Annotated in this window: 58 protein-coding genes (1 of these 58 only partly in view); 21 read left to right on the forward strand and 37 right to left on the reverse strand. The window is 62.5% G+C overall.

Features of this window, described 5'->3' with window-relative positions; genetic code table 11:
* Positions 1-457 precede the first annotated feature (457 nt).
* Complete coding sequence (locus tag ACFSUD_RS15550; protein ID WP_386375424.1) at positions 458-778, forward strand: hypothetical protein; 321 nt, start codon at positions 458-460, stop codon at positions 776-778.
* Positions 779-925: 147 nt separating this feature from the next.
* Positions 926-1099, forward strand: coding sequence for a CsbD family protein (locus ACFSUD_RS15555; RefSeq protein ID WP_386375425.1), 174 nt, complete (start codon positions 926-928; stop codon positions 1097-1099).
* Positions 1100-1225: 126 nt separating this feature from the next.
* Here the strand turns inward: ACFSUD_RS15555 and ACFSUD_RS15560 are convergent, their stop codons facing one another.
* The 3 genes from ACFSUD_RS15560 to ACFSUD_RS15570 are packed head-to-tail and all read right to left on the reverse strand — an operon-like array spanning position 1226 to position 4414.
* Entirely contained in the window at positions 1226-2776 is a 1551-nt protein-coding gene (locus tag ACFSUD_RS15560) for a TRAP transporter large permease (RefSeq protein WP_386375426.1), read from the reverse strand.
* Positions 2776-3270 (reverse strand): TRAP transporter small permease subunit, encoded by a 495-nt coding sequence (locus ACFSUD_RS15565; protein WP_386375427.1) that lies wholly within the window; start codon positions 3268-3270, stop codon positions 2776-2778. The genes ACFSUD_RS15560 and ACFSUD_RS15565 overlap by 1 nt, the downstream gene beginning before the upstream one ends.
* A 58-nt stretch (positions 3271-3328) precedes the next feature.
* On the reverse strand, positions 3329-4414 hold the full coding sequence (locus ACFSUD_RS15570) for a TRAP transporter substrate-binding protein (RefSeq protein ID WP_386375428.1): 1086 nt from the start codon (positions 4412-4414) through the stop codon (positions 3329-3331).
* Positions 4415-5046: 632 nt separating this feature from the next.
* Between ACFSUD_RS15570 and ACFSUD_RS15575 the strand changes: the two genes are divergently transcribed.
* The 3 genes from ACFSUD_RS15575 to ACFSUD_RS15585 are packed head-to-tail and all read left to right on the forward strand — an operon-like array spanning position 5047 to position 7190.
* On the forward strand, positions 5047-6642 hold the full coding sequence (locus ACFSUD_RS15575; protein WP_386375429.1) for an FAD-dependent oxidoreductase: 1596 nt from the start codon (positions 5047-5049) through the stop codon (positions 6640-6642).
* Between the two features lie 9 nt (positions 6643-6651).
* Entirely contained in the window at positions 6652-6987 is a 336-nt protein-coding gene (locus ACFSUD_RS15580) for a hypothetical protein (protein ID WP_386375430.1), read from the forward strand.
* Positions 6984-7190: a hypothetical protein gene (locus tag ACFSUD_RS15585; protein WP_386375431.1), complete on the forward strand. Its 207-nt coding sequence runs from the start codon at positions 6984-6986 to the stop codon at positions 7188-7190. Before ACFSUD_RS15580 ends, ACFSUD_RS15585 begins: the two co-directional genes overlap by 4 nt.
* A 25-nt stretch (positions 7191-7215) precedes the next feature.
* Here the strand turns inward: ACFSUD_RS15585 and ACFSUD_RS15590 are convergent, their stop codons facing one another.
* Genes ACFSUD_RS15590 through ACFSUD_RS15605 form a run of 4 tightly spaced genes read right to left on the reverse strand, consistent with a single transcriptional unit; the run spans position 7216 to position 10183 of the window.
* Positions 7216-8169, reverse strand: coding sequence for an OmpA family protein (locus ACFSUD_RS15590; protein WP_386375432.1), 954 nt, complete (start codon positions 8167-8169; stop codon positions 7216-7218).
* Complete coding sequence (locus ACFSUD_RS15595; protein ID WP_386375433.1) at positions 8166-8735, reverse strand: peroxidase-related enzyme; 570 nt, start codon at positions 8733-8735, stop codon at positions 8166-8168. The genes ACFSUD_RS15590 and ACFSUD_RS15595 overlap by 4 nt, the downstream gene beginning before the upstream one ends.
* A 12-nt stretch (positions 8736-8747) precedes the next feature.
* Complete coding sequence (locus ACFSUD_RS15600; protein WP_386375434.1) at positions 8748-9467, reverse strand: GNAT family N-acetyltransferase; 720 nt, start codon at positions 9465-9467, stop codon at positions 8748-8750.
* On the reverse strand, positions 9464-10183 hold the full coding sequence (locus ACFSUD_RS15605) for a competence/damage-inducible protein A (RefSeq protein ID WP_386375435.1): 720 nt from the start codon (positions 10181-10183) through the stop codon (positions 9464-9466). The genes ACFSUD_RS15600 and ACFSUD_RS15605 overlap by 4 nt, the downstream gene beginning before the upstream one ends.
* Positions 10184-10230: 47 nt before the next feature.
* Here ACFSUD_RS15605 and sfsA point away from each other — a divergent pair, with 47 nt between their 5' ends.
* Entirely contained in the window at positions 10231-10938 is a 708-nt protein-coding gene (gene sfsA / locus ACFSUD_RS15610) for a DNA/RNA nuclease SfsA (RefSeq protein WP_386375436.1), read from the forward strand.
* 51 nt (positions 10939-10989) lie between these two features.
* The gene (gene map / locus ACFSUD_RS15615) at positions 10990-11820 is read left to right on the forward strand and encodes a type I methionyl aminopeptidase (protein ID WP_386375437.1); all 831 of its coding nucleotides are present in this window, start codon (positions 10990-10992) and stop codon (positions 11818-11820) included.
* 81 nt (positions 11821-11901) lie between these two features.
* On the opposite strand, the gene ACFSUD_RS15620 is transcribed toward map, so the two are convergent.
* The 4 genes from ACFSUD_RS15620 to ACFSUD_RS15635 form a co-directional block, all read right to left on the reverse strand.
* Entirely contained in the window at positions 11902-13308 is a 1407-nt protein-coding gene (locus ACFSUD_RS15620) for a PepSY-associated TM helix domain-containing protein (protein WP_386375438.1), read from the reverse strand.
* Between the two features lie 45 nt (positions 13309-13353).
* Complete coding sequence (locus ACFSUD_RS15625; protein ID WP_386375439.1) at positions 13354-13692, reverse strand: hypothetical protein; 339 nt, start codon at positions 13690-13692, stop codon at positions 13354-13356.
* Positions 13693-13871: 179 nt separating this feature from the next.
* Positions 13872-14435 (reverse strand): 16S rRNA (guanine(966)-N(2))-methyltransferase RsmD, encoded by a 564-nt coding sequence (gene rsmD, locus ACFSUD_RS15630; RefSeq protein ID WP_386375440.1) that lies wholly within the window; start codon positions 14433-14435, stop codon positions 13872-13874.
* Positions 14432-15640 (reverse strand): NAD(P)/FAD-dependent oxidoreductase, encoded by a 1209-nt coding sequence (locus tag ACFSUD_RS15635; protein ID WP_386375441.1) that lies wholly within the window; start codon positions 15638-15640, stop codon positions 14432-14434. Before ACFSUD_RS15635 ends, rsmD begins: the two co-directional genes overlap by 4 nt.
* 89 nt (positions 15641-15729) lie before the next feature.
* Here ACFSUD_RS15635 and ACFSUD_RS15640 point away from each other — a divergent pair, with 89 nt between their 5' ends.
* A complete protein-coding gene (locus ACFSUD_RS15640; RefSeq protein WP_386375442.1) occupies positions 15730-16218 on the forward strand; it encodes a peroxiredoxin in 489 nt (162 codons plus the stop codon).
* A gap of 88 nt (positions 16219-16306) precedes the next feature.
* Here ACFSUD_RS15640 and ACFSUD_RS15645 read toward each other — a convergent pair whose 3' ends face one another.
* The 7 genes from ACFSUD_RS15645 to ACFSUD_RS15675 all read right to left on the reverse strand — a co-directional run bounded on the left by ACFSUD_RS15645 (position 16307) and on the right by ACFSUD_RS15675 (position 23047).
* Entirely contained in the window at positions 16307-17152 is an 846-nt protein-coding gene (locus ACFSUD_RS15645) for a mechanosensitive ion channel family protein (RefSeq protein ID WP_386375443.1), read from the reverse strand.
* 14 nt (positions 17153-17166) lie between these two features.
* Entirely contained in the window at positions 17167-17475 is a 309-nt protein-coding gene (locus ACFSUD_RS15650) for a 4a-hydroxytetrahydrobiopterin dehydratase (protein ID WP_386375444.1), read from the reverse strand.
* Complete coding sequence (locus ACFSUD_RS15655) at positions 17472-18659, reverse strand: GNAT family N-acetyltransferase (RefSeq protein ID WP_386375445.1); 1188 nt, start codon at positions 18657-18659, stop codon at positions 17472-17474. Before ACFSUD_RS15655 ends, ACFSUD_RS15650 begins: the two co-directional genes overlap by 4 nt.
* A 49-nt stretch (positions 18660-18708) precedes the next feature.
* The gene (locus ACFSUD_RS15660; protein ID WP_386375446.1) at positions 18709-19470 is read right to left on the reverse strand and encodes a glycerophosphodiester phosphodiesterase family protein; all 762 of its coding nucleotides are present in this window, start codon (positions 19468-19470) and stop codon (positions 18709-18711) included.
* The gene (locus tag ACFSUD_RS15665; protein ID WP_386375447.1) at positions 19467-19925 is read right to left on the reverse strand and encodes a RidA family protein; all 459 of its coding nucleotides are present in this window, start codon (positions 19923-19925) and stop codon (positions 19467-19469) included. Before ACFSUD_RS15665 ends, ACFSUD_RS15660 begins: the two co-directional genes overlap by 4 nt.
* A 72-nt stretch (positions 19926-19997) precedes the next feature.
* Positions 19998-21308, reverse strand: a complete 1311-nt coding sequence (locus tag ACFSUD_RS15670; protein ID WP_386375498.1) for an HlyD family type I secretion periplasmic adaptor subunit — start codon at positions 21306-21308, stop codon at positions 19998-20000.
* Between the two features lie 2 nt (positions 21309-21310).
* Positions 21311-23047: a type I secretion system permease/ATPase gene (locus ACFSUD_RS15675; protein WP_386375448.1), complete on the reverse strand. Its 1737-nt coding sequence runs from the start codon at positions 23045-23047 to the stop codon at positions 21311-21313.
* Between the two features lie 143 nt (positions 23048-23190).
* Here ACFSUD_RS15675 and ACFSUD_RS15680 point away from each other — a divergent pair, with 143 nt between their 5' ends.
* Both ACFSUD_RS15680 and ACFSUD_RS15685 read left to right on the forward strand, forming a co-directional pair.
* Positions 23191-23940 (forward strand): MlaA family lipoprotein, encoded by a 750-nt coding sequence (locus ACFSUD_RS15680; protein ID WP_386375449.1) that lies wholly within the window; start codon positions 23191-23193, stop codon positions 23938-23940.
* Positions 23918-24526, forward strand: coding sequence for an MlaC/ttg2D family ABC transporter substrate-binding protein (locus ACFSUD_RS15685; RefSeq protein ID WP_386375450.1), 609 nt, complete (start codon positions 23918-23920; stop codon positions 24524-24526). Before ACFSUD_RS15680 ends, ACFSUD_RS15685 begins: the two co-directional genes overlap by 23 nt.
* 23 nt (positions 24527-24549) lie before the next feature.
* On the opposite strand, the gene ACFSUD_RS15690 is transcribed toward ACFSUD_RS15685, so the two are convergent.
* Positions 24550-26805, reverse strand: coding sequence for a transglycosylase domain-containing protein (locus ACFSUD_RS15690; RefSeq protein ID WP_386375451.1), 2256 nt, complete (start codon positions 26803-26805; stop codon positions 24550-24552).
* A 369-nt stretch (positions 26806-27174) separates the two neighbouring features.
* Between ACFSUD_RS15690 and amt the strand changes: the two genes are divergently transcribed.
* The gene (gene amt / locus ACFSUD_RS15695) at positions 27175-28479 is read left to right on the forward strand and encodes an ammonium transporter (RefSeq protein ID WP_386375452.1); all 1305 of its coding nucleotides are present in this window, start codon (positions 27175-27177) and stop codon (positions 28477-28479) included.
* A gap of 76 nt (positions 28480-28555) precedes the next feature.
* Here the strand turns inward: amt and ACFSUD_RS15700 are convergent, their stop codons facing one another.
* The 3 genes from ACFSUD_RS15700 to smpB all read right to left on the reverse strand — a co-directional run bounded on the left by ACFSUD_RS15700 (position 28556) and on the right by smpB (position 31206).
* Positions 28556-29740, reverse strand: a complete 1185-nt coding sequence (locus tag ACFSUD_RS15700; protein ID WP_386375453.1) for an amino acid aminotransferase — start codon at positions 29738-29740, stop codon at positions 28556-28558.
* Positions 29740-30594: a 3-mercaptopyruvate sulfurtransferase gene (gene sseA / locus ACFSUD_RS15705; protein ID WP_386375454.1), complete on the reverse strand. Its 855-nt coding sequence runs from the start codon at positions 30592-30594 to the stop codon at positions 29740-29742. Before sseA ends, ACFSUD_RS15700 begins: the two co-directional genes overlap by 1 nt.
* 123 nt (positions 30595-30717) lie before the next feature.
* The gene (gene smpB / locus ACFSUD_RS15710; RefSeq protein ID WP_386375455.1) at positions 30718-31206 is read right to left on the reverse strand and encodes an SsrA-binding protein SmpB; all 489 of its coding nucleotides are present in this window, start codon (positions 31204-31206) and stop codon (positions 30718-30720) included.
* A 160-nt stretch (positions 31207-31366) separates the two neighbouring features.
* Between smpB and ACFSUD_RS15715 the strand changes: the two genes are divergently transcribed.
* Positions 31367-32152 (forward strand): SGNH/GDSL hydrolase family protein, encoded by a 786-nt coding sequence (locus tag ACFSUD_RS15715; protein ID WP_386375456.1) that lies wholly within the window; start codon positions 31367-31369, stop codon positions 32150-32152.
* A gap of 9 nt (positions 32153-32161) precedes the next feature.
* Here the strand turns inward: ACFSUD_RS15715 and ACFSUD_RS15720 are convergent, their stop codons facing one another.
* Positions 32162-32980, reverse strand: a complete 819-nt coding sequence (locus ACFSUD_RS15720) for a sulfotransferase family protein (RefSeq protein ID WP_386375457.1) — start codon at positions 32978-32980, stop codon at positions 32162-32164.
* 143 nt (positions 32981-33123) lie between these two features.
* On the opposite strand from ACFSUD_RS15720, the gene ACFSUD_RS15725 reads away from it, so the two are divergent.
* The gene (locus ACFSUD_RS15725) at positions 33124-34701 is read left to right on the forward strand and encodes a DUF5928 domain-containing protein (protein ID WP_386375458.1); all 1578 of its coding nucleotides are present in this window, start codon (positions 33124-33126) and stop codon (positions 34699-34701) included.
* Between the two features lie 10 nt (positions 34702-34711).
* The gene (locus tag ACFSUD_RS15730; protein WP_386375459.1) at positions 34712-35092 is read left to right on the forward strand and encodes a histidine triad nucleotide-binding protein; all 381 of its coding nucleotides are present in this window, start codon (positions 34712-34714) and stop codon (positions 35090-35092) included.
* A 22-nt stretch (positions 35093-35114) separates the two neighbouring features.
* On the opposite strand, the gene ACFSUD_RS15735 is transcribed toward ACFSUD_RS15730, so the two are convergent.
* From ACFSUD_RS15735 to ACFSUD_RS15750, 4 genes are all read right to left on the reverse strand, one after another.
* On the reverse strand, positions 35115-35744 hold the full coding sequence (locus tag ACFSUD_RS15735) for a DUF1523 family protein (protein WP_386375460.1): 630 nt from the start codon (positions 35742-35744) through the stop codon (positions 35115-35117).
* A gap of 11 nt (positions 35745-35755) precedes the next feature.
* Complete coding sequence (locus ACFSUD_RS15740) at positions 35756-36022, reverse strand: hypothetical protein (protein WP_386375461.1); 267 nt, start codon at positions 36020-36022, stop codon at positions 35756-35758.
* Between the two features lie 219 nt (positions 36023-36241).
* Positions 36242-37450 (reverse strand): aminopeptidase P family protein, encoded by a 1209-nt coding sequence (locus ACFSUD_RS15745; RefSeq protein ID WP_386375462.1) that lies wholly within the window; start codon positions 37448-37450, stop codon positions 36242-36244.
* Positions 37451-37569: 119 nt separating this feature from the next.
* Positions 37570-38361, reverse strand: a complete 792-nt coding sequence (locus ACFSUD_RS15750) for an alpha/beta hydrolase (protein WP_386375463.1) — start codon at positions 38359-38361, stop codon at positions 37570-37572.
* 94 nt (positions 38362-38455) lie between these two features.
* Between ACFSUD_RS15750 and ACFSUD_RS15755 the strand changes: the two genes are divergently transcribed.
* On the forward strand, positions 38456-39931 hold the full coding sequence (locus ACFSUD_RS15755; RefSeq protein WP_386375464.1) for an NAD-dependent succinate-semialdehyde dehydrogenase: 1476 nt from the start codon (positions 38456-38458) through the stop codon (positions 39929-39931).
* 71 nt (positions 39932-40002) lie between these two features.
* Here the strand turns inward: ACFSUD_RS15755 and ACFSUD_RS15760 are convergent, their stop codons facing one another.
* From ACFSUD_RS15760 to ACFSUD_RS15790, 7 genes are all read right to left on the reverse strand, one after another.
* Positions 40003-40590 (reverse strand): hypothetical protein, encoded by a 588-nt coding sequence (locus ACFSUD_RS15760; RefSeq protein ID WP_386375465.1) that lies wholly within the window; start codon positions 40588-40590, stop codon positions 40003-40005.
* 313 nt (positions 40591-40903) lie between these two features.
* Positions 40904-41374 (reverse strand): Hsp20 family protein, encoded by a 471-nt coding sequence (locus tag ACFSUD_RS15765; protein WP_386375466.1) that lies wholly within the window; start codon positions 41372-41374, stop codon positions 40904-40906.
* A gap of 189 nt (positions 41375-41563) precedes the next feature.
* A complete protein-coding gene (locus ACFSUD_RS15770; protein WP_386375499.1) occupies positions 41564-42379 on the reverse strand; it encodes a trypsin-like serine peptidase in 816 nt (271 codons plus the stop codon).
* 93 nt (positions 42380-42472) lie between these two features.
* Positions 42473-43861 carry a glycolate oxidase subunit GlcF gene (gene glcF, locus ACFSUD_RS15775; protein WP_386375467.1) on the reverse strand — a complete coding sequence of 463 codons (1389 nt, stop codon included), beginning with the start codon at positions 43859-43861 and terminating at the stop codon, positions 42473-42475.
* 33 nt (positions 43862-43894) lie between these two features.
* A complete protein-coding gene (locus ACFSUD_RS15780) occupies positions 43895-44260 on the reverse strand; it encodes a hypothetical protein (RefSeq protein ID WP_386375468.1) in 366 nt (121 codons plus the stop codon).
* Positions 44257-45411 carry an FAD-binding protein gene (locus ACFSUD_RS15785; RefSeq protein WP_386375469.1) on the reverse strand — a complete coding sequence of 385 codons (1155 nt, stop codon included), beginning with the start codon at positions 45409-45411 and terminating at the stop codon, positions 44257-44259. The genes ACFSUD_RS15780 and ACFSUD_RS15785 overlap by 4 nt, the downstream gene beginning before the upstream one ends.
* Positions 45404-46864, reverse strand: a complete 1461-nt coding sequence (locus ACFSUD_RS15790) for an FAD-linked oxidase C-terminal domain-containing protein (protein ID WP_386375470.1) — start codon at positions 46862-46864, stop codon at positions 45404-45406. Before ACFSUD_RS15790 ends, ACFSUD_RS15785 begins: the two co-directional genes overlap by 8 nt.
* A 188-nt stretch (positions 46865-47052) precedes the next feature.
* On the opposite strand from ACFSUD_RS15790, the gene ACFSUD_RS15795 reads away from it, so the two are divergent.
* Positions 47053-47406, forward strand: coding sequence for a hypothetical protein (locus ACFSUD_RS15795; RefSeq protein ID WP_386375471.1), 354 nt, complete (start codon positions 47053-47055; stop codon positions 47404-47406).
* A 1-nt stretch (position 47407) separates the two neighbouring features.
* On the opposite strand, the gene rlmH is transcribed toward ACFSUD_RS15795, so the two are convergent.
* The 3 genes from rlmH to ACFSUD_RS15810 all read right to left on the reverse strand — a co-directional run bounded on the left by rlmH (position 47408) and on the right by ACFSUD_RS15810 (position 49814).
* Positions 47408-47878, reverse strand: coding sequence for a 23S rRNA (pseudouridine(1915)-N(3))-methyltransferase RlmH (rlmH, locus tag ACFSUD_RS15800; protein WP_386375472.1), 471 nt, complete (start codon positions 47876-47878; stop codon positions 47408-47410).
* A 15-nt stretch (positions 47879-47893) separates the two neighbouring features.
* The gene (rsfS, locus tag ACFSUD_RS15805) at positions 47894-48262 is read right to left on the reverse strand and encodes a ribosome silencing factor (RefSeq protein ID WP_386375473.1); all 369 of its coding nucleotides are present in this window, start codon (positions 48260-48262) and stop codon (positions 47894-47896) included.
* A 172-nt stretch (positions 48263-48434) separates the two neighbouring features.
* Positions 48435-49814: a mechanosensitive ion channel family protein gene (locus ACFSUD_RS15810; protein WP_386375474.1), complete on the reverse strand. Its 1380-nt coding sequence runs from the start codon at positions 49812-49814 to the stop codon at positions 48435-48437.
* A gap of 27 nt (positions 49815-49841) precedes the next feature.
* Here ACFSUD_RS15810 and ACFSUD_RS15815 point away from each other — a divergent pair, with 27 nt between their 5' ends.
* The 5 genes from ACFSUD_RS15815 to ACFSUD_RS15835 all read left to right on the forward strand — a co-directional run.
* Positions 49842-49997: a hypothetical protein gene (locus ACFSUD_RS15815; protein ID WP_386375475.1), complete on the forward strand. Its 156-nt coding sequence runs from the start codon at positions 49842-49844 to the stop codon at positions 49995-49997.
* 54 nt (positions 49998-50051) lie between these two features.
* Positions 50052-51455, forward strand: a complete 1404-nt coding sequence (gene leuC / locus ACFSUD_RS15820) for a 3-isopropylmalate dehydratase large subunit (protein WP_386375476.1) — start codon at positions 50052-50054, stop codon at positions 51453-51455.
* A 103-nt stretch (positions 51456-51558) separates the two neighbouring features.
* On the forward strand, positions 51559-52164 hold the full coding sequence (gene leuD / locus ACFSUD_RS15825; RefSeq protein ID WP_386375477.1) for a 3-isopropylmalate dehydratase small subunit: 606 nt from the start codon (positions 51559-51561) through the stop codon (positions 52162-52164).
* Positions 52165-52472: 308 nt separating this feature from the next.
* The gene (locus tag ACFSUD_RS15830) at positions 52473-53297 is read left to right on the forward strand and encodes a hypothetical protein (RefSeq protein ID WP_386375478.1); all 825 of its coding nucleotides are present in this window, start codon (positions 52473-52475) and stop codon (positions 53295-53297) included.
* Between the two features lie 38 nt (positions 53298-53335).
* On the forward strand, positions 53336-54024 hold the 5' portion of the coding sequence (locus ACFSUD_RS15835) for an endonuclease/exonuclease/phosphatase family protein (protein ID WP_386375479.1). 259 nt of this gene lie beyond the right edge of the window; 689 of the gene's 948 nt are visible here — the first part of the coding sequence; the start codon lies at positions 53336-53338; its stop codon lies beyond the right edge, outside the window.

Raw genomic sequence — 54024 nt, forward strand, 5'->3', positions numbered from 1 at the left:
CTTCGGGGTGGGCTTCTTCTGATCCATAGGGCTCATCCTTTGAGAGTTTTACTCTCCGGTAAACCCGGGGCGGTTCAAAACTACCTCGCGAAAGCTGCTCGCATCCCTCGCAAATCGCGGAATCTCCTCGGTCGGGTCGCAGCCGGTAGGGACATCGTCCCGTGGACATCTGATCCGAACCGGTGACATTGCCCGGATGATTGCGTTTCCACCAACCTGACCAATACGTCTGCACGCCCACTTTCGCCACGCCGCCAAGGGATGCCTTGGCGGCTTTCGTCGTATCTGATAGCTGGACTGCCGACCGGATTCGGCGTTTCAAAAAGCCAGTCGATGGCAGCCTCTATACGGCGTAGGTGATGCGCTAAATTGTGGGCAAATCGCGCAAGTCTTTGGGCGAACAGTACGCAAACTATTGGGCACTAACCGGCGATTTTCTTCAACGATCAAAAGCGGAATGCGCACGGTTACGCGGTGTCCTACATGTGGTGTCGTCATCCGCAAATCAACTGCCGATACCATCAGAGCAAACAGGGAGCGGTTCGGCGACAAGAAGACCCTGCGTGACCTTTGGGGTGTTTCACGCATCCAGTTGGATCTACTGTGTGAAGCCGGGTTGATGGCTTCCATCGAAATGACGGACCTCCCTGCTCTGGTGGATGCCAACCATGATCTGGAGGCCGCCCGCAAGTTGGTCGATCGGATCGCTGCAGACGCAAAGTCCGTTCACGGAAAGACAGGTAAGCGGCGGCTGGAGAGCACCGGGTTTTCAGCTTGACGGCTGGAAGTTCCAGGGCTCAAGCAAGGACGCGATGCGCCCCCGGGCGCGGCCGCCCTCGTCACCTAAATATTTTATCCAAGACCGAAGGCGGAACTCCTGATCGGCACGGTTGTTGATCCGTTGCACAAATCATGGAGTTTAGACATGGCTAACGAAGACCAGGCAAAAGGCAAGGCGAAGGATATCGGCGGCAAGGTCAAGGAAGAGGTCGGTGACGCGACCGATAACGAGGACCTCAAGCACGAAGGTCAGGCTGATCAGGTCGAAGGAAAAGTCCAGAAGGGTGTCGGCGACGCCAAGGACAAGCTGTCGGACTGACCACTGCCGGATACGGAAGCCAGTTTACCACCCCGCAGGAAGGCGTTCCTGCGGGGTTTTCTTTGGTCTTATCGAGGCGAGATATCGAGTTAAAAGGCATCGACCTGCCACGAACCATCCCGCCGTTCAGAAGATCACCTTCGGTAGCCAGGTCGCCAGTTCGGGCAGCAGCCAGATCAGCAGCACGCCAACGGCCTGCAGCCCGATGAAGGGCATGACGCCTGCATAAATCTGACCGGTGGTCACTTCCCTGGGCGCGGCGCCGCGTAGGTAGAAGAGGGAAAAACCGAAGGGCGGGGTCAGGAAGCTCGTCTGCAGATTGATCGCCATCAATATCCCGAGCCAGATCGGGTCATGCCCCATCAGGATCAGGGTCGGAGCGACGAGCGGCAGCACGATGACGGAGATCTCGACGAAATCGAGGAAGAAGCCCAGGATGAAGATGAAGACCATCGCGAAGATCAGCGCCCCTGTCGGGCCACCCGGCATGTCGGAGAGCAGCGCCGCGATGCGGTCTTCGCCGCCGAGGCCAATGAACACCAGCGAGAAGAAACCCGCCGCGAGGATCGTGGCGAAAATCATGGCGGTCATGGTCAGCGTGGAATCGATCGCCTCATGAATGATCCGCTCGCGCAGCGCCGCCCGCAGGGCCAGGACGATGGCCACCGCGCCGATCACCGCCATCAGGGCATAGAGCCCGCCGGTCATCAATTCGGCAGTAACCAGATCGCTGCGCTGCAGGCGGACCGGGAACATTCCGGCGAGGATACCGAGCGCAACCAAGGTGCCACCGCCGAACAGGATCAGGCGCGGGTTGAGCTGCAACCGTCGGCCCACGATCAGTAATGCGCCGACAGCACCGACCGATGCTGCTTCGGTTGGCGTGGCAATCCCCCCGAGGATCGCGCCCAGTACCGAGAAGATCAGCAGGACAGGCGGCACGATGGTCGCCAGGATTTCGGCGCGGTTCGGCTTGGCCATATCGATGGGCGCGGGTGGCATGTCCTGCGGGCGCAGGCGTCCGCGGATGATGATGTACAGGAGATAGAGTACGACCAGCATCAGCCCCGGGATGATCGCGGCCGCGAAGAACTGGCCGACCGAAAGCGCCTGAACGGAGAACTTTCCCTGTTCATATTGCGCCTGCTGATAGGCGTTGGACATCACGTCGGCGAGGATGATCAGCAGGGTCGAGGGCGGGATGATCTGCCCCAGTGTTCCGGCAGTGCAGACGATGCCGGAGGCGACACGCGGATCATAGCCTGAACGCAGCATGGTTGGCAGCGCGATCATGCCCATGGCAACCACGGTCGCGCCGACGATCCCGGTGGAGGCCGCCAGCAGCGCACCGACGAGGACGACCGATATCCCGAGCCCGCCGCGAAGCTGGCCGAAAGTGCGGCCCATCGTATCGAGCAGGTCTTCGGCGATCCGGCTCTTCTCGAGTATTGCCCCCATCAGCACGAAGAGCGGGATGGCGATCAGCACCTGGTTGGAAATGAGACCGAAGACACGCTGGCCGAGCGCGCCGAGCAGGCCGATATCCATCGCCCCAAGCATCCAGCCCAGATAGGCGAAGATCACGGCGACACCGGCGATGCTGAAAGACACCGGAAAGCCTGACAGGATCGCGACCATCAGGGCCCCGAACATGAGAACGTCGAGATATTCTGTCATCAACGGGTCTTCCAGAAAACGAGCCGCGCCAAGAGGGACAGCGATTGCAAAATGATGAGGATGCAGAAGGCGGGGATCAGCGTCTTCAGCAGGAAGACCGCCTCGATACCGCCGACGGAAATCGGCCCCTCGAGGATTCGCCATGAATTGCGCACCGAGGGCCAGGACCAGTAGAGCAGGACCACCATGGAGGGCAGCAGCAGGAAGAGATGGCCGAATATGTCGATGCGGCGCTGCGTGGCCGGGCTGGCCTTGGCATAGAAGACATCGACGCGGACATGTCTGTCCACCAACAGCGTATAGCCCGCCCCGAGCATGAACAGTGTCGCATGCATGTAGAGCACGCTCTCCTGCACCGCAATCGAGTTCACCCCGAACACATAGCGTCCGACGACAATGGCGAATTGCACCAGGACCATGAAGAGCGCCAGCCAGCGTATCAGCTTCGCGGTCACGCGGTTCAGTCCGTCGATGAAATCTGGGATGGCTTGCATCGGCCTCTCCTTGGCAAGGGTATGCCAACGCGCGGACGGGCCGCGCGTTGGCCGGGGCTCAGAAGCCGAGGACCGAGGCCCGGGCGTTCATCTGCCCGTTGTCGGAATAGGTCTTGTAACCGCCGACGAGATCGCGATAGGCCACGAAGCTTTCGGTGATCCGGACCACGAGTTCATCGTCGCTCTGACGCAGGTCGTCGATCACCTCGACCGCCGCGTCACCCATCGACGCGATCACATCGTCAGGCAGCTTGCGCACTTTGACATCATGCTCTTCGACGAGAGATTTCAGCGCCTGCGCATGTTTGGTGACATATTCGCTCCACACCTGGTTGTAGAGCCCTTCGCAGGCCGCGGCGACGACCTGCTGCAGGTCCTCGGGCAGATCGCTATAGGCTTGCGCATTGACCCCGCATTCCTCCGCCGAGGAAGGCTCGCCCACACCTGGCCAGTAGTAGTTCTTGGCGACCTGGTAATAGCCGAGCGCCGAATCCGTCCAGGGTCCGATAAACTCGCCGGCGTCGAGCGCGCCGGTCTGCAGCGCCTGGAACATGGCCGGGCCGCTCATGGCCTCGGCTGCCATGCCGAGCTTGGTGGCCATTTCGGAGGCAAGCCCGGTCGTGCGGAACTTGAGCCCCTTGAGGTCTTCGGCGGAGTTGATCTCATTGCGGAACCAGCCCGCCCATTGCGGCCCGGAGTTGCCGCACAGGAACGGCTTGATGCCGAAGCGCCCGTACATCTCATCGTAAAGCGCCTGACCGCCGCCTTGCACCATCCAGCCGAATTGCTCGTCCGCGGTCAGCCCGAAGGGCTGCGAACCGAACAGGAGGATGCCCTTCGACTTGGACCCCCAGTAGGCTGGAACAGCATGGTAAAGCTCTGCCGTCCCTTCGGAAACGGCGTCGAACACGCCGGGGCCAGGAACGATCTCACCGGCGGCGTAAAGTTTTACTTCGATACGGCCACCCGACAGCGTCGTGATCCGGTCCGCCAATGTCTGCGCGGCGACGCCCGGCCCGGGCAGGTTCTTCGGCCAGGCCGAGACCATTTTCCACTGGCGCTTGTCTTGCGCGATGGCCGGCGCGGCCAGTGAGGTCGCGGCGATGCCCACCGCACCCGCTGTCAGAAACTGTCTTCTTTCCATCCTGTCACTCTCCTTGTTGCATTCGTTGTGTCTTTGCGCAGACGGGTTCCGCCCACGCCACTGAAACTGGCACAATTATCGGGCCAGCGCCCGCATATCGCTTTCATCGGGGCGAATTTGAACCGATCCTTGCGCAGCCCGCCGTCGGAGCCTCACGTCATTGATCGGCTCCCGCCGGGAATTCCGCCGAAGTTTTTCAGGCATCGGCTTGCATCTGGGTGCGAGCCACCAGCAGAATGTTCCCGCTGAAAGGACACCTCCCGTGCAAACGGACTATAGATCGTTCCCATCCGGAAGTTGCGCGGCTACCCCATATTAAGCTCATGCTTTCGTCTATTATGTGTTGACATATAATGTCAACGAAGTCGGAAAAGCGTTGCGGTACCGGATCGGCGGGACGCGAAACTTGGAGCCGACAATTTGCTGCCAGCCTAGGGAAACCGCTCCCGAGCTCCTGTCCATGCGACAACGTCGACAGGGCAGCCACTGCAAAAGGCTTGATCGAATGAAAGATTGACGGCAGCATCGGAGCCGACGCGGCCCCTCGATTATTACCGGGTGCTGGCGCGAGTTATTGCATGGCTCTGTGAGCTGTCTGTGTTTCGGTGAACAGATTTTTTCAGGAAGCTGGTATGATTATAGACGCACGATCCTTGCCAGAAGGGGAAACCATAGACGTCGATCTCTGCATCGTCGGGGGAGGCCCGGCCGGGGTTACCCTGGCGCTGGAACTGGCGGGCACGCCGTTAAGAGTAGCCCTGATCGAGAGCGGGGATCTATTCTACGAGGACGATACACAGGAACTCTACGCCGGTCCCAATCTCGGGTTCCAATATGATCCGCTCGACGAGGCACGGCTGCGCTTCTTGGGTGGGTCATCAAATCACTGGAGCGGGCATTGCATGCGGCTCGCACGGGTCGATTTCGAGAAACGCGACTGGATGAAATGGTCCGGCTGGCCGATTGGCTATGACGACCTTGAGCCCTATTATGACCGTGCCCAGCCCTATTTCGAGCTGCATGAGGAACGCCCCTACGATATCGATTATTGGGCAAAACGGCTCGGCTATGATCTCCTCGATCTGGATCCGGATCTGCTCTCCAACGTCTCGATCAATTCCAGCCCCCCGACCGCATTCGGCTTCGTTTACGAAGATGCCCTGCGTCAGGCCGAAAACGTCACCGTCTATCTCAATGCGAATGTACTCGATATCGAGACCAATGCGGAAGCCTCGCACGTGACGGGGCTCGATATCGCCTGCATTGATGGCCCGCGACTACGGGCAGAGGCGCGCCGCTTTGTGCTCTGCATGGGGGGTATCGAGATCCCCCGACTGCTGCTCTTGTCCAATAAGGTGGCGCCGCGGGGGCTGGGCAATCAGAATGACCTTGTCGGCAGGTTCTTCGCGGATCATGCGGCGATCCGTCCAGCCATGCGGGTCCTGCTGAACAAATCGGGACCGGACCCGATATTCTACAACGAGCCCCACTGGTTGGACGACATCGGCGGTATGTTTCCGGCCGTCGTTTCCTCGGACGAGCTATTGCGTCGCGAGAAGATCGCCGGCTTCGTGTTTCATGTGTTTGCCGACACCTATTCGCCCGGCGAGCTTAGCCTGAGGAAGTTGATCCGAGGGGCGCTGCAGGGCGAAGATGTGCCCTATCTCTCCACGCAGGTTTCAAACGTGCTGACCGACATGGACGGGGCGCTCAATGGCGTGTGGCGCAAGGTCGGCGATCCTTCAGACACACTGATTGATCGGAACTGGGTCACGCCCTGGCTGGGCTTTGAATGCATACCCAATTATGACAGCACGGTTCACCTTGTCGACGAGACGGATCGTTTCGGGCAGCGTCGTATAGCGCTGGACTGGCAAGTGACCGAACAGGAGATGCACACCGTGAAACGGGCGACCGAGATCTTCTCCCGGGAGATTTCGCGCAAGGGCATCGGCAGGGTTTGGAGCGAAGTGCCGCGCGAGGACTACGATTGGCCATCCTATGTAGCCCGCGGCAAACATCACTGTGGCACGACACGCATGTCAGACGGGCCGAAGACGGGGGTGGTCAACGCGGATTGCCGCATTCACGGGATGGAGAATCTTTACATCAGCAGTTGCTCGGTTTTTCCCACCAATGGATACGCCACCCCGACGCTCACCATCGCCGCCCTGTCGATCCGTTTGGCTGATCTGTTCCGCGCCGAGGCGCGGGCGGGTCGTTTCTAGGAGGTTGAGATGAAACGACGTGATATTCTGCTTTCCGTGGCATCCCTCCCTGTCGCCAAGATGGCGATCGGCGCAACAACGTCGAACAGCTCTCTGAAAGATCTCGCAGCGATCGGTCGCGCAGCGCTTGCAGAAGGTGCCGTCCCTGCGGACGCTGCATCATTGGCCCGCGCGCTTGGCCTTGCATCTCCCAACCCTTCCAAACTCGCCGCGCACAGCTGGAACGGCCGCGTTGCCGGAGAACTGGCCGATGGAGACACGATATTTGTCGCCAACTGGTTCCTAAGCCGGACCGAAGTGCAGATCTGTGCGCTGCTGGCGATTGCCGAGGAACGGGTGGTATGATGCGGATCTGGCTCATCATCAGCTGCCTGCTGCTCTGGTTCGTGCTGCTGGTCTGGTTTGTGCCCGGCAGCCTCTACACGGGTACGTTTATCGGCATTCTCGTGGCGAGCATCTTTCTGGTTCGGCAGCGTCGGCGAAGCAATCGGAAAGCACGGAACGCCAAGGCGGAAAGCGCGCCGCTCCCCGGGGAGCCGTCGACCTGACGTCCTGATCAAAAACGCTGCCGCGCTATTCGTTGGCCAACAACAGCACCGCCTCGACCCGACGGTTCGCCTCGCGCCCGTCGGCCTCGAGATTGGAGGCCACCGGCGCAAGGTAGCCCATGCCTTCGGCATCGAGCCGGTCGGCAGCTATGCCATATTGCTCGATCAAACGTCGGCGCACCGCTTCGGCGCGACGTTTGGACAGGGCTATATTGGCAGCGAGACTGCCAACCGTATCGGTATGGCCGACCAGGGCAAGCCGCAGATCCGCGCGTTCCTTGAGCAAGTCGGCGAGCGCGGCGAGCCCGGCAAAGGGGCCCGCCCCGAGTTCGGAGGTGCCGGTGTCGAATTCCAGCCCTTTCAATACCAGATGGCCCCGCGCAAGCAGGCCCTCCGCCGCATCGTCCGAAGGCGCGGTTTCGGTCAGCACCGGGTCGCTTGCTTCGGCGACGGGGGCGCTGTCTGCGCCTGAAATATCACCTGCCTGGATGATCTGTACATAGGCCGACGTGGCTGAGGTGCTGGCCAGCAGGTTCACGACTTCCGCCGGGCTGCCGTCTGCCGCCCGGCGCAGCCCGGTCACCACATGATAGGAATTGATATCGACATACATATTCGGGCCCGGCAGCGTCTCCACCGCGAAGCGGAAATCGAAGCCGCCACATTCATCCGCCGCGCAATCCAGCAGGATCTCGAAATCCGCAGCCTGTAGCTGAGCACGCAGCGGGCGGATGGCCTGCAAGGGTGTCAGCCCGGGTGAGGCCAATCGCCATGCCGTCCTGCGCACCTCACCCTCCAGGCTGATCTTCTCGACCTTGCCATCTTCGAAAACCCCGACCGGGGCGGCATAGCGATCCGGCTCCGTGTTGCGGCTGACGTTCTGCCGGGCATTGCCGGGCAGGGTGAGATCCAAGGCCCCAGCGGGCCCAGCGAGGCTGGTGCAGAAGAGCGCCGCGAGCCCGGTGAACAGCCGTGTCATCGCGCCTGCGCGTGGTATTCGTCGTTGGGGCGCATGTCCGTGCCGCTGGCGACACGGTTGGTCATGTTGAAGAACCCGGCGACGCTGGCGATATCGAAAATGTCCCGGTCACTGAAGCCGACGTTGCGCAGCGCCTGACGGTCGGCCTCTTCGACGGCCGCGCTTTCGCGGGTGAGCTTGACGGCGAAATCCAGCATGGCGCGCTGTTTCGGATCGACCTTGGCGACCTTGTAGTTCATCACCAACGCTTCGCCCAATTGCGGATCGCCGGACAATTGCCGGACCGCCGCGCCATGGGCGACAAGACAATAGTAGCACTTGTTGACCGAAGACACCGCGACCGCGATCATCTCGCGTTCGAGCTTGCTCAACGCGGAATCGCCCAGCATCAGATCGTTGTACATTGCCGTGAAGGCATTCAGCTTGTCGATGTCGAACGCATAGGCACGCAGCACATTGGGCACCATGCCGAGCTTTTCCACACAGACGTCGAAATACTTCTGCGTTTCCCCGGGCAGCGGATCGACCATGGGCAGATCGAGGGCGGTAGGGTTGTCATCGGCCAAGGTGCGGCTCCTTCATTCAGGAATTCGACGATAGTGATAGCCGCCCGCAAGCTCGAAGCCCAGCGCGCGATAAAGCCCGTTGGCGGCGCGGTTCTCCGCAACGCAGAGCGCCGCCAGCCGCGTCGCGCCTTGCGCCTGCCCCCAGAAGGCGGCGCGGCGCATAATCCAGCGCGCCACCCCTTGTTGGCGTTGATGCGGCAGCACTTCGACGGCATGGACCATGCAGATATCCCCCTGCACGGCGGCGAAGGCCACTCCGGCGGGCTGTTCATTCCAGCGCGCCAGAATCCCGGTCTTGACCTCGGCGCGCGCCATCACCGCCAGCCGTTCGACGCCGATCCCGCCCTTGGCCCAAATCTCTTTCATGATCGCCAGCGGTTCCCAGATGCTGAAGGCGGTGACCCGCGGGATCGGCACGTCGGTGAGGTTCTCGATCGGCGCCTCGTAGATATGCGTCGGATCGACAATCTCATACCCTCTCGCCGCCAGCAGCGCGTCGAGCACGTCCTCGCCCTGCCGGATCATGAAGAGCGGTTGCTGGTTGAGGTCGCGCATCCCCGCTTCGGCATCGGCAATATCGGCCTCACTCACATCGCCTTCCGCCGTCGCGGCACAGACCCGCTGGCCACCCCCGTGCCCTTCGCGCAGCCGCCAAGGACCCTGAACCCAGCTCCGGGCGGCAGGCCATGTCCCGTCGATTGCCGTGTAAAGCCCGTCCAACGCCCTGCTCATTGGAATACCGCCTCGAGCCGGGCCAGTGCCGTGTCGATTTCGTCCTCGTCATTGCCGCGGATCACCACATGCGCGCCATAGATCCCGTCTTTCTGAAACGGGTAGGAGCCGATCGAGAGCATAGGATAATCCGCCGCCAGTTCGCCCAGCGGTCCGGCGATATCTCCCTCACCGCGTTCGATCCGCAGCGTCCGGCTGATCAGCGGCCTACCGCCGCTGAGCCCCGGCAAAACGCTTTCGACCATTGCCTGAAACACCGAAGGAACACCGGCCAGCACATGTACATTCTCGAGCCTGAAACCGGGGGCCGCCGAGACCGGGTTCGCGATCAGCTCGGCCCCGGCGGGGATCCGCGCCATGCGCAGCCGCGCCGGGTTGAGCTCGAGACCGGAGCGTTCGTAATGGGCCGCCAGAATCGCCCGGGCGTCGTCGCGCACGTCGATCTCGCGGTCGAAGGCGGCGGCAATGCAATCGGCGGTGATATCGTCATGGGTAGGCCCGATACCGCCGCTGGTGAAGACATGATCATAGGCGCGCGACAGGGCCTGAACCGCGGCTATGATGGCGCCATTCTCATCGCCGATCACCCGGACCTCCTTGAGATCCACCCCGATCTCGGTAAGCTTTCCGGCGAGGAAATGCATATTGGAATCTCGGGTGCGCCCGGACAATATCTCATCTCCGATGACCAGCATCGCGGCTCTGGGGTTGGGCATGGCGTCAATCCTTGAGAATGTCTGCCCTTCGGTATAGGGCCACCCCCATGCGCTTTCAAACCCAACTTGTCCCGGCGCGGCTGGTGAGGCGCTACAAACGCTTCCTTGCCGATTGTGTTCTGGAGGATTCCGGACGTGAGGTGACCGCCCATTGCGCCAATCCGGGCTCGATGCTGGGGCTCGCCGAACCGGGCATGCGGATCTGGCTCGAGCCCAATGACGATCCCAGGCGCAAGCTCGATTATGGCTGGCGACTGGTCGATCACGGGAACGGTCATTTCACCGGCGTCGATACCAGCCTGCCGAACCGGGCCTTGCGCGCCGCGCTTCTTGCACGTGAGATCCCGCAGCTGTCCTGTTATGGCAATGTCAGACCGGAAGTGAAATATGGCAACGGATCACGGATCGACTTCCTTCTGAGCGAGACAGGAATGCCCGACGCCTATGTCGAGGTCAAATCCGCCACCCTGAGCCGCCAGCCCGGACTGGCCGAATTTCCCGACAGCGTTACCGCGCGCGGCGCGCGGCATCTGAACGAACTGGCAGAGGTTTCAGCGCGAGGTCATCGGGCGGTATTGCTCTATCTCGTGCAGCGCAGCGATTGCACGCGCTTTTCTATGGCAGGGGACATCGACCCGACCTATGCCGCCGCCTGGGCAGACGCCCGGGCCGCCGGACTGGAAACCCTGGTGATCGGCACAGATATCAGCCCCGAAGCGGTGCGTCTCGGCGCGCCGCTTGCCCTGCTGGACTGAGCCCACTCTGGCCCTTGGCCGCGACCCGCGTTAGAGATGAGGAAACAAATGATGGAGATGCCGGTGAACGATCAGCACCGTGGCCGCCAGACCAAGGACGGCATTCGCATATACGACCCTTCGGACTTTGCCGGGATGCACGCGGCGGGCCGTCTCGCCGCGCAGATCCTCGACGAGATCGCGGAGCATGTCCTCGTCGGCCAGACCACCGGAGAGATCGACCGCATCATCGAAGAAAAGGTCAATGCAGCCGGTGCGAAATCCGCCACCATCGGCTACAAGGGCTACCGGCATGCGAGCTGCATCAGCGTCAATCACGTGGTCTGCCATGGCATCCCCGGCGACAAGAAGCTCAAGGATGGCGATATCCTCAACATCGACGTCACCGTGATCGTTGACGGCTGGTTCGGCGACACGTCGCGGATGTATGTGGCGGGCAAGCTGCCGCGCAAGGCGGAGCGGCTGATCAACGTGACCCATGATGCGTTGATGCGCGGCATCTCCGTGGTCAAGCCGGGAAACACCTTCGGCGACATCGGCCATGCGATCCAGAGCTTCGTCGAAGGCCACCGGATGAGCGTCGTCACCGATTTCTGCGGTCACGGGCTCGGGCGCGTATTCCACTCACCGCCCAACGTGCTGCACTACGGGCGTCCCGGCACCGGCGCGGTGCTGGAGCCGGGCATGTTCTTCACCATCGAACCGATGGTCAATCTCGGTCGCGCCGAGACCAAGACTCTCGCCGATGACTGGACCGCCGTGACCCGCGACAAATCCCTCTCGGCGCAGTTCGAACATTCGGTCGGGGTCACCGAAAACGGGGTGGAGATCTTCACCCTGTCCCCGTCCGACAGGTTTCATCCGACCTACGAGACCGACTGAGAGACAGGCCAAGTCGCCTTTGCAAAAGAACGCCGCGTTCCCTTAGGAGCGCGGCGTTTGCTTTTGTCGTGCCGTTCTGGCTCAGGTCAGCAGCCGCTTCAGCCCGGGCAGCCGCGACAACAACAGCAGATCCAGCGCCAGCACGACAATCAGCGTGAGACCCGCCATCGGAAAGGCCAGCGACATCGCCAGCCCGACGAGCACCGCGCCCTGCCACAAGGGCATATCCCGCGGCATCGGCGGCGCGGCGAGACGGCGCGCGGCGACCGGGCGGCGTTTCCACCACATCACCATGCCGCTGACGCAGAGCAGCAGTACCGACAGACAGACCGCACTGTTGGCCAGCACGCTCCACAGCCCCAGCGTGCCCATGTGCAACGCCGTGCCGAGAGCCATCAGCTTGGCCACCACCCCGTAATCGGCAAAGCGCACATCGGCGAGGATCTTGCCGGTGAACCGGTCCAGATGCACGGTCCGGTCGCTGGTCGGATCCGGGTCGTCATTGCTCATCGAATCGCGGCTCAGGGTCCAGACCCCCGCATCCCCGTCAGGCAGGTTAAGCTGATAACGCCCGTCAAAGCCGATCTCCCTTGCCAGCGCATCGACCGTGTCGATCGTGACCCGCGCGTTCTCTGAAATGCCCACAGAACCGGCGTCGCTCCCCGACGCAGGCATCTGAACCTGTTCGAGGGCCCATGGCACATCTTTCGGCCCGTGGTTCATCTTCGCATGGATGTCGTCGGAGAGCGGCACGTTCTCCCATTTCTCCGCCGGAAACTTGCTGAAGGCCTGTACGATCTTCTCGCCCCAGACGCCGGACCAGGCCAGCCCACTGAGCAGGAACATCACCAGGAACAGCGATACCCAGATCCCGATCACCCCATGCAGGGATTTCCACAGGCCACGGCCTCGCCCAAGTGTCGGCACTAATGCGGCACGCCAGCCGGTATCGCGCGGCCACCACAGGTAGAGGCCGGTCGCGACAAGCACCATGCCAAGGGACGCCGCGATCTCGATCATCCGATCCCCTGTCACTCCGATCATCAGGGTCCCGTGGATCTTCTCGGCCATGTCATACCACCCGGTCCGACGTGCGAAGCTGGCGAGCACCTCGGCCGTATAGGGATCGACGACGACCATATATGCCGCGCCGTCGAGATCGACGCGGAAGCTCGCTGCCATGTCGGCTGCGCGCGGCGCGATATATTGCTTCAGTTCACCGCCCGGCATCGAAGCGAGCGCCGCTTCAGCCTGGGTCGAAATCGCCAGCGTCTGCTCCTGCGGCACAACGGTGACATGTTCACCGTCCCGTCCACCGAGATAGGCGATCCACAGCATCGCGAGCCCGGTGAGGGCGAGCATGATGAAGAACGGAATGACATAGAGCCCGGCATAGAAATGCCAGCGCCAAGCGGCGAAATAGAACTTGTTGGATGGGCGCGCCGCATCTTCGCGATCAGGCACCATATTGGAGTCGGTGGACACCATAAGATATTCCTCTGACAGGAGTGGATTTGATAGGGATTTGTCGTGTCAGAGGAAGCGAGGCGGGCCGCGCGACAGGTTCTGGACCTGCATCCGGCGCATAACGCTCAATCTCGGCGATGGAGCCGGCTGCATATCCGGCAGGAGGGCGAGCACTGCGGCACTGAACGTCGGTGCGCCAAGCGGTGCCACGAGATGATGCACCGCCCATCCGCAGGCCGGTAATCCATGCTCGACCGGATTGCCCTGTGCATCAAGCGTGACTTCGACCATGCCTTCGCCGGTACAGAGCTCGACGGTGATCGTTCCGCCATGAGCCATCGGCATGACGCCGGGGGCAAAGCTTGCGAAAAAGACAAAAATTGCGAGATGCAGCGAGGCCAGCAAGTTCCGCCCAAGCACGCGTCCGCAGCCACTTTCGGCTTTCGCATCGGTGCGGGAACAGATTGGGTTACGGCGGCTCGGCATAGGCTGCCTTTAAGACCTTCGGTCGCGGGGCACCATAATCCAGTCGCGGGTTCGGAAGATTCCCGCCAACAGACACCGTCTCCCTTAGAAAAACTTCATCAGCCGCCTTCGGGAAGATGACTGAGCAGCGTCATGTGAGTGTCCCCGTATCTGCGCTGATCGATCCGCTCGAATCCCTCCGGCGCGTCCATCGCGCTGTCTTCCTCCCAGACGATCATCGCTCGGGGGGCGAGCCAGCCGCCGCGCCGCGCCGCTGTGAGGGCCGTCTGTCCGAGGGAGCGCCCATAGGGCGGGTCGAGAAACACCAGGTCGAATGCGGCCATCGGCCAGGCGCCGAGCCGCGTTGCATCGTTGCGCATCAGACGGGTCTCTTCCTCGACCCGCAGCTTGGCAATATTTTCGCCGATCAGTTTCTGCCCAACGCGCCCGTTCTCGACAAAACAGACCTCGCGCGCCCCGCGTGACAAAGCCTCAAGGCCGAGCGCCCCGGTGCCGGCAAAGAGATCGAGCACCCGCGCGCCATGTATCACATCGTGATGGGTCAACATGGAAAACAGGCTCTCGCGCACCCGGTCGGATGTCGGGCGCAGCTGCGCGCGCGCATCGCCCTTGCCAAGATGCGCCAGCGCGGTGCCGCGATATTTGCCCGCGATGATCCTCACGCTTTCAGCAGCGCCTTGAGGTCACTTGCCGGATCTTCGATCAACGCCGGATCGGGGGATTTGCCCGCCTCGATCAATCGCTTGCCGATCATGAACCCCCGCGGATCGTTCATCGCGTCCACCGCCAGCAATTCATCGCCCCGGTAATACCAGAAGGCAACGCTTTCCCCTTCGCCCTGCCGCGTGATCACCCGGTCATAGCCGAGGTTGAGACCGGCGATCTGCAGTTTGACGTCATATTGGTCGGACCAGAACCACGGCTTGGCAACATATTCCTTCTCCGCGCCCATAATGTTCTCGGCCACGCATTCGGCCTGATCGATGGCATTGGGCACGCTTTCGAGCCGGATCCGGCTATCTCGATAGGGAAAGGAGGTGCAATCCCCTGCAGCCCAGACATGATCCGCCGACGTCCGCCCCAGTGCATCTACCTTGATGCCGTTCTCGATGGCGATCCCGGCAGCGTCGGCGAGCGCTACACCGGGCGAAATTCCGACACCGACGATGACGAATTCCGCCGCGATCTCGCTGCCGTCCGAGAGTAGCGCACCGCTGACGGCACCCTCCCCGACCAGCCGCTCCAGCCCCACGCCCTCGCGAATGTCAACGCCATGACCCTCATGCAGATTGCGGAAGAAATTGCTGGTCTCCGGCGCCGCCACCCGCTGCAGGATGCGCTCGGCCATCTCCACCAATGTCACCTTCAGCCCGAGCTTGGCCGCGACCGAGGCCGCTTCGAGCCCGATATAGCCCCCACCGACGATCAGCACCCGTGCGCCTTCTCTAAAGCGCGGCGCCATTGCATCCACATCGGCCAGATCACGCACCACATATACGCCCTCCAGCGCCCCGCCCATCTTGGCGGGGAGGCGGCGCGGTACCGAGCCGGTGGTCAGCACCAGATCGTCATAGGCCAGCTCGTCCTTGTCGAGTATGATCCATTTGGCGACCGTGTCGATGCTCTGGACATGGCATCCCATCCGCAGCTCGATCTCCTGTTCGGCATAAAAGCTTTCGGGCCGCAGGAACAGCCGTTCCAGCGGCATATCTCCAAGCAGATAGGCTTTGGACAGCGGCGGACGCTGATAGGGCGGCACCGGCTCGGCGCCGATCAACGTGACCTTGCCCTCGAATCCGCCGTTACGCAGCTTCGCCACGCAGGACGACCCCGCCTGCCCAGCTCCGATCACCACCACATGCCGCATCGCCGCCCTCCCGAAATTTCTGGCCCCGTTCCGTTGCGGAGCCTATATCGGGGGCTGCGAGAATAGCAATCACATGAAAGGTCCAGCCGATGACGATATCCAAGGGAGACAGCCTGCCCGACGCGACGCTGGTGCAGATCGGCGCCGAGGGGCCGGAACCCGTTCAGTTGAACGATCGGCTCAAGGGCCGCAAGGTGGTGATCTTCGCGGTGCCCGGCGCCTTCACGCCGACCTGCCATTCCGCCCATGTACCGAGCTTCCTGCGCACCAAGGACGAGTTTGCAGCCAAAGGCGTCGACGAGATCATCTGCATATCCTGTAACGATCCCTTCGTGATGAAGGCCTGGGGCGATGCCACTGGCGCCAGTGCCGCCGGGATCACCATGCTCGCCGATGCGACGTCGGCGTTCACCAAGGCGATCGGCATGGAATTCGACGCCCCTCCGGCGGGATTGGTCGCGCGATCCAAGCGCTATGCGATGCTGGTCGAGGACGGCAAGGTCACGTTGTTCCAACCTGAAACCAGCGCCGGCGTATGCGAGGTATCGGGCGGTGAAAGCCTGCTCGCGAGCATGTAAGCGAACGGCAGGGCGTAATCTGGCGCCTTGCTATGACTGGGGGCGCGGCATATCGCCCCTTTGCAATCTGGACGTTTGAATAGGTCCGCTACTCCGCCGCGTTCAGGATCGTGCGCGTCGGGAACGGGATCTCGATATCGCCGTCATCCAGCGCCTCTTTGACCTTTCGGGTCATGTCGGCCTTGAAGGCAAAGTAATCCCCGGCGTTGCACCAGACCCGTACCAGGAAATCGACCGAGAAATCGCCGAGATTGGTAACTTGTATGAAGGGTTCCGGATCGGCATGGGCGCGTTCGTCGGCGAGGATCGTGTTGCGGATGATCTCTTCGGCCAACTCGAGATTAGCCCCATAGCCGACACCGAAGGTCCATTCGGCGCGTCTTGTCGGATTGACCGAATAATTAGTGATGACATTGCCCCAGACTTCCGAATTGGGCACGATCACCTGCACGTTGCTGAGATCGGCCAGTTCGGTGAAATTGAGATTAATCTGCTTCACCGTGCCCATCTGCCCCGCGACCTCGACGAAGTCGCCGATCTTGATCGGACGGAAGAAGATCAGCATCACCCCGGCGGCCACGTTCGACAGCGTCCCCTGAAGCGCCAGACCGATCGCCAGACCGGCCGCACCGATGATCGCCACGACCGAGGTGGTCTTGACCCCGAAAGTGTTGAGCACGAGGAGAACGGTGAAACCGATCACCACATAGCGGACGATCGAGGCGAGGAAATCGAACAGCATCTCGTCGAGATGCCGGTTGCGTCGGCCAAGGTTCTGCACCCGCGTCTGCAGCCAGCTTGAAATGATCCAGCCAAGCAGCAGGATCGCGATGGCGCCAAGCAGCGACCCGAAGGCAGAGGCGAGGAATTCAAGGGTTAGCAGATCGGCGAGGGTATTGCCCTGCCAGAGCTCGGTATTCAACAGATCTTGCATCGTTACTCCGTCAGTCAGTCGGTCTTCTCGCTCAACAACCCGTCCATCTTGCGTGCCAGCTTCGCATCGAGCGAACTTAGCCCGTCCACATCATGAGTGATCAGCGTCACGGTGACCTTGTTATAGACATTGTCCCATTCGGGATGATGCCCCCATTTCTCGGCCCAGATCGCAACCCGTGTCATCCAGCCGAAAGCATCGGCGAAATCATGAAACTTGAAGGTCTTGCGGATCGCATCGCGTCCTTCGACCATTTCCCAACCCGTGTCAAACAGCGGCTTGAGTACTGTCTTGCGGGTTTCATCGCTCAATCGTTCCATCATTGCTGTTCCTCGATATTGATCCGTTTGAAGGGGCCGTACTCCGTCAGCACGTTGATTTCCTCATCGACAGCGGCGCGTTCGGCCCGAAGATATTCGTCCACCGCCCTGGCAAAACCCGCGTCGCGCATGAAATGCAGCGACCAGGTTGGTGTCGGCAGGTAGCCGCGCGCCAGCTTGTGCTCGCCCTGTGCTCCGGCCTCCACGCTGGCAAGCCCGCGGGCGATGGCGAGGTCGATGGCGCGATAATAGCATAATTCGAAATGCAGGAAGGGATGATGCTCGACACAGCCCCAATAACGCCCGTAGAGCGCCTGGGCACCGATGAAGTTGAGCGCCCCGGCGATCCAACGGCCCTCACGCTCGGCCAGCACCAGAATGATGTCATCGCGCATGTTTTCCTGGGCGATATCAAAAAACTGCCGGGTCAGATAGGGCGAGCCCCATTTACGGGCGCCGGTGTCCTGATAGAAGGTCCAGAAGGCATCCCAATGTTCCGGTTCGATCTGATCGCCGGTGAAACTGTGGATGCTCCCGCCAAAGGAGTTGGCCTGTGCCCGTTCCTTCCGGATGTTCTTGCGTTTGCGCGAACTCAGGCTGTTCAGAAAATCGTCGAAATCCGCGTAATCTGCATTGCGCCAATGAAATTGCTGGCTCTTGCGGCGCAGCAATCCCATCTGCGCGCCCTGCTCGGCCTCTGCTTCGGTGCAGAAGGTGACATGAAGCGATGACAGGTCGTTGTTCTCGGTCAGCTGCACCGCACCCTGAAGCAGCGCGGCCACGCCGCTTTGCCCGAACCCCGGCCGGGCAAGCAGGCGCCGCCCGGTTGCCGGGGTATGGGGCACCGCGATCTGCAGTTTCGGATAATAGCGGCCCCCTGCCCTTTCATAGGCGTGGGCCCAGCTGTGATCGAAGATATACTCGCCCTGCGAATGCGATTTGGCATAGAGCGGTGCCACGGCGATGACCCGGCCATCGATCGCGGCGCTGAGATATTGCGGTTGCCAGCCGGTCCCGGGGCCGACGGAACCCGATTCCTCCAGAGCGCTGAGAAATCGGTAGGTCGTGAAAGGATCGCGCGGACGCCCGCCATCGACCGCTTCGGGACAGGCGCAGGCATCCCAATCGGCCTGGCCAATCTCTGCCAGCCGCGAGGCGACCCTGATTTCGATCTGCTGCGCGCTCATCTTCCGTCCTGCCTGTTCCCTGCATTATCTGTGGCCCATGCAGCGCCGATCAAGCATCGAGGGCGGGAAGATAGCCCTCGAAGGTGACGTTGTCGGCAATTTGCCGCGCCTTGCGCTCCTCTTCCGCCGAGCGAATGGTCCAGCAGCAGACGAAAGCGCCCTGCTCCTTCAGTTCGCGAACCCGGGAGCGTGACAGGTCATCCGCCTCATGGCTGATGAAACAGGCATCGACGCGATCATAATCCGGCACCTCGCGCAGCCGGTCGCGGGTCGCTTGCGGCAGCGGCCAATCCTCGCGCCGATAGGCGCTGGTGACCAATCCGCGGGGCAGATCGGGCCGCAGCGCGGCCATTTTCGCCACGCTGTGCGGATTGAACGACATCATCGCGACATCGCCCCGATACTCCGACAGCGCCTCCGCGGTAGCCTGTTCGAGCGCGCCCGTATCGGGCCCCATGCCGCCGTCCTGGTCCTTGAGCTCGATAAGCAGCGGCACCTGTCCTGCGATCAGCTCGAGCGCTTCCGCAAGGTCAGGAATGGTCTCGGCACCGCCCCTGAGCGGGATAGCAGCGAGGTCAGCCCGCGAGCGCAGCCGCACCGAGCCGGAGACCCCGGTCAGGCGTTCAAGCCCGTAGTCGTGAAACACCATCGCCGCCCCGTCGGCGCTGAGCTGGAGGTCGATCTCGATACCATAGCCCGCCGCGATCGCCGCGCGGATGGCCGCGCGGCTGTTCTCCGGCCGACCATCCGTTACGTCATGTAGACCGCGATGCGCGAAGGGCAGCTTGCGAAAGCTTGCCGGGACCTTCATTCGACTTCAAAGATACCTTCGATCTCCACCGCGACGCCCAGCGGCAATGCCGCTGCCGAAACGGCTGACCGGGCATGGCGTCCGGCATCGCCCAGCGCCTCGACGAGAAAGTCCGACGCGCCGTTGATCACCTTCGGCTGATCGGTGAAATCAGGTCCGGAATTGACAAATCCGGTCAGCTTCACCACCCGCACGAGCTTGTCGATATCCCCGCCGCAGGCCGCCGCGACCTGCGCCAGGAGGCTGATCGCACATTGCCGCGCGGCGGCGGCGCCCGCCGTCACGTCCAGATCGGACCCGACCTTGCCCGTGATCAGACCCTCCGAATTGCTGGAGATCTGGCCCGAGACATGGACCAGATTGCCGACTTTCACGAAGGGCACGTAATTGGCCGCCGGGGCCGGCGCATCGGGCAGGCTTACGCCCAGTTCTTCAAGACGTGCGGAGATGCTCATTGTGATTATCCTTCGGCAGGTTGTTCCTGCCCGGACGCTAGCGGGGAAGCTGTCAGACCGAAAGGGGCCTGATCAACTTTCCCGGAACGCCCGGACAAAATAATCCGTCATCGGCTTGAGCAGATAGGCCATCGGACTGCGGTCACCGGTACGGATGAACGCCTCGACCGGCATCCCCGGCAGCAGCACCGTTCCGGTCGCCAGCTTCTGCACCTCGCCGGGCTTGAGCATGATCTCGGCCCGGTAATAGGTCTGACCGCTCGCCTCGTCCTCCAGCGCATCCGCGGAGATCTGCAAGACCTCGCCGACGAGCTCCGGCGTCGTGCGACTGTCGAGCGCAGATAGCCTGAGATTGACCTGCTGGCCGACCACGATCTGGTCGATATGGATCGGCTGCACCCGTGCCGCGATCACCAGTGGCCGATCCTGCGGCACCAGGAACATCAGCGGTTCTGCCGCCCGCACCACGGAGCGCGGCGTCTGTACCTTCAGCGAATAGACAATGCCGGAGACCGGGGCGCGAATGTCGAGCCTGTCGATCTCCACCCGCAGCGCATTGCGCTGTTCGACCAGTTCAAGCTCCCGGTAGCGCAGGTCGCGCAGCTCCGTGATCGCTTCCTCGCGCCGTGCCGTGGCAAGCTTCAGGATCTCGATATCCGTCTCGGTTACCCGCCCCTCGGCCTGCGCCTTCGACGCGGCCAGCTCGCCGATTTGCCCGCTCAACCGCGCCTGTTCGCGTTGCAGGTTCAGCACGGTCGTGGCCTGTGCCAAGCCGCGGTCCAGAAGGGATTGCTGGCTGCCGAGCTCCTGCTCGATCAGCTCTAGCTGCCGCCCCAACGCAGTTTCCTGCGCAGTCACCCCCTCGATCTGGTTGACGATCTGACCCCGGCGCTTGCCCAGCTGCTCGATATTGCGGTCCACGGTCGCCTGACGCGCCTCGAAAAGGTTGGTCTGGCCGTCCATCAATTCCTCGAGCGTAGGGTTCTGCCTTCCCGCCTCGATCAGCTCCTCGTCGAACTCGATAGTCCCGCTCTCATCGCGTTCCGCCTCGAGCCGCGCGCGCCGCGCCATCAGCTCGTAAAGCTGCCCCTCGATAATCGTGAGCTGCGACTTGAGCTGCTGCGCATCGAGCCGGATCAGGCTGTCGCCCGCTTCGACGGTATCGCCCTCCTTGACGAGAATCTCATCGACCGTGCCGCCGGTCTCGTGCTGGATCACCTGACGGTTACGCTCGACCTCGAAACGTCCCGAGGCGACGACCGCCCCGGCGATATTCGTGGCCACCGCCCAGGTGCCGAAGCCCCCGACCAGCACCAGCAGACCGACAAAGCCGAACACGACCGGCTTCCATGCGCTCCAGCGCTTGTCGTTGGATTTCTTCATATTCATGAAACACCGCCTGAATCGGCAGGGGTCTGCCGGATTTCCCTATGATTTTTCACCGTTCCGGCCAGGACCTCGTCCTTGGGCCCGAACGCCATGCGCATACCGGAATCGAGCACCAGCAACGTGTCGCACTCCTGGATCGCCGAGGGCCTGTGCGCCATGATGAGCACCGAGCGGCCGCGCGACTTCATCTCGCGGATCGCGTGGTTCAGGGCCTGCGAACCGGTGTTGTCGAGATTCGCGTTGGGCTCGTCGAGCACCACAATCACCGGATCGTCATATAGCGCTCGCGCCAGCCCGATCCGCTGGATCTGCCCGCCCGAGAGTCGGACCTGACCGGCGCGAATCTGCGTGTCATAGCCATCCGGCAGTTCGAGGATCATCCTGTGCGCCGCTGCCATCTTCGCCGCGGCCACGACCTTGGCATCGTCAGGACGGGTGGAGAGCCGCGCGATATTCTCCGCAATGGTGCCATCGAAAAGCTGCACTCGCTGCGGCAGATAGCCGATATGCTGACCCAGGGTTTCCGGCCCGTAATGGTCGAGCGCCGCGCCATCGAGCCGGACATAGCCTCCCGCCGGGGGCCAGACCCCGGTCAGGGTCCGCGCCAGCGTGGTTTTGCCCGCGCCCGAAGGACCGATCACCCCGACCGCCTCGCCGGGCTTGATTTCGAAATTCACTGATTTCAGCGAGGCCTGCTTCTCTCCCGGCGGCACGACGGTAAGGTTCTTGGCAACCAGTCGGGCGGCGGGTTTCGGCAGTTCCGTGCGCCGAGGCTCCTCGGGCACCATGCCGAGCAATTCCGCAAGGTTGTTCCAGCCCGCGACCCCGCGCTGCACCACGGCCCATTGGTTGAGGGCCATCTCCACTGGCGCCAGCGCCCGGCCGAGCAGGATCGAACCCGCGATCATCGCACCGGCGGTCATCTCGTCCTGCAGCACCAGCCAGGCGCCCAGGCCGAGCATTGCCGATTGCAGGAACAGCCGCAGCGTCTTGGTCATCGATGCAAAGCTGCCACCAATATCAGTCGCGTGGACCTGTTTCTCGAGCGCCTCGCTGCGCGACACTTGCCAGCGGTCGAATGCCGCCTTGCCCATGCCCATCGCCTGCACCAGCTCCGCCTCGGTGCGCAGCTGGTCCGACATCGCTCCGGCAGCGCGTCCGGCCACACCGGCTCGGGCCTGGCTGTCGCGGGACAGGCGCTGGTTGGCAATGGTGATTATCACCAGCACCGCTGCGCCGAGCACCGCGGTCCAGCCGAGCAGCGGATGGAAAATGAAGATCGCCGCGAAAAAGATCGGCGTCCAGGGAATGTCGAAGGCGGCCATCAGAACCGGCGACGTGATCAGCCGCTGTACCGATTCGAGATCTGCCAGACCGGCGGCGGTCTTGGCGTCCGGCGCCACGGAGGATTTGCGGATCACCGCATCGAAGACGCGGCGCTCGAGATCGGATTGGAAGCGCGCCCCGACGCGCGCCATGATCCGCCCGCGGGTGTAATCGAGCACGCCCATCACGCCATAGAGAAATACCACCAGGATCGACAGGGCGATCAGGGTCTCCTGCGAGCCCGAACCGAGCACCCGGTCATAGACCTGCAGCATGTACATCGGCCCGGTCAGCATCAACAGGTTGGCAAACAGGCTGAACAGACCCACTGTCCAATAGAGCGAACGGCTACGCCGCCGGACGGCGCGCAGCTCCTCAAGCCCACGTTTCACAAAAGCATCGCGCATCAGCATCTTTCCGCTTGTATTTCAGCCCCAGACGGGCTCCGGTGTCACCCAAGTGCCACAATCAGGCAAACACCTGTTGCTTAACCAATTGCTAAATTCCTAAAACTCGTACCATCCATAAGTGCCTCGACAAGGATTATCCATTGTTTGTTCGAAAGCCATCCGCGGCCATCGCCCGTGGTATCCTCTGCGCTGTCGCAGCCCTGAGCATCGCGGCGTGTAGTAGCGCGCCGAACCCCAGTACACAACCGGGGGTCCATGATCCGTTCGAGGCACAGAATCGCAAGGTTCACGCATTTAACAAGTCGCTGGCCGGAAAAGGAAAAGGCGGCGGTCTGGCGCGGGCGGTCCCCGAGGAATTCCAGCATGTGATTCACAATGTGGCGGAAAACCTCTCATTGCCGCAGGCCGCGGTGAACGCCCTGCTGCAGGGGAATCTGCGCGGCACCGGCCTCGCCACCTATCGTTTCGCGGTCAATACGGTTGTCGGCATCGGCGGCATCGCCGATGTTGCCAGCGAATTCGGCGTGCCGGAATACGAGACCGATTTCGGCGAGACCCTCCATGTCTGGGGCGTCGGCGAAGGCGCCTATCTCGAGCTGCCCTTCTTCGGTCCCTCGACCCAGCGTGACACGGCCGGACGGGTGGTGGACCTGTTCACCAACCCGCTGTCCTACCGGCTCGATTCGCCGGAAAAATATGTCGGCACTGTCACCGGCCTCACCGACAAGGCGCTGAAGAACAGTCGCCGCGGCCCGGCCATCCGCCAGGTGCTGAACAACAGCGCCGACAGCTACGCCCAGGCGAGACTGATCTATCTGCAAAAACGCCGCCACGAATTACAGCGCGGCGAAGACCGGGTGATGACCTATGACGATCCCTATGCTGAATGATTCCTATCGCCGTTCACTGATTACCGGCGCGCTCGCCTGGGGGTTCTGCGCGCGCCCGGCCATGGCGATCACCGAGACCGAAGCCACCGGCTTCATCGCGCGGCTCGTTGCGGATATCGACAGGGTGATCGCCGCGGGTGGCAGCGAAGCGGCGATGATCGAGAGATTCGAAAGCCTGTTCATCCGCTATGCCGATGTGGAAATCATGGGGCAATATGCTCTCGGGGTCGATGGGCGGAGCGCCAGCGCGGCGCAGAAACGCGCCTTCAACGCGGCCTTTTCGCGCTATATCTCGCGCAAATACGGCGGCCGTTTCCGCCAGTTCATCGGCGGACGGATCGAGATCGAAGGCGCGCGGCGGATCAAGCCCGGGTATGAGATCACCACGACCGCCCATCTCAAGGGCGAAAGCCCGATCGAGGTGATCTTTCTGGTCTCCGACAAATCCGGGCAAGGTCAGTTCTTCAATATGTTCATCGAGGGCGTGAACCTGCTGCTGACGGAACGGGCCGAGATCGGGGCGATGCTCGACCGGCACGGCGGCAATATCGACAAGATGACCGCTGATCTGGTCAAGGCGGGCTGAGAGCCCGACCTCAACCTTTCCCCTCAGCGGTTCCCGGCCTGCGGCGCAGGTCCCCCGCTGCCGGAGCCGCCCCCGCCTCCGAAAATATCCCGCAACACCTGATCGATGATCGAATCGCTCCGGCCGCGCCCGCTGTTGCTCGGCTGCGGCGCCGGTGTCGGCGCCTGAGGCTGCTCGGTTCCGGCCATGCCGCTCGGCGGCGCGGGGCGGGCCATCGGCAGATCCTTCGGCGGCACATTCTCGTGAATCCTGCTCATCGCCTCGCGCCAGATTTCGGCAGGCAGGCCGCCGCCGGTCACGCCCTTGAGCGGCGTGTTGTCATCATAGCCCATCCAGACACCGGCCACGTAATCCGCCGAGAAGCCGATGAACCACGCGTCCTTGGCTGCGGAGGTCGTGCCGGTCTTGCCCGCCAATTGCCGTCCGTCGAACTTCGCGCGGCTACCGGTGCCTTCGGAAACGACCTTTTCCATCATGTAGACGAGCTGTCGCGCCGCTTCTTCCTGAATCACCCGCTCACCGATCCCGCCGCCCGTACCCATCAGCGGCTCCTGCTCGCCCAGAAGGCGCAGATCTATCAGCCCATAGGGCGTAACCGATGAGCCGCCGTTGAGGATCCCCGCATAGGCGCCGGTCATCTCCAGCAACGTGCTTTCGGAAGCCCCGAGCGCCAGTGCCGGACCGGCGGCCAGATCGCTCTTGATGCCGAATTGCGTTGCTACCTGGCTGACGAGCTCGCGCCCGACACTCTCGGAGACCTTCACCGCGGGGATGTTCAGCGAATTCTTCAGGGCGTCGGTCAGTGTGACCATACCCTTGAAGCCTCTTGTGTAATTCTTCGGACACCAGCGCCCGGACCCCGCGATGTCGATGCAATAGGGCGCATCCTCGATCAGGTCATCGGGCGAATATCCCAGATCGAGCGCAGCGGCATAGACAAAAGGTTTGAACGCCGAGCCGGTCTGGCGCAGCGCCTGGGTCGCGCGGTTGAACGCCCCGGCGACCTTGGTCTTGCGACCGCCGACCATGGCGCGCACGGCCCCGTCGGCGGACATCACCACGATTGCCGCCTGCGCCTTGGAGCCATCCCGCACCTTGTTCTCGAATACCCACTTCAGCCCTGCTTCGGCGGCGCGCTGGATGTTCTGGTCGAACGTGGTCTTGATGATCACATCCTCTGTCGTGTTCCGGGTGAAAAATTCCGGCCCCGAGGACATTACCCAATCGGCGAAATAGCCCCCCGCCTCGGCCTCCGCCGCTTCGGAAAGCGCCGCTGGATTGGCCAGGGCGTCCTCGGCCTGGGCGCGGGTCAGATAGCCCTGATCGCGCATCAATCCGATTACCGTCGCGGCGCGGTTCTGCGAACGGTCGAGATTGTTGGTCGGCGACAGGGTGGTAGGCGCGGTCAGCAGACCGGCGAGCATCGCGCCCTCGGCGGGGTTCACCGCGGCGGCAGGCTTGCCGAAGAACCGCTGCGCCGCGGCCTCCGCGCCGAAGGCCCCGCCGCCCATATAGGCGCGATTAAGATAGATCGACAGGATGTCGTCCTTGGAATACTTGGCCTCCATCGCCATGGCGAAAAGCGCTTCCTTGCCCTTGCGCTGCAGCGAGGAGCGGCGACACTCGGCCTCGTACTCGCGCTCGGTCATACCGGAGGAAGCATCATAGGGCTCGCCAAGGCAAAGCAGCTTGGCCACCTGCTGCGTGATGGTCGAACCGCCATGACCCTGGAGCGCACCGCGGCCTTCGGAAAGGTTGATCTTGATCGCCGAAGCGATACCGCGCGGGCTGACACCGAAATGCTTGTAGAACCGCTTGTCTTCGGTGGCGACGACCGCATTCTTCAGATGCGGGGAGACGCTCTGGGCTGTCACGACCCCGCCAAACTGATCGCCGCGCCAGGCAAAGACGTCGCCTTCGCGGTCCAGCATCGTCACCGATCCGCGCGCCCGTCCGTCGAGCAACGCCTCAAGCGGTGGCAGCGTGGTATAGATATAGCCCACGCTGATCCCGAGCACGATCGCCACCACCGCGCCGACGCGCCAGGTTATTTTCCAGATCAACCGCAGGAACCAGGCGACCAGCGCGCTCAGCATCCCGATCGGCCCGCCACGCCTCTGCCGCCGATTGGCGCCGCGCCGTCGCGTCGGCGCGGCTTTGTTGGCGGTCCGCTTTGTTGCGGTCTTCTTGGCGGTCGCTTTCTGGGCCAACGCCTTGCGCTTGCCGCCGTAACGTTTGTCCGCCACCAAGGGACGTTTGCGCTTGGATGAATCGCTCATGATCTGGCCTGCCCGGCTTTATTCTTGTTCATCTTACCCCGCCTGCCCGAGATTGCCGGGCACCGCAAGTCCCCTTGGCGATGCGAAGATAGCTCAAAGTTTTCGCATTTCCGGCTGACTGCGCAGATTTTGTGCAGTTCCTCCGGCGACAGTTCCGAGATTCACTGCCATGGTCTTCGCGAGCGCGGGAAAGTCGGATTTGCTGCGGGTGCAACATGCACCGGCCTGCCGCCAGACAAAAGGGCTCTCCGCCCCAATCCCGCGACGCGGCAATCCCCCGCTTGCCTCATCGAAGGTCCTGCCGGTGCACCGTTCCGCCAGCTTCGCGCAAACCGACATCGGTAGGGCGCACCTCAAAGGAAAGAGACAATGAGACCAGCGAAATTTCTGTTACCCCCCATTCTTGCGGCGTTCCTGCCCCAATTCGCATGGGCCCAGGATGCCGAGTTTGCGACGCAGGCCGACACCACGTTCATCTTCAATTCACTATTGTTCCTGATCGGTGGCTTCCTGGTGTTCTGGATGGCCGCAGGCTTTGCCATGCTGGAGGCCGGGCTGGTGCGCGCCAAGAATGTCACCACGCAGCTCACCAAGAATGTCGCGCTCTTTGCGCTCGCGGCGATCATGTATTGGTTGATCGGCTATAACTTCATGTATCCCGGCGAGAGCTGGATCATCGCGAATATTCTCGGCACGACCGGCCTCAAGGATATCAAGACCTCCGTGGACGCGGGCGGATATTCGAACGCTTCGGATTTCTTTTTCCAACTGATGTTCTGCGCTACGACCGCCTCGATCGTTTCCGGCACCCTGGCCGAGCGGATCAGACTCTGGCCGTTTCTTGCCTTCGTTGCGGTGCTGACCGGCTTCATCTATCCGGTCGGGGCAAGCTGGCAATGGGGCGGGGGCTTCCTCAGCAAGGCCGGTTTCTCGGATTTCGCCGGTTCGACACTGGTCCATGCCGCAGGCGGCTTCGCGGCTCTGGCCGGGGCCATCGTGCTCGGACCGCGGCTCGGCAAATATACCCGCGAGGGCCGCGTAGTGCCGATGCCCGGGTCCAATCTCGCGCTGGCAACCCTCGGCACCTTCATCCTCTGGCTCGGCTGGTTCGGCTTCAACGGCGCGTCGCAGCTGGCAATGGGCACGATCAGCGATGTCGATGCAGTGGCGCAAATCTTCGCCAATACCAACATGGCGGCTGCGGCCGGGGCGCTGGCGGCGCTCGGGCTGACACAGGCGATCTACCGCAAGGTCGATCTCACTATGGCGCTCAATGGCGCGCTGGCCGGGCTGGTGTCTATCACCGCCGGGCCGCTCGACCCGACACTCTTCGGTGCGCTCTGGATCGGCGCTGTCGGCGGGGCCATCGTGATCTTCGCGGTGCCCCTCCTCGATCGCCTCAAGATCGACGATGTCGTCGGCGCCATTCCGGTGCATCTGCTGGCCGGATTCTGGGGAACCCTCGTCGTGCCGGTCTATACCGCCGATGCGCGTTTCATCACCCAGATCTATGGCTTCGCGATGATCGGGCTCTTCGTTTTCGTGGTGTCGCTGCTGGTCTGGCGTCTGCTAGCCGCGACGATCGGCATTCGGGTCAGCGACGAGAACGAGATCACGGGGCTCGACATGTCCGAGTTGGGTATGGAGGCCTATCCCGAGTTCGCAAGGGGCTGAGCTGCCGCGTCAAAGAGAAAGCCCGCACCGGGGAACGGTGCGGGCTATTGTAATTTGAATGGCACTCGATCCGCGATCAGACCTCGACGTCGATGATCGCTTTCGCCAGCACCGGCACGGTCTCGTCGTTCAACCCGGCGATATTCATCCGGCTGTCTCCGACCATGTAGATCCCGTGTTCGACGCGCAGCGCCTCGACCTTGTCCGGCGAGGTGCCGAGCCGCGAGAACATGCCGCGATGCTGGGCCAGGAAGGCGAAGCGATCGGAGCCCGAGAGCCGCTGAAGCTCATCCGCCAACTGGCGACGCAGACCGAGCATCGTGTTCCGCACCGCTTCGAGCTCCTCCTGCCAATCCTGGCGCAGCGCCGGGTCGGTCAGGATCGTCGAGACAATCCGCGCGCCATGGTCCGGTGGAAAGCTGAAGTTCTGCCGGTTCAGGAAGGCCAGCGTCCCCTGATTCAGGGTCTGCGCCGAAGCATCGGCGGAAATCACCATCAGCAATCCGGTCCGCTCACGATAGATGCCGAAATTTTTCGAGCAACTGGCCACGATCAGACATTCCGGCACCGCTGCTGCAACCTTGCGGGTGGCGGCAGCATCCTGCTCCAGCCCCTCGCCGAAGCCCTGATAGGCGATGTCGATCATCGGAATAGCGCCGGTCGCGAGCAGAACCTCGATCACCGCGTCCCATTCCACCGGATTGAGATTGGCACCGGTCGGATTGTGACAGCACCCGTGCAGCAGCACCACGTCGCCCTTCTGCACCTGTTTCAGATCCTCGAGCATGCCGTCGAGATCGACACCCCGGCTCGCTTCATCGAAATACCGATAGGACACCGCTTCGATCCTGACATAATCAAGGATCGAAAGATGGTTCGGCCAGGTCGGATCGGAGACAAAGACCCGCGCCTCCGGATTGGCCATGCGGATCAACTCGAACGCTTGGCGTACGGCCCCGGTCCCGCCCGGGGTCGCCGCGGCGGCGATCTTGTCACGTGCCACGGCATCTGCGAGCACCAAATCGATCATCGCATCGGCAAAAGCCGGATGACCGGTGAGCCCGGTATAGACCTTGGTGTCCTGGTTTTCCCAGATCCAGTGCTCCGCGGCCTTCACCGCCCGCATTACCGGGGTTAGGCCGGATGCGTCCTTGTAGACACCGACACCGAGATCGACCTTCACGGGCCGCGGATCGTCGCGATACATCTGCATCAGGGCGAGGATCTTGTCGACGGGCTGGGGTTTCAGGGTTTCGAACATCAGGCTTCTCCGGTGGCGACGGGCACGGTGGGGAACATTCCCCATTCCGCCCAGGATCCGTCATAAAGCGACCATTGCGTATGGCCCAACCGCTCGAGCGCCAGCGCCAGGATTGCCGCGGTGACACCGGAGCCGCAGGAGGTAATCACCGGCCGTTCCAGATCGATCCCCGCGGCTTCGAAAACCGCCCGGGTCTCCTCAGGGGTTTTCATCGTCTTGTCTTCGTTCAGCAGCGTCGCGTAGGGCACGTTGCGCGCGCCCGGGATATGGCCGGCCCGCAACCCCTCGCGTGGCTCCGGCGCGTCGCCGCGGAACCGGGCGGGCGAGCGGGCATCGACGATCTGGGGATCGCCGAGCTTGGAGGCATGGGCCACCTGGGTCACGTCGCGCACCAGCTGGTTCTGGAAACGGACGGTCATATGCCGGTCGCGCGGCATCGGCGGCATGTCCTCGGTCGGACGCCCCTCCGCCTGCCATTTCGGGAAACCGCCGTCGAGCACCGCGACGTTCTCCTGCCCCATCAGCCGGAACAGCCACCAGACCCGCGCGGCCGACAGCAATCCGTCGCCGTCATAGACTACCACCTGATGCCCGTCACCAACCCCCATCGCGCGCAGCCGCGACATGAATTTCTCTACCGGCGGCGCCATATGCGGCAGGTCCGAGCGCGCGTCAGAGATTTCCTCGATGTCGAAAAACCGCGCGCCGGCGATATGCGCCTCGTCATATTCCGCCCGCGCGTCGCGCCCCGCATCGGGCAGATACCAGGACGCGTCCAGCAGGCGCAGGTCCGGATCCTTGAGATGTTGTGCAAGCCAGTCGGTCGAGACCAGCGTTTTTGGATCGTCAGCCATGCAAGCACCCTCTGAGAAAAGCTTCGCCCTTGCCTAACCCTGCAGGATCAAGCTGACAAGTCCGGCCTGCCGGGACTTACCGCGAAGAGCATTGTATAAAGCGCGGTTCCGGCCTGCTGCGGACTAGCGGTTTTCCTTCAGCAGCCGGGCTTTCTGACGGGACCAGTCCCGCTTGGCCGACGTTTCGCGCTTGTCATGATGCTTCTTGCCCTTGGCAATGCCGATCTTGATCTTGGCCATGCCGCGATGATTGAAATACATCACCAACGGCACGAGGGTCATGCCCTTTCGCTGCGTCGCGTTCCAAAGGTCCGCCAATTGTTTGCGCGATACCAGTAGCTTGCGACGGCGACGCTCTTCATGACCGAAGGTCTTGGCCTGTTTGTAAGGCGCGACATAGCTGTTCACGAGCCACAATTCCCCATCCTCTACCGCCGCATAGCTTTCGGCGATATTGGCGCCGCCCTGGCGCAGGGATTTGACCTCGGAACCCTCTAGGATGATCCCGCACTCGAGATCGTCCTCGATCGCATAATCGAACCGCGCACGCCGGTTCTCTGCGATGACCTTGTAGTTCGGGTCCGATTTGGATGCGGATTTTACCTGACTCATGATAAGGATGTAGGCTGGGCCCGCCGCTTGTGCAAGCGGCGCCGTTATTGCCGCGCCGTTCTCAAAGAGCTCCTGTCGCAGGCTGTCGGCTCGTAAATGTCGGAAATACGTTGACCCTACATAAAAATGCCGCGATTTGCGGATTTACCGGCGCAAGGAAATGATACCGATAGCGCTGCTTCACTGGCGCGGCACATCCGGCGATCAGCATCCACCATCGCAATATGACAGCTTCAAAAGGTATAACATGCCGAAAATCCTGCGCCTCTTGTCCGCGACCTTCGTCCTTGCCCTGCTGCTCGCAGGCTGTGGCGAGAGTCCGCGGCAAGCGAAGGGTGCCAAGATCATGACCATGGGGGATTCGCATTTCGCAGCCAATCTCGGGCGCGACAAATCGGTATCCCAGCATATTGAGAAAGCCCTCCGCGTGCCGGTGCTCGATCGTTCGGTCATGGGCGCGCAGATGGATTTTGCCCTGCCGATCTCCGGCGCCCTGGGCATGAGCATTCCCAAGCAATATGTCGCGGGCGATTGGGAATGGGTGGTGCTTAATGGCGGCGGGAATGACCTTTGGATCGGTTGCGGCTGCTTTGCCTGCACCCGAACGATGGCCAAGCTGATCTCGCCGGACGGTGAACGCGGCCAGATCCCCTCGCTTGTGCAGAAGCTGCGCGCCAATCGTGCGCGCGTGATCTACGTCGGCTACCTGCGCAGCCCCGGTTTTGGCTCGCCGATCGAACATTGCCGCGATCTTGGCAATGAAATGGAGCGCCGGGTTGCCGAGATGGCCAAGCGCGATGCCGGTGTGACTTATCTGTCACTACAGGATCTGGTTCCCTACGGCGACAGGTCCTTCCACGCACCCGATCGGATCCACCCTTCGCCCAAGGGCAGCGCCGCGATGGCGCAGCGGATCATCAAGGTGATCAAGGCCGAGGAAGGCTAGTCCGCCCGCTCAATCGCCAAGCTTGGCATGGACCTCATCGAGGTCGATCTCCCCGATCGGCTTCTTGTTGCCTGGATTGTCGAAATCATAACGGAACAGTTCGAAGTCGCGTTTGTAGATCTCGCGCACGAGATGCATCGACAGATCGTCGAAATAATCTTCGACGGGATGCGTGCGCTTCGGCCCGTGACCCTCTGATTCGTTGAACCGCGGGATTGCGGCCAGATCGACAGGATGCGGTGTCTCGATCGCGTCGAGCACCTGCTGCATGCCGCCGTTGAAATCCTCGGTCCAGATGATCCTGTCGTATCGGCCGCCATTGACGATAAAGGTGCTGACATGGCCCGACATGGCCGACCAATGGATATCCGGGTCCATCGGACGCCGCCAACGGATCGTGTCCCGAGCGAACAGCAGGAACCGCCGGAAGCTGGCGATCTGGTCGAAATCCTGCTTTCCGTCCTCGCCCCCGACCTCGATGCCGTATTTCTGCATCAGCTGCGGAACCAGATTCCCACGGTAGCGCCGCCCGTTGCGCTGGATGCCGCAGATCTTGTCGAAGAACGAGCTGAGGATGCGGGTATAGGGGTTACGTACGCAGGTGAAAGCAAAGCTGCGCTGCCCGGTGACATTATCGCTGATCGGCCCCTGCGACTCCTCCAGCGCCCATTTGTGCATGCCCGTTTCCGCATCGTGGATGTCACCGTCAAAGAACGTGCCGTGATCGGAATAGAACATGATCTGACCGATGGTCGAACAGGCGCATTTGGGTACCACACGGTACACCACGCTTTCGCTCTGCGTCATCCAAGTTCCGGGAAATCCCATCTGCCACATGCCTCCTGCTGGCCGGATTGCTTCATGGCGACAATCGGGCCTGCCATAAAAAGCAAAGAAATGCTGTTTATTCAATTGGTCTTCATCATTATCTAGATAGACAGGGAAAGCTTAAGGGATAGTTCGTTTCCGGTATGGCAAAAATCGCCTACATTTTGCTGTGCCACAAGGATCCGGCCGCGATCATCCGGCAGGCCGAACGGCTGACCGCCGCGGGCGATTACATGGCCATCCATTTCGACGCCTCCGCCGACCCGAATCAATACCGTCAGATTCGCAGCGCGCTCGCGGAAAATACCAGCGTGACCTTCGTACGCCGTCGGGTGCGCTGCGGCTGGGGTGAATGGTCCTTGGTCGAGGCGACGCTGCGGGCGGTGCGGGCCGCGCTCGAGGCCTTTCCCCGCGCGACCCACTTCTACATGCTCTCGGGCGATTGCATGGCGATCAAATCGGCCGAATACACCCATCACTTTCTTGACGAGAACGATGCGGATTTCATAGAGAGCTTCGATTACTTCGAAAGCGACTGGATCAAGACCGGCTGGCGCGAGGAGCGGTTGATCTACCGTCACTGGTTCAACGAACGCACGCAGAAGAAACGCTTCTACGCGATGTTCGAACTGCAGAAACGGCTGCGGCTGACCCGCGAGATCCCCGCGGATCTGCAGGTCCAGATTGGCAGCCAATGGTGGTGCCTGCGCCGCAACACGCTGGAAATGCTGTTCGACTTCCTCGAAAACCGCCGCGACGTGACCCGCTTCTTCCGCACCACCTGGATCCCGGATGAGACCTTTTTCCAAACACTGGTGCGCCATCTGATCCCGGAAAACCAGATTCACAACCGCACCCTGACCTTCCTGATGTTCACCGATTACGGCATGCCGGTGACGTTCTACAACGATCATTACGACCTACTGTTGAGCCAGGACTATCTCTTTGCGCGCAAGATTAGCCCCGAGGCGCAGGACCTCAAACGACGCCTTGGCCTGCTCTACGCCGCGGAGGGCGTGCAATTTCAGATCAGCAACGAGGGCCCCAGCCTGTTCCGCTTCCTCTCCGGGCGCGGTCGGATCGGGCGGCGCTTTGCCACGCGGTTCTGGGAGACCGAAAGCACGCTCGGGCGCGAACGCGAATTGCTGATCGTGATCTGCAAGAAATGGCATGTGGCCAAACGGGTGCTGGAACGGATCCGGCAGGTCACGAACATTCCCGCGATCGAATATCTGTTCAACGAGGAGAGCACGCCGCTGCCCGATCTCGGCGGAATCCAGAACACATTGGGAAAGCGCACCCGTCACCGCCGCGCGCTGATGCGGATGCTGTTCGATTACTATGAGACCGACAGGCTGATCGTCTGCATGGATTCCTCCAACATCGATTTGCTGCATGATTTCGCCTCGGACCGATCGATGACGCGATTGCTGGAGATCAATTGCCAGTTCAGCGACGACTACCTGATCGGCCATGCGATGCGCGTCGGCCTCGCCGGAGAGCAGACCCCGCAGGATACGCTGGCCCGCTTGCTGCCGACGATCCGTAACGACATGGTCTTCGAGACCGACCGCATACGCGACGCCAATTTCGAGCATCACAGCCGGATGCGCGAGACCGCCGGGGAGGAGGACAATGCCGAGGCATTGAGCCGCTTCCTCCGGCTCCCGACCGACAAGGCGCGCGAGATCGCCGCCGCCGATCATCTTTTTGCTGACTGAGGAAAAACTGATGGCCTACAGCTACGACGACCAGAATATCTTCGCCAGGATCCTGCGCGGTGAAATCCCCAATGACACGGTGCTGGAAACCGAACACACACTGGCCTTCCGGGACATCCAGCCGCAGGCGCCGGTACATGTGCTGGTGATCCCTAAGGGGGCCTATGTGAGCTATGACCACTTCGCCGCCGAGGCCACGGATGCAGAGATAGCCGACCTCAACCGCGTAATCGCCCGGATCTGCCGCGACGAGGGTGTCAGTCTCGAGAATGGCGAGGGATTCCGGATGATCACCAATGCCGGACGGCATGGCGTTCAGGAAGTGCCGCATATGCATGTGCATATCCTCGGCGGCCGCCCCCTTGGCCGGATGCTCAGCCCGGCTGGCTGAGCCGTGAAGCCCGCCGCGGCGCCTATAGGTTGCGTCGGTGACGCCGCTCTTCGCGCCAGCGTGCGAAGCGACCGCGCCGTTCCGCAAGGTTGTCCTCGATCGCCTCCATCCGCGGATCGATCCGCGCCCGGCGAAAGCGCCGCCAGCGTACCCAGATCGCATAGACCAGCGCCGCCAGCAGGGTCAGGATGAGGATGTTGAGCCAGGGCAGCCCCTTGCCGACCTCCGGCCCCGCAACCGGCTTCAGCGAGACCGCGTTGGGATAGATCGACAGGAATTCGTTGCGCCAGCCGTAATGCTTGAGCGCGACATATTGTGGCGTGCCGGAGGCGGAACGCACGTCGGCGGCCTCGGCCTGCAGGTTGGACGTGTCGAATTTGAAATAGGGCGGCCAGCCCCAGCCGGTATCCTCGTTTCGATAGACCATCACGTCCCCCTTGGCGCGCCGGGTCTGGATGAAGAAGACGTCCCGGTTCACGGCGCTGCCGTCCACGGCCTGCGTCGTATCGGCCCAGAAGATCGAATCGTCGTCGATCCGCTTTTCATAGGTGTCGGTGATCCGCACGATATCGACCTGCGGCAGGGTATAATGGAGAAAGGCGGCCACGAGCAGCCAAAGGGTGATCCAGAATGTCCATTTGATGATCGCCATGGCAGGCTCCTTCAGGAAAAATTCGTCAGGTAGATAATCAGCCCGACCACGAATACGGGCACGACATAGACCCCTAGAAGCAGTTTGCGACGGATGGAAGCATCATATTTCTTCAGCCCGCGCGCGACGAAGGCATCGCGGTCGATCCGTTTCGGCCCCTGTTGCCACTTGCGCCGCAGCCTGTCGCGTCTCAGGGCGCGGGAATAGAGAGACAGACAGAAGTAGATCACGGTCAGAACCAGGAAACCGGCGATGACCAGACGCACGAATCCCAGCATGTTCAAGATCCTCCCGTTCTGCGCGTCGCTGTCGGACACTAAAGACGTTGCAACCTGCAGGACAAGACGGCGCTGGCGAAAAGCTGCGGCGTTCGGGTGGTGAAACGGGTCCGGCGCGGGCCGAAAGAGCGGAAGTGAGGGGCCTGCCCCTCACGCTCCCCGGAGTATTTCCGGCATAAAGAGGCGGCGGGTCGGGGGAAGCCGACCCGCCGCGCAGGCTTAGCCGACGACGTTGAACTCCGGCCCGTAGGGATAGCCGGTGATGTTCTCGTTGCCGTCTTCGTTGATCACCAAGATGTCATGCTCGCGATAGCCGCCCGCGCCCGGATTGCCCTCGCCGATGGTCAGCATCGGCTCCATCGAGATCACCATGCCCGGCTCGAGCACCGTGTCGATGTCCTCGCGCAGTTCCAGACCGGCTTCGCGGCCGTAGAAATGGCTCAAGACGCCGAAGGAATGGCCGTAGCCGAAGGTGCGGTATTGCAGCAGGTCGCGCTCGGCGAAGAAATCGTTGATCTTGTGGGTGACTTCCGCGCAGGACACGCCGGGCTTCAGCAGGCTGATGCCATACTCATGCGCCGCGACGTTGGCTTCCCAGATCTTCAGACTGGCCGGATCGACTTCCTGCACGAACATGGTCCGCTCCAACGCGGTGTAATAGGCCGAGATCATCGGGAAGGTATTGAGCGACAGGATATCGCCGCGCTCGAGCCTGCGCGATGTGACCGGGTTATGGGCGCCGTCGGTGTTGATCCCGGACTGGAACCAGACCCAGCTGTCGCGGTATTCGGCATCCGGGAAGCGCTTGGCAATCTCCAGTTCCATGGCATCGCGTCCGGCCATGGCGATGTCGATCTCGCGGGCGCCGAGCTTGACGGCGTCGCGGATCGCGTAGCCGCCGACATCGGCGACGTTGGCGCCGTGGCGGATCAGCGCAATCTCGGCCTCGGACTTGTGCATCCGCTGGCGCATTGTGGTCTCGAAAAGGTCCACCATGGTCGCGGGCTTGAGGAAATCTTCCATCTTGTCGCGCTGCATCAGCGTCAGGTGGTCGCTCTCGTAGCCGATCACCTTGCCCGGTCCGGTGACCGAAAGGATGGCCCGCCAGTAATTGTCGCGCTGCCAGTCGGTATAGGTGATGTTGTCGGCAAAGCTGCGCCGCCAGGGCTGGCCCGCGTCGATGCCGGCCGAGATGGTGACGCATTCGCTTTCGGTCACGACGAGCCCGTAGGGACGGCCGAAGGAGCAATAGAGGAAGCCCGAATAATAGGCGATGTTGTGCATCGAGGTGAAGACCGCGGCATCGGCGCCGAGGCTCTGCATCCGTTCGCGCAGTTCCGCGAGGCGCGCCTCGTATTCGGCGGCGTCGAAGGGCAGCGGAGATTTTTCACCGTTGTGGAAGCGGTACATGTCAGGGCGGTTGGTCATAAAGACCCTCCTTTTCAGAAAGGTCCCGGCGTGCAGGACGCATGGCCGCTCAATGGAGCGACGCCATCGCCCCGGCCGTGATTATCCATTGCCGCATTTTACGGAACCGATCAAGCGTTTCATTTCAGCCCGAGCAATGCTTTTACCATGGTGCTGTCGGGATCTTGCAGCGCGTCGATGACATCGAAATGATGGCGCCCCTCGACGACCATGTGCTGCGCTCCCCAGACCTTCGCGAAATGCGCCGCCTGTTCGAGGAAAGCCGGACGTTCGTCGCCGCCGACCCAGATCGAGACATTCACACCATGCGGGGGCGCCATGTTGATCGGGCTCTCCGCCTCTGCCTCCGCTGCATCAAGGCGCAATGTCTCGTTCATCGATGTACGCAGCAGCGGCGTCAGATCACCCAGCGGCGAGATCGGCAGGACCTGGGCGATCCGGTCGCGGATATCGGCGGCCAGGATTACCGGATCGGTCATCCGCGCCACCAGATGTCCGCCCGCCGAATGACCGGCCAGCGCCAGCGGTCCCTGGCTGCGCAGGGCGACCGACTCGACCGCCCGGGCGATCTGCCGGGTGATCTGCGAGATCCGCACCTCGGGGCAAAGATCATAGGACGGCATCGCCACGGCCCAGCCGCGCGCCAGCGGCCCGGCGGCGAGATGCGACCAGCTGCTGCGGTCGAAGGATTTCCAATAGCCGCCATGCACGAAAATGACCGTGCCGCGCGACACGCCTTCGGGCTGGAACAGGTCGTAGCATTCCCTCGGCCCCTCCCCATAGGCGACGCCGAGTTCGGCCCGGAACCCCAGCCGCGCACGGAAGGCCGCGGCCTGCTCCTGCCAGCGGGCGGGATATTGCTCCGCTCCGGCGATATGGGCGGCGTTGGCATAGGCGTCATCAAGCGTCATCTTCGTCTTCCTTCGGAACTGCATTCTCAAACTGGAACTGGACAACCATAACCTTTGTGGGTTTGTCTGCCACAGACAAAAGCGGAGATGTCCAATGAACGATGCGAAGACCGATCTGAAATCACTGCTGAAGGACCCCTCGCTGCTAGAGACCCGGGGTTATATCGGCGGCAAATGGGTCGAGGGCGACGATGGCACCTTCGATGTGACGAACCCGGCGCGCGGGGATGTCATCGCGCAGGTGGCGGATCTCAGCCGGGCCCAGGTGGGCGAGGCGATCGCGGTTGCCGAGAAGGCGCAGAAGGACTGGGCCTCCTGGACCGGAAAGGAACGCGCCGCCTGCCTGCGAAAGTGGTTCGACCTGATGATGGAGAACCAGGACGACCTCGGCATCATCCTGACCGCCGAACAGGGCAAGCCGCTGGCCGAAGCCAAGGGCGAGGTCGCCTATGGCGCATCCTTCATCGAATTCTTCGGCGAAGAGGCCAAGCGGATCTATGGCGAAACCATCCCCGGCCATCAGCGCGACAAGCGGATCACTGTGCTGAAACAGCCGATCGGCGTCGCCGCGTCGATCACGCCGTGGAACTTCCCCAACGCGATGATCACCCGCAAAGCCGCCCCGGCGCTGGCCGCGGGCTGTTCCTTCGTCGCGCGCCCCGCCGCCGAAACACCGCTCAGCGCCATCGTCATGGGCGTGCTGGCCGAGCGCGCGGGCATTCCGGCGGGCGTGTTCAATGTGGTGCCCTCGTCCTCGTCCTCTGCCGTGGGCAAGGAGTTCTGCGAGAACCCGGCGGTGCGCAAGCTGACCTTCACCGGCTCGACGGAGGTGGGGCGTATCCTGCTGAAACAGGCCGCGGATCAGGTGATGAAATGTTCGATGGAGCTGGGCGGCAACGCGCCCTTCATCGTCTTCGACGACGCCGATCTCGATGCGGCGGTCGAAGGCGCGATCATGTGCAAGTTCCGCAACAATGGCCAGACCTGTGTCTGCGCCAACCGGATCTATGTGCAGGCCGGGGTCTATGACACCTTCGCCGAGAAGCTTAGGGCACGGGTCGAGAAGATGAAGGTCGGAGACGGGCTGGAAGAGGGCACGGATCTCGGACCGCTGATCAACGCCGAAGCGTCGGACAAGGTGCAGGAGCATATCAAGGATGCGGTCGAACACGGCGCAAAGGTGATCCTCGGCAACGGCGAGGACGACATGCGGGGCAATTTTTTCGGCCCGACCATCGTCACCGGTGTGACCCAGGAGATGAAAGTCGCACAGGAGGAGACCTTCGGCCCCTTCGCCCCGTTGTTCAAATTCGAGGACGAGGACGAGGTAATCGCCATGGCCAATGACACGATCTTCGGCCTGGCCTCCTATTTCTACGCCAAGGATCTCAGCCGGGTCTACAAGGTGGCCGAGGCGCTGGAATACGGGATCGTCGGCGTGAACACCGGCATCATCTCAACCGAGGTGGCCCCTTTTGGCGGTGTCAAGCAATCCGGCCTCGGTCGCGAAGGCAGCCATCACGGGATCGAGGATTTCCTGGAGATGAAATACATCTGCATGTCGGTATAACGACTGTTACCGGACAGGAAAAGGCTGGCAGCGATGGCTGCCAGCCTTCTTTGGGAGATACAACGCGGTAATCAGTTGACCTGACTGTCTGCGTCGCCTGTCACGCCGGTCTGATGCGATAGCAGCGCGGCGAATTCCTCATCCGTAAGATCGACTTCAAGCTCACCATCGGCGGTCAGCGCCTTTTCGCTCTGGATCGCGGCACGTTCGGATCCGACGGCAAAGTCATCCTCCAGCGCTACAGAATAGCGTAGCACACCGTCGACTTCCTTCATCGCTTCGATCGAGCCGATCACATTGCCATCGGCGGAAACTGCAACCGCTTCTCCTGCGGCAATGGCCTGCTCGCTGCGTGTCAGTGCCTCGGCATCGAGAGTGGCCTGCTGATTGGTCTCAGCGTTCAGGTCATACTGATCTGTCAGATCCGCATCGACCGCGGCATCGGCGCTCAGCTCGGCTTCGGCATTGCTTTCGCTATCGCCCTGCAGATCGGTCCCGACATCGCCGTTCACCGAACCCGAAAGCTCGCTCGCAGCGATATCGGCATCGCCGTTTACATCCGCACCGATATCAGCAGTCTGTGCCGCCAGCGGCGCGGCGAGCAGCCCGGCCAGCGCGGTTGTGGTTGCGAGGTTCCGAATTTTCGTCGAATAGGTCATTTCTGGTCCTTTCCATCTAGTCTGCGTTGGGACAGCGCCCCGTTGCAGAACCAGAACCGCCACGAGCGTCTGAGGTTTCGTCGCTGCCGCCAATCGGCGAAGACCAGCACATCGGACGCGAATCTGCAGGCGGAAGAATGCCGGTATCTACCGAAGAACGCCGCTACGCGTCCCCGAAAGAAACCACGTCATCGGCACAAGTCGGTGAACCTACGATATCGCCCGAACCAGCAAGACTCCAACGATACCCCCGACATCGCAAAAAGCCCGGAGCAACGCTCCGGGCTTCCCTCTCAACCGATCACGACAGCTCTCAGTTGACGGATTTCGCGTCAACCACGTCCTTCTCGATGGCCTTGCGCTCGGTGGCGATACGGATCTGGCGCGGTTTCAGCGCTTCGGGAACCTGGCGCTCGAGTTCGATATGCAGCATGCCATCGACATGGGCGGCCCCGGTCACCTGGACATGATCGGCAAGGTGGAACCGACGCTCGAAAGCGCGGGTCGCGATGCCGCGATGCAGATAGGTCCGGTCCTCGTCCTCATCGGCCTTGCGCGCCGATACGATCAGCGCCTTCTCCCGCACCTCGACGCTCAAGTCCGCTTCCGAGAACCCGGCAACGGCGATGCTGATCCGGTAGGAATCATCGTCGAGCTTCTCGATGTTATAGGGCGGATAGCTGGAGGCTGCACTGTCGCTCGAGAGCGCCCGGTCCATCAGATTGGCGATCTGGTCGAACCCGACACTGGACCGATAGAGCGGAGCAAAATCAAAATTACGCATATGTTCATCCTCATCTTTGAGCGATTTACGTTCCGGGCCTTCCTCTTGGACAGACCCGATTTTCAGACACCGAAGCCCTCTGAGGCACCCCGGCGAGGATGATGTGGGGATCGCTCTGCAGGCTTTCAAGCCCTTTCAGGGCGGCGGTTTTCGCAAAATGTCAAAAGCCCCTGCAGCGCAAATTTCGCCTCACGGGCGCACGAATTTCGCTCCGGTCTCGCGTGGCGCATGGCCGACCTTGATGCGTCTGCTGGCCGGGCCTTCCTCCTGGAAGACCCCCTTGCCCGCCACCAGCTCGGCCTGCAGCAGAGCCAGCGGCGCGCCCAGCGCGGTGCCGAGCGAGACATGCTGGCCCTGCACCTCGGCCTTTGCCGACACCACCGAAACGATCTCCGCCACGCCATTGGAGAACGAGAAAATTGGCGCGCCGCTGGCGCCGAAATCGACCGAGCAGGAAGTCACCAGCACCCCGTTCTGACGCGCCAGCACCTTGCAGATTTCCTGCAGCGAGGCGACCTCGGCCCGGTCGCGAGCATAGCTGACTACGCCCACGGAATCCCCCGGTCGCGGTCGGCCCGCGGTGCTGAACGGACGGATCGTCGTGTTGCGGATCGGACTGTCGAGCTCCAGCAATGCCAGGTCGTGCCGTACCCGGTCCGAAGAGACCTCGCCGTCAAAGACGTAATCGGGATGTACCACGGCGCGGCGGATCTTGCGATAGGCACCGGCACGGCCGTTGCGCCAGCCGGCAAGAAACTCGACCTTGCCGTGATCGATGCGCAGCTTGCTCTGCTTGTCAAAGAGGCAATGCGCGGCGGTCAGAACCAGCCGGGGCGCGATCAGCGCCCCGGTACAGAAGCCCGCACCGCCGATATTCAGGCGTCCCACCGCCTCCCAGGCGGCGGCATCGATGCCGTTGTCAAGCGCGCGTAGCTGCGTATCCGCGGCATGGGTCTGCCCCCGGGTCTGAGCCTGTGCGGCGGTCGTGACGGCGACGAGCGCCATGAAAGTGAGAGCCGTCCAGAGCCGCACCGATTTCGCCTTCGTTGCAAGAGTTACCATCGCGAATAAAGGTGACTTGCGGCGAAAATAGGGCGCTCAGCGCAGTTGCGGGACTTTCCCGCTACCCGATTTGTCCCGGTCAAGCGCCGCAGGGCGCGGCCCTCCGCTTGCCCAGTCCAGCAATTGCACGCTATGCACCACCGGCACCGACGTTCCCGCGCCGATCTGCATCATGCAACCGATGTTCCCGGCGGCGATCACATCCGGCAGCCGCGCCTCCAGTGTCGCGACCTTGCGGTCTCTCAGCTGTCTCGAAATCTCCGGCTGCATCAGGTTATAGGTTCCCGCCGAGCCACAGCACAGATGCGAGTCCACGGGCTCGACCACCGTGAACCCCGCCTGTTTCAGCAATTCCTTCGGCGCGGCCTTAATCTGCTGACCATGCTGCAACGAACAGGCGGCGTGATAGGCCACCACAAACCCCTGATGATCCTGTCGCTGAGCCGGAACGGCATCGGTTCCGGCGATCCTTTCCCGCGCCTCTTGCGCGAGGCGCAGCATTCCGGGTTCGCAGATTTCGCTCACCAGCTCCGAAACATCCCGCGCCAGCGCCGACACACGGGCCGCCTCATCCGCCAGCGCATTGTTGCGCAGCATGTCGCCGTAATCCTTCACCGTCGTCCCGCAACCCGAGGTATTGATGACGATCGCGTCGAGCCCCTGCCCGTCGATCTCCGTGTTCCACGCCCTGATATTGCGCGCTGCGGCGTCGTGGCTCTCGGCGGTCCTGCCCATGTGATGCACCAGCGCGCCGCAGCAGCCTGCCCCCGAGGCCACCACCACCTCGCAGCCAAGCCGCGTCAGCAACCGGATCGTGGCATCGTTGATATCGGTATCGAGCGCGCGCTGCGCACAGCCCGTAAGCAGCGCCACCCGCCTGCGCCGCGCCCCTTCGGCGGGGAAACTTTGCGGCATGTCATTGGGGCTTTTCGGCGGGATGGCCCGAGGCGCCATCTCCAGCATCGCGCGCAGCCGCGGATCGGGGAGCAGCCCGACGAACGGCCGACCGAGCCGCGCCGCCCGCAACGCCAGACGGAACCGTTCCGGATGGGGCAGGATTCGCGCGAGCATCCAGCGCAACAGCCGTTCCCCCGCGGGACGCCGGTAGCGTTCCTCGATATAGGCGCGGGCATGGTCGACCAGATGCATGTAATGCACGCCGGAAGGACAGGTCGTCATGCAGGCGAGGCAGGAGAGACAGCGATCGATATGCTTGACCGTTTTCTCGTCCGGGTCGCGATCGTTTTCCAGCATGTCCTTGATCAGGTAGATGCGCCCGCGCGGACTGTCGAGCTCATCGCCGAGCAGCTGGTAGGTCGGACAGGTGGCGGTGCAGAAACCGCAATGCACGCAGGCCCGCAGGATCTCGTTGCTGCGCCGGATATCCGGATCCTTTAGCTGGTCCGGGCTGAAGCTGGTCTTCATGTATTCCGTCTCCCTTGGCGGCTTTGCACCGGTTCAGCCGCCCAGCATCCGCGCCGTGGCCAGGCCGAACCAGGGCATTGTCGTCCCCAGCGCACCGATCACCCCGGTCCAGCGCCGCATCCGCCGCCCCGCATCGCGGTGACGCAGGATCTGTGCAACGAACCCCAGGAGGGCGATCCAGCCCAGCCAGAGCAGCGCCAGCACCAGCAGCGTCAGCACCGGATCGCGCGCCCATTCTTGCGCAAAACCATAGCGGATCACCAGCCCGGACAGCACCGCGCTCAGCGCCAGCAGGCCCATCCGGCGCAGCAACCCCGGGTTCGGAACCCGTCGGGTCAGCGACCCGAAGGCCAGAGGCCCGAAACCGAAGACTATCAGAAACACCAGCAACAGCATCATAGCGACACCGCCAGCAACCCGCCGTTAAGCCTGTTCTTTGGGTCGAATTGGCGACGCAGCCCAGCGGAGAGACGCGCCATCCCCGGCGGTTCGGGCTGCAACACGCCGAGCCGCCGACGGTCCGCGGTCGCGCCGCGCAGGTAGGTCGCATGCCCCTCAAACCTGCCCAGCCGCGAGCGCAGGTCGCTCCCCGGCGGCATCAACAGCCACACAAGACCACCGGCCCAGTCATAGGCACATGCCTCCGCCCCGGCCCGCCGCGCAAGGCTTGGCCCGTCCCCGGGTTTGCAGGACAGACGCCAGACGTCACCCGCGCGGTTCGCGAAGATCTCCACGTCCCTGATCCGCTGCCAGAGCCTTTGCGACTCGCCCGCGCCGATCTCGCTGACCTCACTGGCAGCATCGCTTAACAGGGCGCGCAGCCGGGCGATCCGGTAGCGCACCGAGGCTTCGAAACCTTCGATCCGCAGATGTGTGCGGGCATCTTCCGTCGCGTCGCCGGGCATATGTGCCGCCCCGGTCACCTCGAAGGGGCTGCCCATGGCCCGCGCCATCACCGCGACCGCCGCCCTCTCATCGAGCCCATGCAGGGTCAGGCTCGCCTGGGTCTCGGGCTGCGGCAGCACCTTCAGTGCCACCTGGCTCAGCACGCCCAGCGTGCCACAGGATCCGGCAAACAGCCGCACCAGGTCATAGCCCGTGACGTTCTTCATCACCCGACCGCCATTGGCGATAATCCTTCCGCTGCCATCGACGCATCGGATGCCCAGCATGAAATCGCGCGCCGCGCCAACAGCGAGCCGCCGTGGTCCGCAGACATTGGCAGCGCAAATCCCGCCGAGAGTCGGCTCCCCGTCATGTCCCAGCAATGGCCGGTGATCCATCGGCTCGAAAGCCAGCCGCTGGTTCTCCGCAGCCAGCAGCGCATCTATCTCGCGCAGCGAAGTCCCGGCCTGTGCCACCAGCGTCAGCGCCCCGGGTTCATAGAGCGTGATCCCCGACAGCCCGGCACTGCTCAGCGCCCGTCCGGGCCCGGAAAGCCCGCGCGTATTGCCGCCGCGCGGCGACAGGGGCGTGTCAGCCGAAGCGATGATCTCCGCCAGCTCGCCCTCGCTCTGCGGCCGCAGGACCGCCTCGTCCCGCTCAGGCATGAGCCTGCGCCGCCGCCTCTGCCGAACCGCGATGACGCCGAGATTCCGCCAACGGGAACACCTTGGCAGGGTTCAACAGCCAGGCCGGGTCGAAAACATCCTTCACCGCCATCTGCGCCGCCAGATCATCCACGCCATATTGCGTGCGCATCAACTCGCGTTTCTCCACACCGATTCCATGCTCCCCGGTGAGGCAACCGCCCATCTCGACGCAGAGCTTCAGAATCTCGGCACCGAACTCCTCACAGATCTCCAGGTCACCGGGCTTGTTGGCATCGAACAGGATCAGCGGATGCATATTGCCGTCCCCGGCATGAAACACATTGCCGACCTTCAGCCCGTAATGCCGTGACATCTCGCCGATCCTTCGCAGCACTTCCGGGAGGCTCGACACCGGGATCGTGCCATCAAGGCACATGTAATCATTGATCTGCCCCATCGCCCCGAAGGCCGATTTACGCCCCAGCCAGATCTTCTCGCTCTCCGAAGCGGAGCGGCTTTCGCGCAGTTCCACGGGGTCGTGTCGACGGGCGATCTCGGTGATCAGCGCCAATTGGTGATCGATCTCCTGTTCCGAGCCCTCCACTTCGACGATCAGCAGCGCTTCGCACATGGGATAGCCGACATGGGCGAAAGCCTCCGTCGCCTCGATACAGGGCCGGTCCATGAACTCGATCGCCACCGGCAGAACCCCGGCGCGGATGATGTCGGAGACGCAGGCGCCCGCCACAGCGTTGTCATCAAACCCGATCAGCACCGGCCGCGCGCCCTCGGGCCTGGGCAGGATGCGCAGTGTCGCCTCGGTGACCACCCCGAGCTGGCCTTCGGAGCCACAGATCACCCCGAGCAGGTCGAGCCCGCCAGCATCGAGATGCGTCCCGCCAATCTCGACCACTTCGCCATCCATCAACACCAGCGTCACGCCCATCAGATTGTTCGTCGTGACGCCGTATTTCAGGCAATGCGCGCCGCCCGAATTCATCGCGATATTTCCGGCAATCGCGCAGGCAAGCTGGCTCGACGGATCGGGCGCATAGAAAAACCCGTCCTCCGCCACCGCATCGGAGACAGAGAGATTGGTGCGCCCGCTCTGCACGCGGATGATACGGTTGGGATAATCGACTTCAAGCACCCGGTTCATCCGCGCCACGCCGAGCAAAACGCAATCAGCCGTGGGCAACGCTCCCCCGGCGAGCGAGGTGCCGGAACCACGCGGCACCACCGGCACGCCTTCCTCGTGACATATGCGCAACACTGCTGAGACTTCCTCCGTGCTGGCGGGCAGGACGACCAGCATCGGTGGGCATTTATAGGCGGTCAGCGCATCGCATTCATAGGCCCGCGTCTCCCGCGGATCATGGATCACCGCATTGCCCGGCAGCACGTCCTGCAGGCGCGCGACAAGCTGCGCCTTGCGCGCCATTATCCCGGCATCCGGTCTCGGCATTTCCATGACGATCTTCCCTTCCTTTCGATCGGCGACACGCGATCCGGCGTGAGCATAGCACGAGATCGCCGCGCTGCACGTGGCCTTTGCACCCTTCCAAAAGCCGGTCCCCGCCCGCGTTGTGCCGGGCGAATCCCCTTGGATTGATTGCAGAAAGGACTATATGGAGTCAGGCCTGAAGGATTGGTTTCACGATGCTCAAGATTGCCCTCGCCACACTGATTGTCACCGCCTCCGCGGCATTTGCGGACGCGCCGGTGATCCGCAACGTCAACATCACCCGTAGCGGTGATCTGTGGAATTTCGACGTCACGGTACAGCATGACGATACCGGCTGGGACGATTACGCCGACGCCTGGCGCATCCTCGACGAGCAGGGCAACGTGCTTGGTCAGCGCAACCTTGCGCATCCGCATGTGGACGAACAGCCCTTCACCCGCTCCCTCTCCGGCATTGCGGTACCGTCGGGAGTAAAGGAGATCGAGATCCAGGTGCATGACACCAAGGGTGGCTGGACGAAGGGCGGCAAGCGCATCAGGCTCAGATAAGTCAGACCCGGTGATAGGGCCCGCCTGACAGGATCGAGGCAGCGCGGTAGAGTTGCTCGGCCAGCATCACACGCACCAGCATGTGCGGCCAGACCATCTTGCCGAAGGACAGCGCATGATCTGCCTGCTTTCGCAGTGCCGGATCGATTCCGTCTGCCCCGCCGATCACCAGTGCCAGATCGCCGCGCCCCATATCGCGCCAGCCGCCAAGCCGTTCGGCAAAGGCGGGAGAGCTTTCCACCCTGCCGCGCTCATCCAGCACACAGATCAGCGCGCCAGCCGGGATCGCCCGCTGCAGCAATAGGGCCTCGGTCGCCATGCCGCCGCCTTTCTTGTCCTCCACTTCGACGATCCGGACCGGCCCGAGCCCAAGGGCCCGGCCGGTCCGGTCGAAACGTGTCAGATAATCGTCAATGAGGTCTTTTTCCGGCCCAGCGCGCAGGCGCCCGACCACACAGATATGCACGCGCATGAGATGCGCCGGGCGTCAGTTCTGCACCGCCGCCGGATCGCCGCCGACCTGCCACATCTTCTCGAGCTGGTAGAACTCGCGCACTTCGGGGCGGAACACATGAACGATTACGTCGCCAGTGTCGATCAGCACCCAATCGCCGATATCCTTGCCTTCAATCCGCGGTGTGCGGTTGAACTCATGTTTGACATGCTGGGCCAGCTTCTCGGCAATTGCCGCCACCTGCCGGGTCGAACGGCCCGAGCAGATCACCATGTAATCGGCCATCGACGTCTTGCCGTGCAGGTCGATCTGCACGATGTCTTCAGCCTTTTCTTCGTCGAGGGTTTTCAGAATCGCGGCCAGCAGCGCATCGCTCATGGCCATGTCGGTCGTGGACGCCATCGGCGCTACGCCGTTTCGTGCAGCAGACGCTGCGACAGCTTGGATTGACAGGACATCGTCCTCCTTATGTCGCGCCGCCAGATCCCCGGCGCTGGGATTGACCTTATTCTAACAATCAAAGCGTGACATTTCAATGACAGGGGCGCGAAGAAGTGCCGATCGCGCCGCCGTCTCACCCCTCCTGCCCCGAACGCGCCCGCAACGGCGCGGCCGACCCGTTTTCGCCGCGCGACAGCGCCAGCCGACTTTCCTCTAGCAGCAGCACCTCGCGCTGGGGGAAAGGAATCGAGATGTCGTTCTCCTTGAACGTGTCCCAGAGCGCCAGGAACACATTGCCGCGGATATTGGTCAGCCCGCCGGTCGGGTCCTTTATCCAGAACCGCAGGATGTAATCGACGCTGCTGTCGCCGAAACCGACGATATGACAGACCGGCGATTTAAAGCTCAACACGCGCTCGACGCTCTTCGCCGCGGCGACCGCCAGTTCACGCACCTGATGCGGATCATCGCCATAGCTTGTGCCGAAATGGATATCGAGCCGCACGAATTCATTGGAATGGGACCAGTTGACCACCTGCCCGGTAATCAGATCCTCGTTCGGAATGAGATATTCCTTGCCATCCCGCGTCACCACGGAGGCATAGCGCGCGCCCAGCGTCGCGATCCAGCCGAAGGTGTCGCCAAGGCTGATCACATCGCCGGGCTTGATCGACTTGTCGAGCAGGATGATCACGCCAGAAACAAGGTTCGACACCACCTTCTGCAGACCGAAACCGAGGCCGACGCCGATCGCCCCGGACAGCATGGCAAGCCCCGTAAGATCGATCCCCACCGCCCGGATGCCAAGAAAGAACGCGACTCCGTAAAGGAAGATCTGCAGCCCCTTCACCGCCAGCACCTGCATCGAGGGGCTGATATCTTCGTTCTTGCGGATCGTCGCGGCAGTGGTGGTGCTGACCAGCCGGGCCAGCGTCAGCAGCCCGCCGATCACCACCAGCGCGACGATAAGGTCGAGCAGCGACATGCGGAACTCGCCAAGGGTCAGCGCCAGCCGGTCGAGGAACCCCGCAACATCGTCATCTACATTGAGGAAATAAAGTGTCGCATAGAGCCAAAGGCCCCAGGTCACCATGCGCCGCACCGGCCGGTTGCGCACCAGACGCGCGGCGAAGGCGATCCCGGCCATCACCGCCGCCAGCGTCCCCGCCAGCCCGATCAGATAGGAGCGCGACGGCCAGGTGATCTGCTGCATCACCAGATAGACCCCGCCTGCCAGCAGCGCGAACCAGATGAGGCCAAGCCGACGGCGGATCTGTACCACCACGCGCAATTGCCATTTCGACCAACCCTCGCGGGAGCGCACCCAATTCTGCAGGAGCCGCCCTGACACCCGGTGCAACAGCCAGGCCAGAACCGTCAGCGCGATCAGTATCAGAAACTGATTCTGTCGCCAGCCCGGTGTCAGCATGCCATAGGCAAAATTGACGCCGGTGTTCCAGATGCCCATCAGCGAGGCAAGGAAATCTGCAAATGGATCAACTTCCTGCTGCATCGCCCCTCCTTTTTGCCGAATCGTCGCATGAAGTTGACATCCCATGCAAGCCTTGCACCCTTGCAGCACAGGCTTTTGCAGGGTAATCCTGCGGCCATGACGCCCGTGTTCGATCTCGACGACCGTGCCCGCCTGGGCGAACGCTTTTTCGGCGCCCGTCACGCTGTGCTGGCGCAGCGCTGAGCGACGCGCGAACCGCCGCGACCCCATTCACTGACCATCATCGGGAGAGGACCCATGTCCCCCAAAACGCTCTATGACAAAATCTGGGATGCCCATGTGGCCCATGAGGCCGAGGACGGCACCTGTCTGCTCTATATCGACCGCCATCTGGTCCATGAGGTGACCAGCCCGCAGGCCTTCGAAGGTCTGCGCATGAGCGACCGCCCGGTCCGCGCGCCGGACAAGACCATCGCCGTGCCGGATCACAACGTGCCGACCACGCTCGACCGCGAGAACGGCATCGAGAACGAGGAAAGCCGCATCCAGGTCGAGGCGCTCGACAAGAATGCCAAGGATTTCGGCATCCATTACTACCCGGTCTCCGATGTGCGTCAGGGCATCGTGCATATCGTCGGACCCGAACAGGGCTGGACCCTGCCCGGCATGACCGTGGTCTGCGGTGACAGCCACACTGCCACTCACGGCGCCTTCGGCGCGCTGGCCCATGGCATCGGCACTTCCGAGGTCGAGCACGTGCTCGCCACCCAGACGCTGATCCAGAAGAAATCCAAGAATATGAAGGTCGAGATAACCGGCAGGCTGCGCCCCGGTGTCACTGCCAAGGACATCACCCTCAGCGTGATCGGTGTCACCGGTACTGCCGGCGGTACCGGCTATGTCATCGAATATTGTGGCGAGGCGATCCGTGATCTTTCCATGGAAGGCCGCATGACCGTCTGCAACATGGCCATCGAAGGCGGCGCCCGCGCCGGTCTGATCGCGCCTGACCAGACCACCTTCGACTATTGCAAGGGCCGCCCCCATGCGCCGAAGGGCGCGCAATGGGAAGCGGCGATGGAATGGTGGAAGACACTGCATTCCGACGATGACGCCCATTGGGACAAGGTCATCACCCTCAAGGGCGAGGACATCGCTCCGGTCGTGACCTGGGGCACTTCGCCCGAGGACGTGCTGCCGATCACCGCCAATGTGCCTGCACCCGAAGACTTCAAGGGCGGCAAGATCGAGGCTGCTCGTCGGGCGCTCGATTACATGGGCCTGACCGCCGGTATGCCACTCTCCGAGGTCAAGATCGACACGGTGTTTATCGGCTCCTGCACCAATGGCCGCATCGAGGATCTGCGTGCCGCTGCCGAGATCCTCAAGGGCAAGAAGATCAAGGACGGGTTGCGCGCGATGATCGTGCCGGGCTCGGGTCTGGTCCGCGCCCAGGCCGAGGAAGAAGGTCTGGCGCAGATCTTCACGGACGCCGGCTTCGAATGGCGTCTCGCAGGCTGTTCCATGTGCCTGGCGATGAACCCCGACCAGCTGTCGCCGGGCGAGCGCTGCGCCGCCACGTCGAACCGCAATTTCGAGGGTCGGCAGGGCCGCGGCGGGCGCACCCACCTGATGTCCCCGGCAATGGCCGCCGCCGCGGCGATCACCGGTCACCTGACCGATGTGCGCGAGCTGATGTAAACGGGGCCTCCCCCGACCTTGCGGCGTCGGTGCCTGCACTGACGCCATACCGACATAATACCGACGTCGTACCGACAGCCCTCTTCAGGGTCAGGAGAATGAAATGGACAAGTTCGAAACCCTCACCGGCATCGCCGCGCCGATGGACATGATCAACATCGACACCGACATGATCATCCCCAAGCAGTTCCTGAAAACCATCAAGCGTTCCGGCCTCGGCGTGAACCTCTTCGACGAGATGCGCTATGATGACGACGGCCGGGAAATCCCCGATTTCGTGCTCAACAAGCCGCAATACCGCGACGCCGAGATCCTCGTTGCAGGCGACAATTTCGGCTGCGGCTCCTCGCGCGAACACGCGCCCTGGGCGATCAAGGATTTCGGCATCCGCTGTGTTATCGCCCCGAGCTTCGCGGACATCTTCTACAGCAACTGCTTCAAAAACGGCATCCTCCCCATTGCCCTCCCGCAGGAGCAGGTCGACGTGCTGATGAAGGACGCCGAAAAGGGTGCCAATGCCCGCATGACCATCGATCTGGAGGGCCAGACGGTGACCACGTCGGACGGCGAAAGCTTCGGCTTTGAGGTGGATTCCTTCAAGAAACATTGTCTGTTGAACGGTCTCGACGACATCGCGCTGACACTGGAAAAAGGCAAGGCGATCGACAGATTCGAAGAATCTGCCGCGCAGAGCCGTCCTTGGGTCTGACGAAACGCGCTGCGCGGCTCGGTCCTGGCCCACACATCCCTTGTAGGCACCGATACGGCGCCTACAACATCTTGCGGCCCGTCTCAGGAATGCCGCGAAATTGATGCACGATCGCACCACCTTCTTCATCAAAATGCCGGATCAACGGGCTCTTATGAGGCGACCGTCTTGAGCGACCCGACGAAAGAAGGCACAATTTGGGCAATATTGAGGCAAATCTCCGCCTTCCGGAGAGAGCAAGTTGGGACAAGCAGGCGGCAGTGTACCGTGGCTGACCGGTTTGAAAGGGCAGACGAGTGATTGGACGGATGACAGGCGCGGTGACGCGTGGCCTCTTGGTGGCCCTGCTGATCGCCACTCCGGCGCTGCTGCTGCCCGGCGTGGCCGCCCAGACGAGCCAGATTACCCTGCTCTTCGCGCTGCTCGCCGCCGTGCTCACCTTCGTGGAATATAACTCGACCCTCCCAAGCCTCGTTGAGTTCCGCAATGCGCCGCCGTTCAACCGCCTGCGGTTCGTGGCGCTGTTTTTCACGGTGTTCCTGATCTGCGCGATCCTCAGGGGCAAGACCGATCCGACGCTGCTGACCGGCGCATTGACGGCACTCGGCACGATCATCGGCAACGCGATGGATTTTCCCTATTCGCCGGTGCGCCTGCTGATCCTGATGCTGCCCGAGGATGCGGAGGGGGAGTTGGTCCGCACCCTGCGCACGGCCGCCGGGCTGGCCTATCTGATTTCGCTCTGTGCGATGACCTCCTTCCTGCTTCTGGTCCGGGTCCTCGGCTGGCCGACAAGGCACGGCGCATTCAATGTCTGGGTCAACCTGCCGCGCTTCGACCCGACGGGAGGCGGCGACGCGCTCCAGCGCTTGCAGCGTGACGCCCGTTTCAACATCGCCTTCGGCTTCCTGCTGCCATTCATCATCCCGGCGGTGGTCAAATCGGCCGCCGATCTGGTAGACCCGATCTCGATAGCCGACCCGCAGACCCTGATTTGGACAGTAAGCGCATGGGCCTTTCTTCCCGCCAGCATGATCATGCGCGGCATCGCCATGGCCCGGATCGCCGTGATGATCGAAGACCGGCGGCGCCGGGTTCACGCCGAGGCGGAAGACGGATTGCAGGCCGCCTGATCCTCGCTCTCGCGCTGCTGCTCAGCGCCTGTACCGCCATGGCAGAGCCGCTGCGGATCGCCAGTTTCAACAGCGCCCTGTCGCGCGAGGGTCCCGGCTTGGTGCTGCGCGACATCCTGAATGGCCAGGATCCGCAGGTGCAGGCGGTGCTCGCGGCGCTGAGCGAAGTCGCCCCCGATGTCATCGTGTTGCAGAAACTCGATTACGACCTCGAGAACCGGGCGCTCCATGCCCTTGCCGCCGCGCTCGAAAGCAGTGGCGGCCCTGCCTATCCGCATCTCTTCGCGCTGCCGGGCAATGCCGGTCTGCAAAGCGGCGTCGATCTCGACGGGGACGGCCGACGCGGCGGTGCCGATGATGCGCAGGGCTATGGGCGTTTCTTCGGTCAGGGCGGCATGGCGATCCTCTCGCGCCATCCGATTATCGAGGCAGAGGTACAGGATCATTCTACCCTGCTCTGGCGCGATCTGCCCGGCGCGCTGCTCCCCGGAACGGTGGCGGAGCCCTTCCCCAACGCAGAGGCGCGGGCGATCCAACGCTTGTCCTCGAAAGGGCATTGGGTGGTGCCGATCGCCCCGCCCGGTCAACCACCGCTCCATCTGCTCACCTTTCATGCGACACCGCCGGTCTTCGACGGGCCGCAAGATCGCAACGGGAGGCGCAATCATGACGAGGTGATCTTCTGGCAGCATTACCTCGACGGCGCCTTCGAAACGCCGCCTACGGA

Source organism: Sulfitobacter aestuarii (genome assembly GCF_042685005.1).
Taxonomy (GTDB): domain Bacteria; phylum Pseudomonadota; class Alphaproteobacteria; order Rhodobacterales; family Rhodobacteraceae; genus Sulfitobacter; species Sulfitobacter aestuarii.

What these genes read in the sequence shown, in the direction of transcription:
- ACFSUD_RS15550 (WP_386375424.1), top strand. Translation starts at nt 458, where the DNA reads ATGCGCACGGTTACGCGGTGTCCTACATGTGGTGTCGTCATCCGCAAA.
- ACFSUD_RS15555 (WP_386375425.1), top strand. Translation starts at nt 926, where the DNA reads ATGGCTAACGAAGACCAGGCAAAAGGCAAGGCGAAGGATATCGGCGGC.
- ACFSUD_RS15560 (WP_386375426.1), bottom strand. Translation starts at nt 2,776, where the DNA reads ATGACAGAATATCTCGACGTTCTCATGTTCGGGGCCCTGATGGTCGCG.
- ACFSUD_RS15565 (WP_386375427.1), bottom strand. Translation starts at nt 3,270, where the DNA reads ATGCAAGCCATCCCAGATTTCATCGACGGACTGAACCGCGTGACCGCG.
- ACFSUD_RS15570 (WP_386375428.1), bottom strand. Translation starts at nt 4,414, where the DNA reads ATGGAAAGAAGACAGTTTCTGACAGCGGGTGCGGTGGGCATCGCCGCG.
- ACFSUD_RS15575 (WP_386375429.1), top strand. Translation starts at nt 5,047, where the DNA reads ATGATTATAGACGCACGATCCTTGCCAGAAGGGGAAACCATAGACGTC.
- ACFSUD_RS15580 (WP_386375430.1), top strand. Translation starts at nt 6,652, where the DNA reads ATGAAACGACGTGATATTCTGCTTTCCGTGGCATCCCTCCCTGTCGCC.
- ACFSUD_RS15585 (WP_386375431.1), top strand. Translation starts at nt 6,984, where the DNA reads ATGATGCGGATCTGGCTCATCATCAGCTGCCTGCTGCTCTGGTTCGTG.
- ACFSUD_RS15590 (WP_386375432.1), bottom strand. Translation starts at nt 8,169, where the DNA reads ATGACACGGCTGTTCACCGGGCTCGCGGCGCTCTTCTGCACCAGCCTC.
- ACFSUD_RS15600 (WP_386375434.1), bottom strand. Translation starts at nt 9,467, where the DNA reads ATGAGCAGGGCGTTGGACGGGCTTTACACGGCAATCGACGGGACATGG.
- ACFSUD_RS15605 (WP_386375435.1), bottom strand. Translation starts at nt 10,183, where the DNA reads ATGCCCAACCCCAGAGCCGCGATGCTGGTCATCGGAGATGAGATATTG.
- sfsA (WP_386375436.1), top strand. Translation starts at nt 10,231, where the DNA reads ATGCGCTTTCAAACCCAACTTGTCCCGGCGCGGCTGGTGAGGCGCTAC.
- map (WP_386375437.1), top strand. Translation starts at nt 10,990, where the DNA reads ATGGAGATGCCGGTGAACGATCAGCACCGTGGCCGCCAGACCAAGGAC.
- ACFSUD_RS15620 (WP_386375438.1), bottom strand. Translation starts at nt 13,308, where the DNA reads ATGGTGTCCACCGACTCCAATATGGTGCCTGATCGCGAAGATGCGGCG.
- ACFSUD_RS15635 (WP_386375441.1), bottom strand. Translation starts at nt 15,640, where the DNA reads ATGCGGCATGTGGTGGTGATCGGAGCTGGGCAGGCGGGGTCGTCCTGC.
- ACFSUD_RS15640 (WP_386375442.1), top strand. Translation starts at nt 15,730, where the DNA reads ATGACGATATCCAAGGGAGACAGCCTGCCCGACGCGACGCTGGTGCAG.
- ACFSUD_RS15645 (WP_386375443.1), bottom strand. Translation starts at nt 17,152, where the DNA reads ATGCAAGATCTGTTGAATACCGAGCTCTGGCAGGGCAATACCCTCGCC.
- ACFSUD_RS15650 (WP_386375444.1), bottom strand. Translation starts at nt 17,475, where the DNA reads ATGATGGAACGATTGAGCGATGAAACCCGCAAGACAGTACTCAAGCCG.
- ACFSUD_RS15655 (WP_386375445.1), bottom strand. Translation starts at nt 18,659, where the DNA reads ATGAGCGCGCAGCAGATCGAAATCAGGGTCGCCTCGCGGCTGGCAGAG.
- ACFSUD_RS15660 (WP_386375446.1), bottom strand. Translation starts at nt 19,470, where the DNA reads ATGAAGGTCCCGGCAAGCTTTCGCAAGCTGCCCTTCGCGCATCGCGGT.
- ACFSUD_RS15665 (WP_386375447.1), bottom strand. Translation starts at nt 19,925, where the DNA reads ATGAGCATCTCCGCACGTCTTGAAGAACTGGGCGTAAGCCTGCCCGAT.
- ACFSUD_RS15670 (WP_386375498.1), bottom strand. Translation starts at nt 21,308, where the DNA reads ATGAAGAAATCCAACGACAAGCGCTGGAGCGCATGGAAGCCGGTCGTG.
- ACFSUD_RS15675 (WP_386375448.1), bottom strand. Translation starts at nt 23,047, where the DNA reads ATGCGCGATGCTTTTGTGAAACGTGGGCTTGAGGAGCTGCGCGCCGTC.
- ACFSUD_RS15685 (WP_386375450.1), top strand. Translation starts at nt 23,918, where the DNA reads ATGACGATCCCTATGCTGAATGATTCCTATCGCCGTTCACTGATTACC.
- ACFSUD_RS15690 (WP_386375451.1), bottom strand. Translation starts at nt 26,805, where the DNA reads ATGAGCGATTCATCCAAGCGCAAACGTCCCTTGGTGGCGGACAAACGT.
- amt (WP_386375452.1), top strand. Translation starts at nt 27,175, where the DNA reads ATGAGACCAGCGAAATTTCTGTTACCCCCCATTCTTGCGGCGTTCCTG.
- ACFSUD_RS15700 (WP_386375453.1), bottom strand. Translation starts at nt 29,740, where the DNA reads ATGTTCGAAACCCTGAAACCCCAGCCCGTCGACAAGATCCTCGCCCTG.
- sseA (WP_386375454.1), bottom strand. Translation starts at nt 30,594, where the DNA reads ATGGCTGACGATCCAAAAACGCTGGTCTCGACCGACTGGCTTGCACAA.
- smpB (WP_386375455.1), bottom strand. Translation starts at nt 31,206, where the DNA reads ATGAGTCAGGTAAAATCCGCATCCAAATCGGACCCGAACTACAAGGTC.
- ACFSUD_RS15715 (WP_386375456.1), top strand. Translation starts at nt 31,367, where the DNA reads ATGATACCGATAGCGCTGCTTCACTGGCGCGGCACATCCGGCGATCAG.
- ACFSUD_RS15720 (WP_386375457.1), bottom strand. Translation starts at nt 32,980, where the DNA reads ATGGGATTTCCCGGAACTTGGATGACGCAGAGCGAAAGCGTGGTGTAC.
- ACFSUD_RS15725 (WP_386375458.1), top strand. Translation starts at nt 33,124, where the DNA reads ATGGCAAAAATCGCCTACATTTTGCTGTGCCACAAGGATCCGGCCGCG.
- ACFSUD_RS15730 (WP_386375459.1), top strand. Translation starts at nt 34,712, where the DNA reads ATGGCCTACAGCTACGACGACCAGAATATCTTCGCCAGGATCCTGCGC.
- ACFSUD_RS15735 (WP_386375460.1), bottom strand. Translation starts at nt 35,744, where the DNA reads ATGGCGATCATCAAATGGACATTCTGGATCACCCTTTGGCTGCTCGTG.
- ACFSUD_RS15740 (WP_386375461.1), bottom strand. Translation starts at nt 36,022, where the DNA reads ATGCTGGGATTCGTGCGTCTGGTCATCGCCGGTTTCCTGGTTCTGACC.
- ACFSUD_RS15745 (WP_386375462.1), bottom strand. Translation starts at nt 37,450, where the DNA reads ATGACCAACCGCCCTGACATGTACCGCTTCCACAACGGTGAAAAATCT.
- ACFSUD_RS15750 (WP_386375463.1), bottom strand. Translation starts at nt 38,361, where the DNA reads ATGACGCTTGATGACGCCTATGCCAACGCCGCCCATATCGCCGGAGCG.
- ACFSUD_RS15755 (WP_386375464.1), top strand. Translation starts at nt 38,456, where the DNA reads ATGAACGATGCGAAGACCGATCTGAAATCACTGCTGAAGGACCCCTCG.
- ACFSUD_RS15760 (WP_386375465.1), bottom strand. Translation starts at nt 40,590, where the DNA reads ATGACCTATTCGACGAAAATTCGGAACCTCGCAACCACAACCGCGCTG.
- ACFSUD_RS15765 (WP_386375466.1), bottom strand. Translation starts at nt 41,374, where the DNA reads ATGCGTAATTTTGATTTTGCTCCGCTCTATCGGTCCAGTGTCGGGTTC.
- ACFSUD_RS15770 (WP_386375499.1), bottom strand. Translation starts at nt 42,379, where the DNA reads ATGGCGCTCGTCGCCGTCACGACCGCCGCACAGGCTCAGACCCGGGGG.
- glcF (WP_386375467.1), bottom strand. Translation starts at nt 43,861, where the DNA reads ATGAAGACCAGCTTCAGCCCGGACCAGCTAAAGGATCCGGATATCCGG.
- ACFSUD_RS15780 (WP_386375468.1), bottom strand. Translation starts at nt 44,260, where the DNA reads ATGATGCTGTTGCTGGTGTTTCTGATAGTCTTCGGTTTCGGGCCTCTG.
- ACFSUD_RS15785 (WP_386375469.1), bottom strand. Translation starts at nt 45,411, where the DNA reads ATGCCTGAGCGGGACGAGGCGGTCCTGCGGCCGCAGAGCGAGGGCGAG.
- ACFSUD_RS15790 (WP_386375470.1), bottom strand. Translation starts at nt 46,864, where the DNA reads ATGGAAATGCCGAGACCGGATGCCGGGATAATGGCGCGCAAGGCGCAG.
- ACFSUD_RS15795 (WP_386375471.1), top strand. Translation starts at nt 47,053, where the DNA reads ATGCTCAAGATTGCCCTCGCCACACTGATTGTCACCGCCTCCGCGGCA.
- rlmH (WP_386375472.1), bottom strand. Translation starts at nt 47,878, where the DNA reads ATGCGCGTGCATATCTGTGTGGTCGGGCGCCTGCGCGCTGGGCCGGAA.
- rsfS (WP_386375473.1), bottom strand. Translation starts at nt 48,262, where the DNA reads ATGGCGTCCACGACCGACATGGCCATGAGCGATGCGCTGCTGGCCGCG.
- ACFSUD_RS15810 (WP_386375474.1), bottom strand. Translation starts at nt 49,814, where the DNA reads ATGCAGCAGGAAGTTGATCCATTTGCAGATTTCCTTGCCTCGCTGATG.
- ACFSUD_RS15815 (WP_386375475.1), top strand. Translation starts at nt 49,842, where the DNA reads ATGAAGTTGACATCCCATGCAAGCCTTGCACCCTTGCAGCACAGGCTT.
- leuC (WP_386375476.1), top strand. Translation starts at nt 50,052, where the DNA reads ATGTCCCCCAAAACGCTCTATGACAAAATCTGGGATGCCCATGTGGCC.
- leuD (WP_386375477.1), top strand. Translation starts at nt 51,559, where the DNA reads ATGGACAAGTTCGAAACCCTCACCGGCATCGCCGCGCCGATGGACATG.
- ACFSUD_RS15830 (WP_386375478.1), top strand. Translation starts at nt 52,473, where the DNA reads ATGACAGGCGCGGTGACGCGTGGCCTCTTGGTGGCCCTGCTGATCGCC.